The sequence below is a fragment of the Flavobacterium fluviale genome, assembly GCF_003312915.1.
GTDB lineage: Bacteria > Bacteroidota > Bacteroidia > Flavobacteriales > Flavobacteriaceae > Flavobacterium > Flavobacterium fluviale.
Genome location: NZ_CP030261.1, coordinates 576,714 through 634,384 on the forward strand (window position 1 = coordinate 576,714; position 57,671 = coordinate 634,384).

Genomic DNA, 57,671 nt, shown 5'->3' on the forward strand with positions numbered 1-57,671 from the left:
AACGGAGAAAGTTTCACAGTACCAATTTGGCAATAGGAAATTAAAAGAAACTGTACTGGGCACCAAAATAGCAGGTTTTAAACAACCTATTTATGAAGTTTTAGCATTTAATCTGCAGTCAATTTCCATTTACGATCCGAAGTATGAATTGTTTGAGACGAAATACGAAAATCCAATTTCGAATCAGGCACCATCGAGCTATAATTATAAATTGCTGGACACTGTGAGCATCAAAGGTCGTGATACGTATATGATTTATTTCAAAAATAAATTACAACGAAAATCATCCGGTCTTGAAGGGGTTTTATATATTGACAAAGAAAACTTTGCTGTCGCAAAAGCTGTAATGCGAATTAAAGGCGTTCTGGACATTAGCGGTATTCATGAATTTGAATATATCCCGAAAGAAAAAATTTGGTTTCAAAGCAATACCACTTTCAAAATTGTAAAAGGAAAAAATGACGATGATATTAGGATTTTAGGCGGAACAATTCAGTTTGACGGAGACGTTGAAGAAAATTTTGAACCAAGGAAAAAAGTCGCTTCAGATTTCACATATTTACTTTCAGAAAGTAATAGTTTTGATATTCGTGTTAACACCAGCAATCCTATAAAAAACCCTTCGCTTTACATCGAAATTAATGACGATGCGGCTAAAAAACCAGAAAACTTCTGGGAAGCGTACCGCAAGGAAAATCTTGATGTAAAAAGCCAAAAAACATATTTATTACTAGACAGTCTTTCTGTGAGTAATAGAATTGAAAAACGTTTAGGGATCGGCCGAAAAATTATTAATGGCTTCTATCCTATCGGCCCTGTTGATTTGGATTTAAAAAAGATTATAAGTTTTAATAATTATGAAGGTTTCCGAATTGGTTTAGGCGGAATTACAAATGATCGTTTTTCGAAAAACTTCAGATTGGAAAGTTATACTGCTTACGGCACAAAAGATGGAGTTTTTAAATATAGTGCGGGAGCCGGAGTTTTACTAGACAAATACACCAATACCTGGCTGAATGGTTACTATGCTGATGATGTACGCGAAATTGCAAGTACAGTTTTCAGCGTAGACAAACGTGTTTTTAAGATTTATGACCCGCGACCAATAAATATTAGTACTTTTTACGAATATTCAGGATGGAGAGGTAATATCCAGACTAAATTTATCCCGAAGACTGAAGCGGTTTTAGAAGTTTCACGAAATTATATCGAACCGAAATTTGATTATCTTTTTAATCACGATGGAAAATTATACTCCAGCTATGTAATGACTACAGCAATGCTTTCAATTGTCTGGGCGCCTTTCAGCGAATTTATGCAGACTCCAACTGGAAGAAATGAAACAGATAAAAGATTTCCGAGATTTACTTTTCAATACACGCAGTCTTTACCAGATGTTCTCGGTAATGACTTTACTTTTAGCAAAATAGATTTTAAAGCCGAATACGAAAAACAATACCTCAACCGCCAAAAAACTAGTTTGCTTCTGCAGGCGGGTTATGCAATGGGAGATGTACCAATTACGCATTTGTACAATACTTCTCCAAACAACTTAACCAAAGAAACTATTATTCAGCGTATTACTTTTGCGGGAAGAAATGCTTTTGAAACGATGTATTTTAATGAATTTTTCTCTAGTCAATATTTAATGTTCCAGATCAAGCATGGTTTTGACCGTATTAGAATTATGAAAAAAGTCCGTCCTTCGTTAGTTTTAGTCACGAGAATGGCATGGGGAAATATGGAAAAACCCGAACAACACGTTGGACCGGCATATAAAACTCTTGATAAAGGCTTCTTTGAATCGGGAATTGAATTGAATAAAATCTACAAGGGTTTTGGTCTCGGCGGCTTTTATCGTTATGGTCCAAACCAATTGTTGAAGTTTGAAGATAATATAGCGGTGAAGATTTCTTATGTACTTGATCTCGGACTTTAATAATTAAATTCCAAATTTTTATCCCGAGGCTTCGGAAAACTCCAATTTTCATGCTACGTTTGTCATCCTGAGGAACGAAGGATCACACTCGTAACTCGACAAAGATTGGCAATTTTCTATGTAGAATTACTTTGCATAATTGCTAGTGTGATCCTTCGTTCCTCAGGATGACAAAAAACATGCTTAAAAAAATCATCAGATAGTCTGTCATTTCTAGGAACAAGAAATCTCCGTAAGAAACTCGACAAAGATTGGATATTCGTTTTAGAGCTACTCGTGGAGATTTCTCTCTCGAAGCCTCGGGATCGAAATGACAAAAAGCCGAAAGTACATTACAAATCTTTGTCAAAGTTTAAAACTTTGACAAAATCTGCGTGCAAGAAAAACTCAAAAAAAATCCCAAACTCTAATTATAAAAATTGGAATTTGGGATAAAAAATTGATATTTAAGAATATTACGGTTTCAGAATCAGAACTGAAGGCGTGTTGTTCAGCCAGGTACTTTGAGATTCAATTAATTTTTTCCAGCTGTCCAGACTTATAATCATTAAGTTCTGGCCATCTAAAAATTCTTTTTTAATTGTTCGGTCATGCATAATCATAATATGATTTGGAGCAATCTGTTCGATAGAGCGGATAGTTTCCTGCATTTCGCGGGTATTTTTTACTTCACCGCTGGCATCTAGAACTGTAATCTGCGAACCATTGTTATTGATTAATTTCTTAGCATAATCAATTAAAAAAGCATCTTCTTTACCAAATACAGGCATAAAAACCTGATTTATTTCTTTAAAATCTTTATCGATAAAAATACCAACCGGCATTCTTGTTTTTGCAATAATATGACGCGTTCTTTCATCAAAAGGAGAATTTTCAAACAAACCTTCTTTTCCTGTGAATTTATCAATTAAACGATCTGGATTTACAATTCGCGTTGTAAAACCTAGAATTTTTCCAAGCAAAGTTCCGTCAAAGATAGATTGTCCTAAACCAACCAATAATAAATCATATTCTCCGTGGTTTGCCGAATCAATAATATCAGTATCGATATCATTTGAAACTTTAAAAAGACTCACAATATGCTGATTCAATCGGTTGGATTCCTCTATAACGGGAATTAACATTTTACGCTCATGATCTTTCACATCAAAAGAGTGAATCTCTGTGCTTAAAGACAAATGCATTGCCGTTACAATCGAATTGTCAGGTTGTTTTTTAACCAAACTGTTTGCGATTTTTAAAAGCTTTTTACCTCTTTCTGGAGTTGCAAACGAAAGCAGGATTTTATATTTGCTTTTGCTTCCAATCTCTTGCGGTACATTAGTTTCTTTATCTTTAAAAATGAAGCCTATAAAATCTAATGCCGGGCCTGTCATAAAAGTGGTTACCAAAGCCATAATTACCATCATGGTAAAAATCTCTGTTGATAAAACTCCAAGATCATATCCGATATTTAAAACGACCAGCTCCATTAATCCTCTGGTGTTCATTAAAGCTCCAATTGCCAAACTATCTTTCCAGTTTTGTCCCACGAATTTTGCCGCCAGAGCACTTCCAAAAAATTTACCAGCAACAGCGACAGCTATAATTAACCCAGTTATTTTCCATAATTCGGGATCATTAAGAAGCCCAATCTGGGTACGCAAACCTGTAAATACAAAAAATAAAGGCAATAAGACAATTATAGCAACGTCTTCGACTTTCTCAATAAATATATTTCTGAATTTATTGTTTTCAGGCATAATTGCTCCCGCAAGAAAAGCTCCAAATAAAGCATGAATTCCAATTAATTCTGCAGCATACGCTGAGATTAAAAGTGTGATAAAAAAGATAGCAACAACAGGTTTATTTAAACTTTCTCTTGTTGAATTTAAATCTCCGACACGTTTTAAAAACGGACGAACGATTTTCAGCATAATTATTACATAGAGAATTGCTAAACCAATTACATATAATGAACTTGTAAAAGAACCTGCTTTTACAATAGCAATTACAACGGCAAGAATACACCATGCAGTAATATCATCTGCGGCCGCACAAGTAATAGCAATAGTTCCGAGTTTTGTTTTTTGCATGCCTCTTTCCTGAACAATTCTGGCTAGAACCGGAAATGCAGTAATACTCATCGCAATTCCCATAAACAATCCGAAAGAAGCAAATTCAACTCCAATTGGTGCAAATGTGTGGTATATATAATAAGCTAGGGTTAGTCCCAATGCAAACGGAATAACGATACTGGCGTGGCTGATCACAACGGCGTCGTGTGCTTTGTTTTTGAGCACTTTCAAATCCAGTTCCATCCCGATAACGAACATAAACAGTATCAAACCAATCTGGCTCAAGAATTGTAAATTGCCTAAAGATTCTTTTGGAAATAAAGCCGCAGAAAATTCCGGAAAATACATTCCCACCAAAGACGGTCCTAAAACAATACCTGCAATCATTTCTCCAATTACAGATGGCTGTCCGATTTTTCTAAAAAACCATCCAAACAAACGTGCCACCAAAATAATAGTCACGATCTGTGCCAATAAAATGGCCAATGGATGCTTTAAATTATGAACCATAGAATCTAGAAAATCATTCCAATGGTTGCTTTCGATTTGTTTTTTGACAATGTTGCGCCCGACTTCAAGTGCCGCGCCTTTTGAAATTACCCAGTATATCAGAGCAGTAAAACCTCCAATAATTGTAACATAGAATAGAGAGTTCTTAATGTTATTCATAACTCGTTCTTTTGATTATTGCGGCAAATATCAGGACTGGGCTTTAAGGAAAGAAGTAAAACACGTTATAATTTTCATACCATGTAACAAGTCTGAAAAATTTTGTAATAAGATCAGATTTTAACTTTCTTTAAAAAATCAGAACGATAGGTTTCGCTTAAAATTAGGGTTGTATTTTTATTATTTTCTTCCAGATGGTGCAGTACGATTTCGTTATGATTAAAGAACTTTATCGCTTTTACTGCAACAATTTCTTTTTTGTTGATACGGCAAAAATCGGATTCTGGCAATTCATTCAAAAGCGTATCAAATTTAACATTTTTTAAATTCAAAAAACTTCCATCAGCAAGTAAAACTGTTTTATCACGGCTGTCACTCACTGCGGTTTTTATAAGCTGTATTTTATTGAAGAATAGCAGCGTTTTTCCTTTGTCTGTATTAAGCTGTATAAACTTTTTAGCCGAATCTGCTTTCTCAAAACGTTCAAAAGCTTTTGAAATCGCTTTTTGCAGCCGTTCTAATTTTACAGGTTTTGTAATATAATCGACCGCATCTATATTGAATGCTTCGGCAGCATATTCTTTGTAAGCGGTACAAAAAATGACCAGTTTATCTTGAAGTTTTTCAGCAAGATGAAGCCCGTCAATTCCAGGCATTTCAATATCCGAAATCAACAAATCAAAATCCAGAGTGGAAATATCATTCAAAAGTTTTTCTGGATTGTTATATGTTTTTACAATTTCCAGTTCTGGAATTTGTTCGCAGAGCATTTTTAGGTATGTTAATCCTGGAAGTTCATCGTCCAGAAGTAAGCATTTCAGTTTTGTATTCAAGTAAATCAATTTTTAGATGAGCAATATAAACGTCGTTTTCTATAAACTTATCGAGTTTGAAATTATTCTTATAAATGATTCTTAGACGATGTTCGAGAGTGGCATGTCCAAAACCGCTCCGTTCCTTTTTTAATACTTTTTTATCTGATATTTTGTTCGAAACCGTCATAAAAAAAGCATTGTCTTTAAATTCAAAAACAACGGAAATAAAAGCGTCGGCACTTTGAAGATCGGCGTGTTTGAAGGCATTTTCAATCAAATCAATAGAAATCAGCGGTGCTAATAAAGGCTGATCGTACAATTTATCCTCTTTGTTAATATTGGTTTTGATTTTTAACTCAAAAAGCGGACTGATTTTTATTTTATTGATTTCGATTAAATTCAGCGCAAAATCAATTTCTTCTTTTGCCGTTACAAATTTCTTTTTGCTTTCATATAAAATATAATCCAAAACATTGGCCAGTTTATCTAATGCAAAATAGGTTTGGTACGCGTGCGACTGAATCGAATTTAGTATGTTTTTAAACAAATGCGGATTTAGTTTAGACTCCAGATTTTCTAACTGCAGATCATTCACTTTAACTTCAAGCGCATAAAAACTTTTTTCAATATCTTCTTTTGCTTTTTTTGCCTCTATTAATTGATAAATCATATAACAAATTATTATAACCAGCAATAAAAGAATGGCTAAGAAAATATATGTTATCGTATTATTATCGTTCATATGTAGTAGGTTTTTGTGAGCCTCTAATTGCAAAAATATTATTCTTCCTTCTAAATTACTGCAAATATGAGAAAAGCTGCTAACTAAACAGCTAAAAGAAAGAAATATATCACAAGGTAAAATCTTTAAGCATTTGTGTTAACATAAAGTAAAATAGAGGCGATTGATTATGATTTCGAGCACTTTTCACTACATTTGCATCCATTTTTAAAGATTTTATGAAAAACGCGATTCAAGTTGGATTTTGGGAAAAGTTAGCCCGAATCATACTTAAAAACAGAATAACAATTTTAATAATATTATCTGTTTTAACTGTTTTCCTTGCCTTGCAGTGGAGAAACCTTTCTATGACGTACACAGAAGCAAATCTGCTTCCTAAAGATCATATTGCGAACAAAGAATATCAGAAATTCTTAGACAAATTTGGCGAAGAAGGAAACCTTGTTGTTATTGGTTTTAAGGATCCTAAGTTTTTTACTCCAAAAAATTACGCTGCTTGGAATGAATTAATGACAGGTTTGAAGAAATCAAAAGAAGTCGACTTGGTTGTTTCTTTAAATGATTTGAAAAAACTGGAAAAAGATACGGTTAACGAAAAATTCGTATTAAATCCGTTTATCGATCAGAAAAAAGCACTTGACCCTGCTTACTTAAAAACTATTCAATACGATTTATTTCACAATTTACCTTTTTACGAAGGACTTTTATTCAATAAAGAAAGCGGCAGTGTTCGTTCTGCGGTTTACATCAATAAAAAACTAGTAAATACTGCCGAAAGAAAAACTTTCATACTTAAAGATTTAGTTCCTAAAATCGATAAATTTGAAAAGACGACAGGAATAGACCTTAAAGTTTCTGGAATGCCGTACATCAGAACGATCAATGCGGACAATATGAAAGGTGAAATCGGACTTTTTATTGGAGCGTCTTTATTTACGGTTTCTCTGATTTTCTTTTTCTTTTTCCGTTCGTTTAGAGCTACGTTTATCTCGATTTGTATTTTAATTATTGGTGTAACATGGTCGTTTGGAACACTAGGGTTATTTGGTTATAAAATCACGATTTTAACAGCTATTATTCCACCGCTGATTATCGTAATCGGAATTACAAACTGTATTTTCCTGATTAATAAATACCAGCAGGAAATCAAATTACATAACAATCAGGCAAAAGCGTTACAGCGTGTTATTTCAAAAATTGGTTCTTCGACTTTGATGACCAATTTAACAGCTGCAATTGGTTTTGCTACCTTGATGATTACAGGAAACGAACTCCTTTTTGAATTTGGTTTAGTAACTTCTATCAACGTGCTTTCTGTTTATACTTTGACACTTTTTATTGTGCCAATTATTTACAGTTTTATGCCATTGCCAAAAGCAAAACATTTATATCACTTAGATAAAACTTATATTTCGACTCTTTTAAATACGGTTACAACAATCGTTAAAGGCAAAAAGACAATCGTTTACTGTATTTACGCTGTTCTATTTCTTGTAAGTTTAAATGGAGTGAGACAAATGAAAGTTTCAGGAAGTTTAATTGGTGAAATGCCAAAAAGCGCCTCTTTCTTTAAGGATATTTTGTTCTACGAAAAAGAATTCAACGGAGTTATGCCGCTTGAAATCATGGTGGACACCAAAAAGAAAAAAGGTGTTATGAAGGCTTCGACTATTCGTAAAATGGACGAACTTCAAAATACAATTTCTGAAATTCCTGAGTTGGCAAAACCAGTTTCTGTGGTAAATTTGGTTAAATATTCTAAACAAGCTTTTTACAATGGAAACCCAGAATATTACCAATTGCCAACTTCGCAAGAGCAGACTTTTATTTTAAGTTATGCTAAAAACGCAACCAAAAACAGCAAAGAGAATTTAATGAAAGCTTACGTTGATTCAACTGGACAATATGCCAGAATCACAACTTTCATGAAAGATATCGGAACTGATGAAATGGCAAAAGTGGAAGAGAAATTACACAAAAAAATTGATGAAATTTTCCCTAAAGATCGTTTTGAAGTTACCGTTACCGGAAAAGCATTAGTTTTCCAAAAAGGAACTACTTATCTGGCGCACAACTTAATTGAGTCATTGCTTTTTGCAATTTTGACAATTGCAATTTTGATGCTATATTTATTCAGATCTTTTAAAATGGTCGCAGCTTCTTTAATCACAAATATTTTACCACTTTGTATTACATCTGGATTAATGGGGTATTTTGGAATTCCGTTAAAACCTTCAACAATTTTGGTATTCAGTATCGCATTCGGAATCTCGGTTGATAATGCAATTCAGTTTATGGCGAAATACAAAGATGAGTTGATTCAAAACAAAGGAAAAGTAAAAAAATCTGTTTTCAGCGCTTTAAGAGAAACTGGAGTAAGTACTTTTTATACTTCTGTGGTTTTGATTTTAGGTTTTGCAACTTTCACTTTATCAAGTTTCAGCGGAACAATTGCTTTAGGAGGATTAATTTCTTGTACTTTGGTTTTTGCGATGTTTGCTAACTTGGTGGTTTTACCATCGCTTGTTCTAACTTTCGAGAAGAAGAAAACAAAGAAAGAGGAATTGGAGAATTTGGAGAAGTAAGGTTTATTAAGCCTTATAAGGAAATTGTTTATAGAAATGAATAATGAAAAAGATAGAAATATATTCAAGTAAAAAAAAATCAGCCCCAATATTAATAATATCTCTTATATGTTTTATTGGGGCAGTTTATATCCTGCTAACAACCAACTATAGTGCAATTACTAGCATTGAAAAAGCCATTTTATTAAAAGTTTTATTATCCGTTATAAGTTTATTTTGTGGAGCAGGAATCTATGTTTCATTAAAACAATTGATAAAAAAGAAATTATTTTTAATCATTGATGAAAATGGAATTAATGTCAATCCAGAAAATTCTACTTCTGAATCCATAAAATGGAAGAATGTTGAAAGTTTTTCTGAATTAAAAATGCATAACCAAAAAATGGTTCTTATTGAAGTTAACAATCCTAGTTATTGGATTGAAAACGAGAGTAATTACATGAGAAAAAAATTAATAGAATTTAATTTAAAGAATTACGGTGCGCCATTTGTACTTTCAGCAATCTCAATGGATTTAAATCATGATGAACTTCTAAAAGTACTATATGACAATCTTGGGAAGTTCCAGCATTTAACATAAAGTTTGTCATTTCTACGAAGGAGAAATCTCCGCAATATATTCCGCAAAGCTAGGAAATACTAGACGGAGCTACTTGCGGAGATTTCTCTCCCGAAGCCTCGGGATCGAAATGACAAAAATGAGAGAAATACAAAATATCAGTAAAATTGCTTCTTTTGAAACCGAGTGCCCTAGCCCTGATCGAAGCGGTATCCTTTCTGTTTTTTCTTTAAAAACAGAAAGATATAGCGAAGAGCAGGAATCCGCTTCAAAAATTAATTATTATCGATTATATTTGCAGTTGTTCAAAACGAATATTATTTAATATCAATTATATATAAAAATGAAACACACAAAAGTTAGAGACTTATTAAACAGTACGACGACGTTACAGGAAGTGAATGCAAAAGGTTGGGTGAGAACTTTTAGAAATAATCAGTTCATCGCTTTAAATGACGGTTCTACAATTAATAATATTCAATGTGTTGTTGATTTTGAAAATACACCAGAAGAGACTTTAAAAAGAATCACAACTGGAGCAGCAGTTTCTGTAATTGGAACTTTGGTTGAAAGTAAAGGTGCAGGTCAGAAATATGAAATTCAAGTGAACAAACTTGAAATTCTTGGAGATTCTGATGCGGAGAAATTCCCAATGCAGCCTAAAAAACACTCTTTAGAGTTTCTACGTGAAAACGCTCACTTGCGTGTACGTACAAATGCTTTTGGAGCAATTATGCGTGTACGTTCTGTATTGTCTTATGCAGTTCACAAATATTTTCAGAATAAAGGTTTTGTGTATGTAAATACGCCAATTATCACTGGAGCTGATGCTGAGGGTGCTGGAGAAATGTTTCAAGTAACTTCATTGCCTTTGGATAATCTTCCAAAAAATGAAGAAGGAAACATTGATTTCAAAAAAGATTTCTTTGGAAAACACACCAACTTAACGGTTTCTGGACAATTAGAAGGGGAAACTTTTGCAATGGCTTTGGGTCAGATTTATACTTTTGGACCAACATTTAGAGCGGAGAATTCAAATACTTCTCGTCACTTGGCAGAATTCTGGATGATCGAGCCTGAAGTTGCTTTCAATGATTTGGATGACAATATGGATTTGGCTGAAGATTTTATTCAGTACGTAATTAAATATGCTTTAGACAACTGTAAAGATGATTTGAAATTCTTAGAGGGAAGACTTCTTGAAGAAGAAAAATCTAAACCACAGGCAGAAAGAAGCGAAATGGCGTTGTTAGAGAAATTGAACTTTGTTTTAGAAAACAACTTCAAACGTGTTTCTTATACTGAGGCAATTGACATTTTAAGAGATTCCACTCCAAATAAAAAGAAAAAATTCAGCTACTTAATTAACGAATGGGGAGCTGATTTACAGTCAGAACACGAGCGTTATTTAGTTGAAAAGCACTTTAAATGTCCTGTAATTTTATACGATTATCCAGCAAACATTAAAGCGTTTTACATGCGTTTGAATGACAACACTGAACCAGGAAGAGAAACAGTTCGCGCAATGGATATTCTTTTCCCTGGAATTGGAGAAATTGTTGGAGGTTCTGAAAGAGAAGAGCGTTACGATGTTTTGGTTGAAAAAATGAAAGCTTTAAACATCGACGAAGAAGAATTATACTGGTATTTAGACACCAGAAGATTTGGTTCTGCAACTCACGCAGGTTTTGGTTTAGGATTTGAGCGTTTGGTATTGTTTGTTACAGGAATGACAAACATTAGAGACGTAATTCCTTTCCCAAGAACTCCGGGCAGCGCGGAATTCTAAAAAATTTAGTTTAAAAAAGTTTCAAGTTTCAGGTTTCAAGTTAGTGAAACTTGAACTAAAATTATAAAATTTGTTTTCAAGTTTCAGGTTTTAGGTTGTCCGTTCAGTTGGAAAACCTGAAACTTGAAACTTGAAACTTTTAACAAAAACAAATGCTAAAGCAATTTTTAAATTTAAAATTATCCCAAAAATTATCTCCACAGCAAATTCAGCTGATGAAGTTAATTCAATTGCCTACGCAAGCTTTTGAGCAACGTTTATTAGAAGAAATGAACGAAAATCCGGCTCTGGAAGCTGGAAAAGAAGATGAATACGAAGCAGATGAATTTGCCAATGAAGACTACGACGATTATGATGATGCAGAATCTGACAGAATCGAAGCAGACGATATTAATATTGACGAATACCTAAGCGACGACGATACGCCTGATTACAAAACTCAGGTGAATAATTACAGTGAAGACGAAGAACGCGAAACACCTTTTGCTTCGCCAATTAGTTTTCATCAGGATTTAATCAATCAGCTGAATACTTTTATTTTAAACGACGAAGAACGCGAAATCGCCGAATTCCTTGTGGGAAGTATTGACGATATGGGTTACATCCGCAGAAGCATTCCGGATATTGTAGACGACATGGCTTTTACTCAGGGAATTTATACTGATGAAGCAATGGTCGAAAAAATGATGACCGTGATTCACGAGTTAGAACCTTCGGGAGTTGGTGCGCGAGATTTACAGGAATGTTTACTGCTTCAATTAAAGCATAAAACACCAACTGAATATGTTGATCTGGCAATTGATATTATCGAAAATCAGTTTGATGCTTTTACGAAAAAACATTACGATAAGTTATTGCAGAAATACAGTGTCTCTAACGAACAGCTTAAAAAAGGCATTCACGAAATTGAGAGACTAAACCCAAAACCGGGTGGATCTTATACTGGAAACAATAAAGTAACTGAAAATGTAGTTCCTGATTTCGCGATCAGAATTGTCGACGGCGAGCTTGAATTGACTTTAAACGGAAGAAATGCTCCTTCTCTGCACGTTTCTAAAGATTATCAGGAAATGATGCAGACATATAAGGATTCTCGCGATAAATCGACCGCTCAAAAAGATGCAGTTCAGTTTATCAAGCAAAAGTTAGATTCGGCTAAATGGTTTATCGATGCGATTAGACAACGTCAGGAAACACTTTTTGTAACAATGAATGCTATTATGCATTATCAGGAAGAATTTTTCTTAGACGGTGACGAAACCAAACTAAAACCAATGATCTTAAAAGATATTGCAGATATGGTTGGTTTAGATATTTCGACAATTTCGCGTGTAGCCAACAGTAAATATGTTGAAACACCGTACGGAACAAAACTAATTAAAGAATTCTTCTCCGAAGCGATGAAAAACGATCAGGGAGAAGATGTTTCGACTTTGGAAATCAAAAAAATCCTAAAGAATACAATTGAAGAAGAAGACAAGAAAAAACCTTTGCCAGACGATCAATTGGCCGAAATCTTAAAAGAAAAAGGATATCCAATTGCCAGAAGAACAATTGCAAAATATCGGGAGCAGCTTGATATCCCGGTTGCGAGAATGAGAAAGAAAATTTAGATTTTCATTTTTCAATCATAAAGAGATTAAGAAAAGTTAAGTTTTTATAGCGAATAGCAAACCTAACAGGTTTTAAAACCTGTTAGGTTTTTTTTATTAATTCACTCAAATGATGTTGAATTCGTTATTCCGTTAGAAATATTTGATCGGCAGCAAAAATTTACGTGTTGAATTTGTTCCGTAGTAACGCCTGTTTACGGAATTAAACTCAACAATAATTTATCCTTAATCAAACGTTCCTACGGAACGTAAATCGCTCAAATCAAATTATATCTACCGATGAGACATTCCTACGGAATGAAATATTACTTCTTTAAAACAAGAAACCCGACAGGTTTTAAAAACCTGTCGGGTTTAAAACGTCTCTTAAACGCTAAATTATTTATATTGATCTGGAAATATCTTCACATTAAATAAAAACACTTTGTTTTTGTCGCTGTAACTGTAATTTAATGTATAATCATTATCTCTAAAAACCTGAAGTCCAGGATTTGCCTTTGCTGTACTTACGAGACTTTTTTCAATTTCTTTCTGAATTACATTGACTTCTGCAGTTTCCTTAACCACATTCATTAATGTTAAATTGTATTGCACAACCCTTTCTTCAGGCAAAATCACGCTGTCTAGGCGAATTCCCTGCTGAATTGTCAACGGACAATTTTTATTGTATTTTTCAACCAATTCCTTTACTTCGGTATTTACTTCATCAGCATTTTCAGAAAGATAAAATTGAAAAAAAGCGGCGGCGGCCAAGGCAACACCAATTATAATTAATAATAAAAGATTCTGTTTTCTCATAATTTTCTTTCTTACGTTGCTAAGTAAATATTAAAAGGCCAGCTATTTTTCCTCGTTTTTCTTCATTGCATTAAAATACGCTGCACGGCTAAGTGGTTCATATTCTTCAGTTTCACCCAGCATAACCAATTTGTCATTATCTGTTTTTCTAAAACTATAATTGGCCAAATTTCCTGTTCTGGTACAAACTGCATGTACTTTGGTTACATATTCTGCCGTTGCCATAAGTCCCGGCATTGGTCCAAACGGATTTCCTTTAAAATCCATATCAAGTCCAGCAACAATTACACGAATTCCCTGATTGGCTAAATCATTACAAACGGTAATAATTTCATCATCAAAAAACTGAGCCTCGTCAATACCAATCACATCACAGCCTTGCGCCAAAATTAAAATATTGGCCGCTGCGGGAACTGGAGTGGAACGAATTTCATTAGCATCGTGCGACACTACCATTTCGTCATGATAACGGGTATCGATTGCGGGTTTGAAAATTTCGACTTTTTGCTTGGCAAATTGAGCACGTTTTAATCTGCGGATTAATTCCTCGGTTTTACCCGAAAACATTGATCCACAAATAACTTCAATCCAACCAAATTGTTCTTTGTGATTTACTGTATTTTCGAGAAACATTTTGTATTTTTCTGCCTTTAAAAATGAATAGTTTTTATTACTTTGTACTGGTAATAAATCGACGTAAAAATGTGCTGTTTTACATTTTTTCAAAAGTAGAAAATTTTTATCAAATCGGAGATCAGCTAACGCTTATTAACAGAAATAAAAAAATATCTTTTGGATTTCTTTCAGAATAAAGACATTCAGACATTAAATACACTAAAATACCTTATTCACTATAATTTCAACAGTTATGAAAAAAAAATTGGAAGCCGATTTAATCAGCATTGCACATCGAATTTTGAAACTTAAAAACAAGTCCGATATCAATCAATTGTATCTTGAAACTCAGAAATTATATGAGAAATTAGCGGTATTAAAGTTTGTAGAAGAAAATTTCGATGCTGCAAAACCAACAATTGGACAAAATGATATTACTTCAGAATTGGAAACAATTTTTGACAAAGAAGAAATAACTCCGTCTGCCGCTCAAATAGAAACTCCTGCCGCTTCAGCAGTTATTGAACTCGAGGAATCTTACGAACCAGAAGTTAAAGAAGAAATCACTGCCGAAATTCCTGAGCCAATTGCAGAAGAAACTGAAGAAATTGAAGAACAGATAGCTGTAACAGAAGTTACTGAACCAATAATTGAGGAAACACCAGAGCCAATTGCTGCTGAAATTATTGAACCTGAAGTTGAAAAAACTGAGGAACCAGTTGTTTCAGAAATTATTGAAGTGGAAGCAGAAAAAGAAAGTGAAAAGATAGAAGAACCTAAGGAGAACATCGAAGAATTTTCATTTACAACCGTAAACGATTTAAAACCAATTCCAGATTTCAAACCTGCTTTCGAATTAGAAACTGAAGAAATAAAAGAGGAAGTTAAAGAAGAACCAAAAACAGAAATTTCTCCAATACCTACTATTTTATTTGAAGATTTTGGAGTGAATTATGCCGATGCACAATTTGTAAAAGTTGACAGTTTTGAGGCTGTTCCTCCATCAAAAGCTCCTTCAATCAATGATTTTAAAGAAGAGAAAAAGGCAGAAACGGCTATTCTTGAAACTCCTGCACAGCCAAAAGCGGTTAGTTTAAATGAAAAACTGGCAAGAGGTTTTCATATTGATTTGAACGATCGAATTGCATTCACTAAAAATCTTTTCGGCAACAGCACAGAAGATTACAGCCGTGTTTTAAATCAATTAATGACTTTTGATTCTTATGATGAAGCAAAAGAATTTATTGAAAACATGGTAAAACCAGATTATAACAATTGGGAAGGGAAAGACGATTACGCAGAACGTTTCCTTGGAATTGTGGAGAAGAAATTCTCGTAAAAAAATAAAACACAGATTTCACGAATTATCACGAATTTTCTCTTTGTGAAATTTTTATAGACAATGAAAATTTGTGTCAATTAGTGAAATTCGTGTTATAAAATAAAATATATGTCAAAATTATATATCGTTCCAACGCCAATTGGCAATCTTGAGGACATGACTTTTAGAGCCATTCGGGTTTTGAAAGAAGTTGATTTGATTTTGGCTGAGGACACCCGAACAAGTGGCAAACTCTTAAAGCATTTTGAAATTGGCACGCACATGCACAGCCATCATATGCACAACGAACATAAAACAACCGAAAATTTAATTGCCCGTTTGAAAGCCGGCGAAACGATTGCTTTAATTTCAGATGCAGGAACTCCGGCAATTTCAGATCCAGGATTTTTATTGACGCGCGCTTGTGTCGAAAATAAAATTGAAGTCGAATGTCTACCTGGCGCAACTGCTTTCGTGCCCGCGTTGGTAAACAGCGGACTCCCAAATGACAAATTTGTTTTTGAAGGATTTCTGCCCGATAAAAAAGGACGTCAAACGCGTTTTTTGGCTTTAGCCGAAGAAGCCCGAACAATGATTTTATACGTTTCGCCGCATAAACTCGTTAAAACTTTAGCCGAATTTGTACAATATTTTGGAGAAGACAGACAAGTTTGCGTTTCTCGTGAATTATCAAAACTTCACGAAGAAAATGTTCGTGGAACTGCAAAAGAAGTTTTAGCGCATTTTGAAAAAACAGCACCTCGTGGCGAAATCGTCGTTGTCGTTGCCGGAAAAACAATAATAAAAGAACCTAAGAAAAGTAAATTTTCTAAGGATGAAGAAGAAGATTAAAATTATTTATGCCACAGATTAAAAAGATTATCACGGATTATAAAAAAGGTTTACCACAAATTATCACAAATTTCCACTAGTTAAATTTGTGATAATTTGTGTAATTCGTGGCAAAAAAAACACTTTAAAAAATCATTGTAATCTGTGCAATCTGTGGCAAGAAACTTAAAAATACAATTTAATGAGCATTCAAGCCTTTTTAGAAAAAGTAAAACAAACTCCTACACAAATCACATTTCCTGAAACGATTGCAGTAATCGAAGAAAATTACAACTTTACTCCAACTGCTTTTCAAAACGGAACACAGCATAATGCTGCCGGAGAAAATTCAGGTTCTTGTAAATTATTTTCTTTTGCGAAGTTGCAAAATTTGAACAAAGAAGAAACTTTAGCTTGCTTTGGAGCTTTTTATTTTGAAGAAGTTTTAGGCGATCCAAACGGAACCAATCACCAAAACATTAGAAACTTCATCAACTTAGGCTGGGACGGAATTCAGTTTGAAGGAAATGCTTTGGAAGCAAAATAATTATCTAAGATTTTTGATTAACGATTTTTAATTTCAGAAATCAGCAATCTAAAATCTACACTCTAAAATCTAAAATCAACAATGCGTTGGACTTTAAAACCAAGACCTTCTGAAGATAAAATCAAACATTTGGCGCAGGCCTTAAATGTAGAAGATTTTGTAGCAACACTTTTGATTCAGCGTGGTATTGAAACTTTCGAAGATGCGAAGAATTTCTTTCGCCCTTCTTTAGAACATTTGCATGATCCTTATTTGATGAAAGATATGGATAAAGCTGTCGCTCGAATCGAATCGGCAATTGAGAATCAGGAAAATATTATGGTTTTCGGTGATTACGATGTTGACGGAACAACAGCGGTTTCATTGGTTTCTTCGTATTTAAAATCACATTACCCAAACATTGCCACTTATATACCAGATCGTTATAACGAAGGTTACGGCATTTCGTATAAAGGAATTGATTATGCAGACGATAATGGCATTTCCTTAATTATTGCGCTTGACTGTGGCATCAAATCAATCGACCATATCGCTTACGCAAAAGCAAAAAACATTGATTTCATTGTATGCGATCACCACCGTCCTGGAGAATTTCTCCCAGATGCTGTTGCAGTTCTTGACCCAAAAAGAGAGGACTGCTCCTACCCTTATGATGAATTATGCGGCTGCGGCGTTGGTTTTAAGTTGATTCAGGCTTTAGGTCAAAACCGAAATGAAACTATTGAAGATTTAGTTCCCTATCTCGATTTGGTCGCTACGGCAATTGCAGCAGATATTGTACCGATTACGGGAGAAAATCGTGTTTTGGCTTATTTTGGTTTAAAAGTAATTAATTCAGAACCGAGACCTGGAATTAAAGCTTTGGTTCATCAGGTAAAAAAGAAAGTTCTCGATATTACAGATGTTGTTTTTATTATTTCACCGCGAATTAACGCTGCAGGAAGAATCAAACACGGAAATCATGCGGTTGAATTATTAACCGAATTTGATTTTGAACAAGCCCAGCAATTCGCTTCGGAAATTGAACAATACAACGCAGACCGAAAAGATTTAGACAAAAAAATAACAAAAGAAGCTTTCCAGCAAATAATCGAAAATCAGGAAGAAGAACGTTTTTCTACGGTTGTTTTTCAGGAAGACTGGCATAAAGGCGTGATTGGAATTGTAGCTTCAAGATTGATCGAAACGTATTATCGTCCGACTTTAGTATTCACTAAAAGCGGTGATAAGTATGCGGCTTCTGCCCGATCTGTAAAAGGTTTTGATGTGTATAATGCACTTGATGCCTGTTCCCAACATTTAGAACAATTTGGTGGTCACATGTATGCAGCTGGAATGACTTTAAAAGCCGAAAATTATCAGCTTTTTAAAGAGGCTTTTGAGAAATGTGTAGAAGAAACCATTCAGCCCGAAATGCGCACTCCAGAAATCGAAATTGATGCAGAAATAAACTTCTCAGATATAACTCCAAAATTAATTCGAATTCTAAAACAATTTGAACCTTTTGGTCCTCAAAATATGACTCCAGTCTTTATGACTTCTGATGTAAAAGATACAGGCTATGCCAAAACTCTGGGCGCTGAAGAAGAACATTTAAGACTTTTTGTCAAACAGCCCCGAAGTATCGGGACTGACGGAATTGCTGCAATTGGGTTTGGACTCGGAAAAAAACTTAATATTGTACAAAATCAAAATCCATTTCAATTGGCGTATTGTATTGCCGAAAATGAATGGAACGGAAATATTTCAACACAGCTTATGCTGAAAGACATTAGAACAAATGGAAGAGATTAAATCCAATAAGCCCGATCCTTATCAGGCGCTGCGCTATAGAGAATTCAATGTGTTTTTATTATTGCGTTTTGCGATGGTTTTTGCCTGGTCAATGCAGTTTATTGTTATTGAATGGGAAGTTTACAGTTTGACTAAAAATCCGCTTTCGTTAGGGATTATCGGTTTAATGGAAGTTATTCCTGCCGTTTCTATGGCATTGTTTGCCGGACATATTGTCGATCAAAGAGAGAAAAAAGGTTTATTGGTAAAATGTATTTTAGGTTTTTCGGTAATCAGCTTTGGACTGTTTTTATTGACTTGGCCTAAAATTGTTGGCGGATGGTCTTCAACTGTCATTTTGTATTCGATTTATGCATTAGTATTTTTTGGAGGTTTAGTACGTGCTTTTCTTGGACCAACTATTTTCTCTCTTTTATCTCTTATTATTCCTAAAAAAGTATACCCAAACGCTGCAACTTGGAGCAGTTCGGTTTGGCAGATCGGAGCCGTTATGGGCCCAGCACTTGCGGGATTTTCCATTAACTGGATCGGGGTTCACTGGTCAATGTGTCTGGTATTTGGGTTTTCGCTTCTTTCTTTAGTTGCGCTATCACAAATCAGTAAAAAACCAATTATAAATCCGAAGATTGGAGAATCAATCAAAGATAGCTTGACCGAAGGTTTGACTTTTGTATTCCGAAATCAAATTGTTTTAGGCGCTTTATCGCTAGACATGATCGCCGTTCTTTTTGGAGGAGCTGTAGCATTGCTGCCCGTCTTTGCACAAGATATTTTAAAAGTCGGCTCAGAAGGTTTTGGGATTTTAAGAGCTGCTCCTGCTGTAGGAGCTTTCATTACCATGCTTATTTCTGCTTATGTGCCGTTATATAAAAATGCAGGTAAGAAACTTTTAATAGCCATATTTGTTTTTGGATTGTCGATTATCTTATTTGGACTTTCTACTTATTTCTGGCTTTCTGTTTTCGCCTTATTTTTAAGCGGACTGGCTGATGGAATTTCCGTAGTAATCCGCCAAACGATTTTACAACTTAAAACTCCCGATCATATGCGTGGGCGTGTTGGTGCCGTAAACTCAATTTTTGTTGGATCTTCTAATGAATTAGGTGCTTTTGAAAGTGGTGCGACTGCAAAATTAATGGGAGCAGTAACCTCTGTTGTATTTGGAGGAAGCATAACACTTTTGACTGTTGTTGTTACAGCCTTAAAATCGCCGACATTTAGAAATTTAGATCTTCATAGAGATATGGAAGATCATCAGAAATTGGATTAGATGAAGTCCCTTTTTCTTTTTCTTTCTCTATTATTATCCTTTTTTGCAAACGGACAAAATCTTTACATCAAAACCTACGGAGACAAAAAAAACAAACCCATAATTTTTATTCACGGAGGTCCAAGTGGAAATGCAACATTGTTTGAAGGAACGACAGCCCAAAAACTAGCTGACGAAGGTTTCTATATTATTGCATACGACAGAAGAGGAGAAGGAAGATCTGCAGATCCAAATGCAACATTTACGTACAAAGAAGCTTTTCTGGATTTAAATTCTATTTATTCAAAATATCATTTAAAGAGTGCCGTTTTGCTGAGTCATAGTTTTGGTGGTTTGGTTGCGACGCTTTACACCCATAAATATCCTCAAAATGTAAGTGCTTTAATTTTGGCTGGCGCTTTATTTTCGCAGCAGGAAACTTACACTCATATTTTAGACACTTTAAAGAAGAAGCACAGCAATGATTCTCAACAATTAAAGAAAATAAATATTGTAGAAAATTTAGATAAAAACTCAGCTGAGTATCGAAAAGGATGTTTCGAACTTGCTGGAGAAAACGGTTTTTTTAAAATGCCAAATCCAACTACAGCGTATACAAAATTATACGCTGCTTATGAAGGTGGCAAATTTTACAAAAGTAACATCCGAAACCAAAATGCACCTCTTCTTTTTTATCAAAATGAAAAGCAAAACAATATCGATACTCGATCAATTTTAAAGAAAATCAAAGCTTCGGGCGTACCTATTTTTGGCATTTACGGAAAACAGGACGGCATTTTTTCTTCGGCACAAATTAAATCTCTTAAAAATCTTGTGGGTAAAAACCATTTTACTTTATTAGGCAACTGCTCTCACTATTTATTTGTAGATCAGCAAAATGAGTTTCTTTCAAATGTTAAAAATTGGATAAAGTAACATTCATTTTTAATCTTATTTCATTTCTTTATTTAAAAAAAGCAAATGAAATATACTTCTACTCTACTTTTTGTCTTCTTATCTTTTGCAATTTACGCTCAGGAAAATACTATCTCCGGCGATGTCAAAAATTCGCAAAACAATTCAGCTTTAGAATATGTAAATATCGGCATTGCTAGGAAAAATTCTGGAACAGTATCAAATGCAAATGGAAATTTCGTTTTAAAGCTTAGTGAAAAAGTCAGCTTAAACGATACAATTGTTTTTTCTCATATTGGCTTTGAGGCCAAAAAAGTTTTAGTAAGTCACTTACAATCAAAAAATAATGTTGTGGCAATGACGCCTTCTGAAAATGCATTAAAGGAAGTTGTTGTAACTTTCAAAAAACCTAAACCTAAACAATTTGGAAGAAGTTCAAAAGGACTTTCGCTCATGCATTCTAACTTTTTCTATGCTTTCGACAAAACTGTTGACGATTATTTAAGTCGTGAAAAAGGAATGGAATTACGCATAAAAAAAGACTGTAAAGTGAATGATTTCAATTTTAATATTACTTCGAATGAGTTCAAGTCGATTAAATTCAGGCTTAATTTTTACAAAGTAGAAAACAATTTACCCTCCACAATATTAATTGATAAAGACATTGTTTTTGAAGTAAAAGACAACAAACTTGGCTTGTTCACAGTTGACTTGAAACCTTATGACATTTATCTGGACAAAGAAATGGGAGATATTGCCGTTACGATTCAATGGATTGAAAGTGTAAAAAGCAATGAAAAAAGTAAATTCTTTGCTATTTCAACTGCTGTATCAGCAACCGAAAATAGTTTTTACAGAGAAAGAAATATGGCAAACTGGTCCAAAAGCGGTCAAAGTTTGACATTTTACCTCAACACGATGTGTCAATAAAATATTTACGACGTCATCATATATAATTTTATTGTTTTTACAACCTTTTAATTTAGAATTAATATAAATAATATTTATATTTGTTGGCATAAAAGGTTTTACAATGAGAGAAATTGAACAAATATATCATAACAATTTTGGAATAGCTTTTTACTGGAAAGATCATAACATTACGATTTCAGACAAAGTGCAATTGGTTTTTAAAGAGACTGGTTTCTACTTTACTATAGAAGAATTAAATCTTTTCTGCAATTTAATTGAAGACAGTATGATTGAAAATGCGTGTTGTGAAGCCTGTGAAATGAAATATTCCTGCCATAAATTTCTACTTAAAACACCATGCAATTCTATTGATCTGGCAGTAAATATGACCGAATTAAAGTCGATTAAAGATTTAGTGGAAGGTTCTTTATTCAAAATTGAATTGGACGAATATGTTTATGGAGTTGGCATGAATTAGAAAGCATTCTAAATAATTTAACAACATTTTTTCATTATTGAAATATATTTTGATTCAATTCAAAAAAAAGTATATTTACAGCAATGAAAAAAGCTGTATTTTTAATTCTTTCCTTATTTCTGATCAGCTGCACCAATAAATCAGAAGAATATATTGATCCTCGCGGCACTGATTACGCGGGTTCAGAAAGCTGTGTTCAATGTCATAAAACGCAGTCTGAAATGGTCTTTCACAGTTCTCATTTCAAAGCGACTGCACCAGCCATACTCGAAAATGTTTCCGGAGATTTCGACTCTAAAAATCATACATTTATTTATGACAAAGAAACCAAATTGGTGATGGAAAAACATGGCGACAGTTTGTATCAGGTTCTATACAAAAAAGGTAAAGAAACAGCCAAGTATAAATTTGAAATTGTCTTTGGAACCAAGCATGCGCAAACTTCTGTTTATTGGAGAAACAATAACACTTACGAATTACCGCTTTCTTACTATCATTCTGTAAATAATTGGGCAACAAGTCCGGGCTTTCCAGCTGATAAACCTTATTTTGACAGAATGGTCGTAAAAGATTGTTACGCCTGCCACAGTTCTAACATCAGTTCCAGAACAGTTGATCAAAGTTCTGCAGAGAAAAATTTTATGTCGATGGACATAGAAGATGTGATCAATAAAAAAACAATTGTTTACGGAATTGACTGCGAACGCTGCCACGGTCCTGCCAAAAAACATGTCGAATTTCATTTAAAAAATCCAAACGTGAAAGTCGCAAACAGTATTACCAGTTTTAAAACACTGAACCGACAGCAAAAACTAGATGCCTGTGCGTTGTGCCACGCAGGAAATGACGGAATGAAGTTAAAATCTCGTTTTGAATTTAAGCCTGGAGATAATCTTTCAGACTTCTTTCGGGAAACCAGAAGTATAAACGACACCACTCAATTTGATGTTCATGGAAATCAATTCCGATTAATGGCGCAGAGTAAATGTTTTATCAACAGCGAAAAAATGGATTGTATTACCTGTCATAATCCGCATGAAAATGCTTCTAAAAACATGGCGTCGTATTCTAAAATCTGTATGAGCTGTCATCAAGGTTTAAAACACAAGGAAACAACGCTTAAAAGCATGCCTGAAAAGTTATTAGCCGACAATTGTGTAGAATGCCACATGCCGAAAAAAGCTTCCAATGCAATTAGTTTTCAGCTTTCGAACAGTAAACAACTTTCGAATTATATATTGAGAACACACAAAATCGGAATTTATCCGACTAAAAAGAAGTAATTATTTTTCGAATTTTTTCAATTCGAAAGTTTCGCCGTCAAAAACACCATAAGTAAAATAGCCAATCCAGTCACCTAGATTCACGTATTCAGAATTTTCACCGACTGGAACAATCATTGGTAAATGACGATGTCCGAAAATGAAATAATTATAATGTTTAGTTTCTAGTTTGCGCTTAGCGTACAATATCAGCCACTCTTTTTCTTCTCCTAAAAACTTAATGTCTTCATCGCCGGAAATCAATTTATTTTTAACTGATAAATATTGTGCTAAACTAACCCCAACATCTGGATGAAGCCATCGAAAAAGCCATTTTGAAAACGGATTCGTAAATACCTTTTTCATTCTTTTATAACCTTTATCACCAGGACCTTTTCCGTCGCCGTGACCAATTAAAAAGGTTTTTCCGTTAAAAGTAAACTCTTTGTTATCGTGATAAACTGGAATATTCAATTCGGTTTCAAAATAATCATTCATCCATAAATCATGATTTCCGACGAAAAAATAAATTGGGATGCCGCTATCGCGAATTTCTGCCAGTTTGCCTAAAATGCGTACAAATCCTTTTGGAACAACCGTTTTGTATTCGAACCAAAAATCAAATAAATCACCCAACAAAAAAATCGCTTCTGCATCTTCTTTAACCTCATCAAGCCAAGCCACGAATTTCTTTTCGCGAGGCAAACTTAACTCTGGAGTAGGCGCACCAAAATGCTGATCTGAAGCAAAATATATTTTTTTCATTTAGATTTTTAGATTACTAGACTTCTTAGAATTTTAGACTTTAACTATATGAGCGAAGTCAAAGAGTTTGGAATTTGGAATTTAAAAAATTGAAAATTAATCTTTTTACAAATTATCAGAAGCGTACCATTCTGCAAAAGAAGATTCTGTTTCCTGAAGTTTTAGTGAAAAAAGAGAAATTCCTTCTGGAAGTCTTGCTACAATTCTTTCAGCAAAATCAACTACCATATTTTCACTAGTTGGCTGATAATCTACCAAAATAACGTGATGACCGCGATTTTTTAATTCATTAGCCAATTCGATGTGCGGCGTTGTTTGGTTAAAAACAGTTGCATGGTCAAACTGATCGACGATTTCTTCTTTTACAATTTTCTTTAGATCCGAAAAATCAATCACCATTCCGAACTTTACATTCGATCGATCTGTAATTGGCGAACCAATAACAGTTACCGATAATTTATAACTGTGCCCGTGAACGTTCTTGCATTTTCCGTCGTAACCGTACAATGCATGTCCAGTTTCGAAACTAAATTGTTTTGTAATTCTGATATTACTCATCGATGTTTAATTTTAAGGATGCAAATTTACGAATTAATAACCGTTTAAATAATAATTTCCAAATAAAGAAAATTTCCAAATTCCATCACGAATTTAAAGCAATTGGAATTTGGAACTTCTCCACTTGGAATTTCCCGTATCTATTTTTTAAACTGCAATAAAGCCTTTTTACTAAAATCAGATAAAACTAATTTACCCGTAATCGCCGCACGTTCAAACAAAATAGACTCCCATTGTTCTGTACCTTCCCAGATAATCTTTTTCATTTCAAACAAAGCTTCTGGATTGTAAGAACTTAGTTTTTGAGCAAAACTTTCAACTTCTTGATCAAGGGTATCAGAAGTAGTTAAAACAGAATAAAGTCCTTTTTGAAAAGCCCATTCGGCCGATTTCCATTCGTGCGGCGCCAAAGTCATTTGCGTCATTGCTGTTTTTCCAATCTTGCGTGAAACTGCCGGCTCGATTACAAAGGGCCCGATTCCGATTGCTAATTCAGATAACTTGATATCACTTTGCAGCGTTCCAAAAGTATAATCGCAGGCAGCAATAATTCCGACACCGCCCCCAACTGCTTTTCCCTGCACACGGCCGATTATAATTTTATTGCAATTTCGCATTGCATTTAACAAATGGGCAAAACCAGAAAAGAATTCAGTTCCCTGCTCTTCATTTTCAACCTTTAAAAGTTCATCAAATGAAGCACCAGAACAGAACGTTTTATCGCCCTCGCTTTTTAAAATGATAACCGAAATATCTTCATTTCGGCTTAATGAATTTATTTCGGCGGTAAGCTCATCCAGTAATTGACGCGGAAAAGAATTACTCGCAGGATGCCCAAACTGCACCGTTGCAATTGTATTTTGAAAAGAAGTTTCTAAACTTCCATTTAGATTTTCAGAACTCATAAAAATAGATTTAAACGTAAAGTTACGCTTTTGCAAAATATTTTGTCTGATTGATTTCTAAATTTGTTTTTTGAGAATTATTTGACTTTATTTGTTATCACTTTTGGGGGATTAGCTCATTTGGCTAGAGTACTTGCCTGGCAGGCAAGGGGTGACCGGTTCGAATCCGGTATTCTCCACTAATAATTAAAAAAATACCCAAACAGATATTGATTCTGTTTGGGTATTTTCATTTATATCAAACTATGTTTTACACTTATATTTTATATTCTTCTTCACTGAATAAGTATTATACTGGATCTTGCCAAAATATCGAACAACGTCTAAATGATCATTTAAACAGCAGAAGTAAATTTACAAGAACAGTTAAGGACTGGGAAATAAAATATTTCGAAACTTTTCATACAAGAAGTGAAGCTTACCAAAGAGAAATGCAAATTAAAAAAATGAAAATTAAAAAAATGAAAAGTAGAAAATACATTGAGAATCTTATAGCTATAAAAGGCTAAAGTATCCCGATGGATCGGGAGTGTGACCGGTTCGAATCCGGTATTCTCCACTTAAACGTTTAAACCCTTGTAAAACTTAATTTACAAGGGTTTTTATTTTTACTACATGGACTCTAAATTATTTTTCATTCGCCGAATCCTCAGCATTTACATCGTCTTTATCTGTTTTATTGAAATTGTTATTGAGCAAATTTTCCAATTTCTTTTTTTCTTTTAGATTTTTTCTGATTGTCAAAACAACCAAAATCACAACCAAGATTGCAACAATTCCTATTATATTCCAATTAATATCCATAACTCCTAATTTTAAATAAATGTAAAGATTTTAACTAATAAGCGTATTATTAAAAGGTTAAGTATTTCTTTAAAGTTAAACAATGCCAATTCCCGAAATTTTTCTTTATTTTTATTTTTGACAAAATCTAAACAAGTAAACCTTTCGGACAATAAAAACAAATGGAGCAAACCTTAAAAATTAAATTATTCCCTCTATTGCTAAAACTTACTATAACCGCGATTATAATTTTCATCGTTACTTTTATACAAATTTACTGGGCAATGGGAAGCCTTTCTGAAAGAAGTTCAAGCAGCTGTCTCGACTGTTCTTTTTCTTATGACGGTTATTTAATGTCTTTCATTTCTTCAATTTTATTATCAATAGTTTTTCGGTTTCTTTCTTTCCTTAAAAACAGCTATTCAATAATTTTTCTTCAATTATTATTCTTAATTTCAATATGGTTTTTCTGGAATTACAGCATTTTTGTTGATCGAGAATCTTCGTGGAGCACATTTCTATTTACAGAAGAATTGCTTCATACGCTTACATTGTCATTTTTACCTATTTCCATTTTATCTATAATTACAGTATTTACTTTACATTATATTCTAAAAAAGTATGAGTCGAAATAAAAAATAGTATTGAGATTCGATCTCATTATCATTCTATTTCTTTTATATAAATTTCAAAATAATCATTTTAAAAACAAACCGCTGATTGTTTAATTATGTTTCATTAAAATCTTAAATAATGTCTGAATTAAGTTCTTTATTCTCTAAAGTAAAAATCACAAAAACGCAGCTAGAAAATTTTTTAAAAAGCGCTCCCGAAAAACCAATCTTAAACGACAACTGGCAAAAATGGTGGGACAGCCGTGAAATGTATTCTAAAATGGATTTAACGCCAGAATATCTTCATTCCTACAATGACAAAACGAATCAGGAGGTTCTTGAGGGATGGATTGAATACAAACAAGCAATGGCTTTTTCAGACTATGATGTAACGAAAGAAGAATGGCAATGGGGATTGTTGTTTTTCAGCGAAAATTATGTTGAAATGCTGCCTATGCTTGCTTTTATCGTCAGTATGGAAAAATTCGTTACCGAAAGCACGGAAAACAGAGCAATAGTTTACCCATACTTTTGGGGAGACAGCAATGTTGATGCTTATATTTATTTTGAAAATGGAAAAGCGGTATTAAGTCCGCAAGTAAAAAGCATTTCTGATGTGAATTCAGCTCTAATGGAAAATACTATAGTTTGTCTGGATCAAAAATGGGAGGATTTGTCTAAAAACATGGAAATGGATTAAATCCGAAGCATTTAAAGTCGATAGTGCGGATTTGAAAAAAAATTTTAAATCATTATCAAACTTCTTCCTTCATGTATTTTATATAATACTTCAAAAAGTACAAAGGAAAAAATGCCCCAGTAACTGGAATGTATATACCCCAAAAAGCCTCATCATAATTCATAATCTGCTTTTGTACAATCATTAATAAAATAGAGATAAGAATAGGAAATATGTAGTAAGTTCTTTTTTCGTTTTCTCTATCAAAATAAATAAATATTGACGAAAGGAATAAAAGGGCATACAAGAACAGATTAAACATAGAAATCAGAATCAATCCTCTATCACTGTATTTGTAATAAAAATAGGTTAAGAATAGTAATAAAATAAATCCAACGACAAAGTTTGGAATCAAAAACGATCCCCATTTATAGCTCATAAAAGCATAAAAGACAAAAAAGAATAACAAGAAAAAATAATTCCACATAACTTTTAAACTTTCATTTAAAAAAATCTTTAAGTCTTCGCTTCTTCGTGTCAAGAAATCTACCTCAACAAAAACCGAACGAAGTTCAAATCAATTTTAGTTAAAGCTAATAACAGAGATTCTTCTTTTTATTCATATTCAAACACCGTAATATCCTGAGTATAATTAAATCCGGCCGCATCGTACTTTATTAAATAACCGTCTGTGTCATAAAAGTATTTTGGAACAGATTCAAACTGAAGCTGCCAAGTTCCGTTATAAAGAATCTGAGAATTTATTTTAACAACATGCAGGTAACTATTGTCAATTCTATAGTAAGGCTCCTTGTTATAAACTCCAGCTTTTGTTGGATCAAATGTATACGTTACATAACTGGTTAAAGTCTCCGTTTGATCAGTCGGGTTAATACTCAGCCAATTTTTAACATAATTTCTATCATCCAGATAAATATAAGTGTAATGCATATGTGGCTGTCGTCCATTTGGTGTCATCATATAGAAATATACACTTTGTATTCGATCTAAATCGTCATAACTGTATTCATAACTAACAAATCCGTTTTGTTCAATTTTTTTATCAATTAACCCTTTACTGTTGTAGGTAAAAGTACCTCCATATAAATATGATGATACCATTTTATTAAGAACTCCATCTGCATTATATTCAAAATTGAAATTTTCAGGATTGGACTTAAAACCATTGTTAGTATAAACTTTCCCTGTGACAATTTCTGTTAATTGTCCTAAAGCATTGTACTTATATTCAAGTTCAAAATTACGTGCTGTTTCCTTATTCAATTCTACTTCAGCACTATCATAAAGATTTTCTGAAGGCAGATTCAAATATTCTGAACGTTCCATATTTAAGTGATAATTGTAAAAAACTCCCATATAATTTTGAGGAAACCATATCGATCTTACAACACGTTTTAATTCAGCTGTTCCTTTTGCCGTTTTCTTTACCGTACTATTTGTGTTAACAATTGCCGGCTTCATCAATTCAGATTTCGGAAGTATTGGACCCGTTGGCGTTGGTTTTGGGTCTTCTGGCACAACCACGACGGGTTTCTCGGGCTCTGCTTCATCATTTGAACAACTGCTCATTGTGATTTGAAACAGGGCAGTAACTAAAAATAGTTTAAGTAATTTTATCTTCATATGTTATTATTTAAAATCTATTACAGATTTATTTGTCTAAATTTCAACGAATTTAGCATTAATAATCAAAACCTTAGAACGCCAGTTCAAAAAATCTACCTCAACAAAAATCCCATTCGAATCGATCCATAAAAATAACCGCGATTTGTGTCATTAACATCGCCTTTTAGTTCGCGTCCTCGGTAAAGGAAAGAATAGGAAATGTTGAAATTATTATAGCGGTATTTTAAACCAGCTTCACCATTAAAGCGAAGCGGCACCAAATCAAAAGTAATTGGACTTGTATCGTTAAACATACTTCCTTCTATTGTCGCATCGTATAACTGATAATTAACACTTGGCGCCATATAAAAATAAAACTCTCTGAAATTGGACTGTGCTTCTGAACTTATAGAAGCATCGTGCATATTCGAATCGTAAATCGGAATCAAACTTTTAAAACCGAATCTAGCCATAAATCCTGTGGAAACGCCTGTAAAAATAGTTCCCAAATTAGCTTCTGACTGAAAATGAAGATCTACAAAATCATTGTGCTTTGATGGAAACATTTTTTTCGAATACATGACATGAGCTTGTAAACCTAAAGCATTGTGAATTTGATTTTCCCAGCCATATACTTTTTTGTAACCAATGATTTTATGAAATCCTTCCTGTAATTCCTGCCCGAGAGCATTTGGCCCCACAAAACCTAATTGAAAATCGGTCTTTAAAACAGATTCGCTTTTATAAAAGAAACTTTTCCCTGCTTCGGCAAAAAGATATCCGGCAAAAGGGCGATCGTTTATATCAACTGCTTCTTCATTAATAAACCTCGGATTGTAAAGATATTGCCCAATTCTAAATTCGGTTATTTCTTTACTAATTTTTTCGTTGTTATTTTGAGTTATAAATCGGTAAAAAAGCTCTAAACCATTGGTATAATACATGTCATTTTTAGACGATGTATATAAATCATTATCTGATATAAAACCAATTTCTGAAGTTTTTCCTTGTCCAAAAGTCAACGCTGCTGTTAAAATCAGAAAAGCAAAAAATATTCTTTTACTTCTCATTCCCCTTATAATTTACTTTTTTTCCCACGTATCGCATTTCGCGTACAATTCGTTCTTTTCTTCTATTAATATAACTTGAAGAACCTGTAGCTTTAAATTTTCTCGGATTTGGAAGAATGGCCGCAATTCCTGCCGCCTGCATTGGTGTTAAACTCGAAGCGTCTCGACGGTACCAGTGTTCTGTTGCTGCATACGCGCCGTAAACACCGTCGCCCATTTCAATACTATTGAGGTAAACTTCCATGATGCGTTCTTTTCCCCAAATTAATTCTATTAAAACTGTAAAATAAGCTTCGAGACCTTTACGCAAATAACTTTTTCCCTGCCATAAAAAGACATTTTTGGCGGTTTGCTGCGAAATCGTGCTTCCACCTCGAATTCGGCGCCCTCGTTCATTGCTTTTATAGGCTTTTTGAAGTGCTTTAAAATCAAAGCCATTATGTGTTAAGAAAGTGGCATCTTCACTGGCAATAACCGCTTTTTGCAGATTCATTGAAATTTTATCAAGCGGCTCCCAATCGTGATCGAAATAAACTTCCTTTCCTCCCAATTTATTTTCGATTGCGCGAATAATCATTAAGGGTGTAAAAGGAACGGGCACATATTTAAAAAATATAACCGAACCAATTGATAATCCGAAAAACCATAAAGCTGCTTTTATAAAAAACCACTTAATTTTTTCTCCCAAAGATCGATTTCCTTTTTTAGGAGATGATTTTGGTTTGGGTTTCGCTGCGGTTGTTTTTTTTGGTGCTGGTTTTTTGGGTGCTGCCATTATATTAAATCTGCTAATTCTGTTCCTATTAAACTGCCTATTGCCACTCCCATTCCGCCTAAACGCACTCCACAAAACACGTTTTCAGACAGTTGAGAAACAACAGGGTTTTTACTATTTCCGACTCCCATAATGCCGCTCCATCGGTGCGCGATTTGAAAATCCTGATTTGGTAAAATTACATTTTTCAGCAAATCTTCCAATTTATTTTGAACAATTTTAGTTTGTCCAAATTCGGTCGTAGTTTCTGCTTCAAAATCTAAATTTCGTCCTCCTCCCAATAAAATTCGATTATCGATATTTCTAAAATAATAATAACCGCGATCTAAATGAAACGTTCCCCTGATATCTAAATTGTTAATGGGTTCTGTAATTAAAACTTGTGCCCTTGCCGGTTTTACAGCTCCGCTGGTTAGAGATCCCGCAAAACCATTTGTTGCAAAAAGTAATTTATGGGTTTTAAAACTAAAATCTTTCAGAACAACTTCAACATGATTTCCTGCATCTGCATAAGAAGTTACCGTTTGCTGATTTAGAATTAAAATATTGGCAGCAACTGCTTGTTTCAATAATTCCTGCATCATATTTCCGGTATCAATCTGTGCTTCAAACGGATTAAAAATCAAATATTCCTGAATATTTCCAAATCCGAAACGGTCTATTTCTTTAGAAAAAACATCTGCTTTGAAAAGTGGTTTTAGCACTTCATTAATAAAAGGAATTTTGGAAATACATTCATTGAATCCGAATTCATCTTCTTTCAAAAATAATTCATATCCGCCGTAAGGCTTAAAGTCAATTGCTGTATCTCCTAATCTTTTTCGAAGCAGCTGCAAACCTTTCCATCGCTTTTCAATTAAATGCACGACATCATCTTCCGAATGGGTTTTTAAATCTTCCATAATTTCAGAAAGACTTCCGAAACAGGCAAAACCAGCATTTTTTGTGCTTGCACCTTGTGGCAAAATACCTCTTTCGAGAACCAGAATTTTAGCCGTCGGAAATCTTTCGCGCAAGCGCAATGCCGTATGCAGGCCAACGATTCCGCTTCCTACAATTGTATAATCCACATTCGTGAACCAGTTTTTTAGTTCCCAATAGCTTAATTCCATTTTTTTTAAATTCCAATATTGGGTTAAATTACAATTTTTTAAATTCTGAATTTTAAATAAATTCCAATATTTTATTCCAAGGCTTCGGGACCAAATTTCGATTTTTCTCTTTAAATTTTCAATCACCACAATTTTTGGAATTTGGTCCCGAACCCTCGGGATAAAACATTGGAACTTTTAACATTTTTTGGGATTTGGAATTTAAAAGATTGGAATTTTATTGTTGTATTTTTAGCGCCACAAAAAATAGAATAATTTGATTATGAAAAAAGTAGTATTAACAACCTTAATAATGATGAGTTTAAACGCTATCGGACAGAATGTTATGTCACCGGAATTGTTATGGAAATTAGGAAGAGTGACACCTCTTGGCATTTCTAAAGATGCAAAAAATGTTATTTTTAAAGTTTCTACGCCTTCGGTAGAAGAAAATAAATCGACTTCTAAAATTTACACAATTCCTGTAAATGGAGGAAATGCAGTTGAAATTAAGGATACAAAATATATCTTGGCTGATAAAAACATTTCGCCAGACGGAAAATTTATCGTTTACAATGAAGAAGTAAAAATCGATAAAGTTTTAGGAAAAGATTTTTATCCAAAATTAACCAAATCTGATGCGCAAATTTATGATGGTTTAGATTACCGTCACTGGGATACTTGGAACGAGGGAAAATTTAATCACGTTTTTTATAAAGAAAACAAAGACGGTGCAAAAGGAATCGACATCCTGAAAGGTGAAACTTTTGATTCTCCGCAAAAACCTTTTGGCGGTGACGAAGATTACATCTGGTCGCCAGATAGCAAAAGCATTTTTTACGTATGCAAGAAAAAAGCAGGAACAGCTTATGCGATTTCTACCAATACAGATATTTATGAGTACAATTTAGAAACTCAAAAAACCACTAATAAAACCGAGGGTAATTTAGGTTACGATACGGCGCCTCAATTTTCTCCAACAGGAAATTTAACTTGGCTGCAAATGAAACGTGACGGTTACGAGTCTGATAAAAACGATATTATTGTTGAGTTTAAAGGAATCAAAACTAACTTAACAGCAAACTGGGACGGAACTGTAGATAATTTTATCTGGAGTAAAGACGGAAAAACAGTTTTCTTTGTAGCTCCAATTGACGGAACAAAACAACTTTTCTCTGTTAATTTTCCTGGTTTGACTAAAATCGCAATCAATGTTCGCCAGTTGACAAACGGAGATTTTGATGTGAATGATTTAGTAGGTTTTTCTGGAGATGACATTATTGTTACCAGAAGTGACATGAATCATGCTGGAGAGATTTTTTCTTTTAACTTGAAGAAAAATACTTGGAAACAGCTTTCAAACGTGAATACAGAAACGTACAAGTCTTTAACTTTAAGCAAGACCGAAAAACGTTACGTTACAACTACTGATGGCAAAAAAATGCTGGTTTGGGTAATTTTGCCTCCAAATTTTGATGCTTCTAAAAAATATCCAACTTTATTATTCTGTCAAGGCGGACCACAAAGTGCGTTGACTCAATCATATTCTTTCCGTTGGAATTTCTCTTTGATGGCCGCAAAAGGTTATGTGGTAGTTGCACCAAACCGTCGCGGAATGCCAGGACATGGTGTTGAATGGAACGAGCAAATTAGTAAAGATTGGGGCGGACAAGTTATGGACGATTATCTTTCGTCAATTGATGATGTTGCTAAAGAAAAATACGTTGACAAAACTCGTTTAGGTTGTGTTGGTGCTAGTTACGGCGGATATTCTGTGTTTTATCTAGCTGGAATTCACAAAAACCGTTTCAAAACTTTTATCGCTCACGATGGTGTTTTCAATACTGTTTCAATGTTAGGAACTACTGAGGAAGTTTTCTTCAACAACTGGGATTTTGGCGGACCTTACTGGGAAAAAGATAATGCTGCAGCTCAAAAAGCTTATACAACTTTCAATCCTGCAACTTTGGTTCAAAACTGGAATAAACCAATTTTAATTTTCCAAGGAGGTAAAGATTTCCGTGTGCCGATCGGACAAGGGCAGGAAGCTTTTCAGGCTGCACAGTTAAGAGGCATTAAAAGCCGTTTTGTTTATTTTCCAGATGAAAACCACTGGGTGTTGAAACCTCAAAATGCCCAAGTTTGGCAGGGTGAGTTTTTTAAATGGTTAGATGAAACGCTATAATTCATAAAAGGTCAATTTTACAGCCGTAGATTTTACATAATCTACGGCTGTTTTTATTTGCAGACCTTACAATTATGTAATATATTGGTAAATTTACTCTTCTGTAAAAAGATTTTTTTAGATAAATTGCATTACTTTACAATATTCCCAAATTTAGAAACATTTTCAGCAAAATATGGAGAGCAAAAGAAGTTACACGGCACTCAAAGTCTTATTCAGCTATGTTGCATTATTGGCTTTGGTTGTTACAGTTGGATGGTTTTTATATTCTGAAAATGTCGTTTACAACAAATTGGAAGATAAAATTGCTTTCGAAAAAACCAAAATTCTTAGAGTCAGCAAACTTTTCTCTAATGTTTATAAAACAGAAAGTTTAGCAAGACAGACTATTCAAAATAACTCCGAAAAAGATTTTAAAAATTATTTGATCGAGACAGATTCGCTTCGTCTTCGCATTGATACTTTAAAACAAATTGTTACTACAGAATATCAAAAAACGCTTTTGGATAGTGTGACTTATCTTTTATCTGAAAAAACTAAAAACATCAAACAGTTAAAAGAAATAAAGAATAAAGCAGACGACGAAACTTCTGTAAATAATGCTATTGACGAAATCACGAAGATGGAGTTTAATTTGAGAAAACTCGAACTTCAAGATTTTACCAAAAACCCAAATCAATTGGGAAGTTATCAGCGTGGTGTTTTACAGCGATATGTAGATTATCTCAATCAAAATATTCCGGACGACAGCACGAATACGTTGAGTAAAAAAGCATCGGATTCTATTTTAGCGAATTCTAAAAAGCTTTTGAGCACCGTAAAAATGAAAGCTGAAAAGAAAAAAGAATCCCTAAATTTCGAGGAGAATAAACTGCTTCAAAACGAAATGGCGATTTCAGATCAGCTTCGAAAAGTACTTCGAATTATCGAGCGAGAAATCATCATTAATTCCATAAAAAACAATTCATTAAAGGAAAAATCACTAAAAAGAGTCAACGAAATTGTAACCGCTTCTGCCGTTATTGGTTTACTGCTGACGGTATTTTTCTCTATTTTAATTGTTAGTGATTATTCAAAATCAAAAGCCTATAAAAAACAGCTTGAAATTGCCAATTTCAAAACCAAAAACCTGCTTAAAAGCCGTGAACAATTAATTTCGACCGTAAGCCACGATTTAAAAACACCTTTGAGTACGATTGTAGGTTATTCTGAACTTTTAGGAAATTCAGAAATTACTACCAAGCAGTCTTATTTCGTTAAAAACATTAAAAATTCGTCGGAATATATTACACAGCTGGTGCAGGATTTATTGGATTTTTCGAAAATCGAAGCTGGAAAAATTGCCATTGAAAAGGTTCCGTTTTTACTTCCTGAAATTGTGGAAGATGTTGCGAAAAATATCCAAACTGTTTACAAGGAAAAAAATATTGATCTTATTATTAATGTCGATGAAAAGTTTCAACAACGTATTGTTGGCGATCCTTTTAGACTAAAACAGATCTTGACCAATATTATTGGAAACGCTTATAAATTTACAGAAGAAGGTCATATTAGGGTTGCAGCTTATGAGAATGACACTAATACTTTTACAATTTCTGTTCAAGATACTGGAATTGGAATTGAGAAAGGAAATCAGAAATTGGTTTTTGAAGAATTTGCACAGGCAAATGAAAACATCGAGAAGAAATATGGCGGAACTGGTTTAGGATTATCCATCTGCCAAAAAATCATTTCTATCTTGGGCGGTACTTTAACTTTGGATAGTATTTATGGCAAAGGAAGCACCTTTAAAATTGAACTGCCATTAATCTTTGATAACAGTCAGCCAGCTGCAACTGAAAGCAAAAGCAAAACAGTAAAAAATAGTAAAAAGCAAACTTTTATTGTTGTCGATGACGATATTAATCTTTTGAATTTAACAAGCGGTGTTTTAAAACAGGAGCAACATCAGGTTTTTTCTTTTACGAATGCTTCTAAGGCCTTAGAAACTATTCAGCATACTCCTTTTGACTTTGTTATTACCGACATTCAGATGCCGGAAATTGACGGATTTTTGTTTTTAGAAAAATTACAAGAGCTTCCTGATACAATTTTCAAAAATCAGCCTGTAATTGCGTTAACAGGACGAACAGATTTGGATCTTTCGGTTTATAAAAATGCTGGTTTTACAACGGTGGTTAAGAAACCCTATTCACCAAAGATTCTGCTCGAAACTATTCAGCATATTTTAGACCATGAAGAAATTCCTGCCACGGAATTTTCAGAAACAACAGAGGATCAATCTTCACAAATGTATTCGTTAGATACTTTAAAGGATTTTCTTGGTCACGATGAATTGGCTTTAAAAGAAGTTCTAAAATCATTTATCGACAGCAGTGCAGAAAATATAGGTCTTCTGCAAACGGCGATACAAGAGAAAAATCACGAAGAAATTAAATCGATTGCACATCGTATTGCTCCAATGTTCAAACAAATTCAGGCAAATGAAATAGGCCAGATTTTAAAGAATTTGGAAAAAGAAGATTTGAATACTTTAGACTTGGATAATATGTTTATCGATTTAAAAGAAAAAATGAATGTTCTTTTTGATGAATTAAAACAAGAAGTATAAAAAAAGTAAAGCATTTAAAAAAAATGCTTTACTCTATATTGTATTGTTTCAATTTGTTATACAGTGTCTTCCTTGTAATTTTTAAGAGTTTCGCTGCCTCCGATTTGTTATTCTGTGCTTTTGATAAAGCATGAATAATAGTCTCTTTTTCATTTTCCGATAATGAAAACACATCGCTTCCTGACGACTGCTGTTTCTGAATCTGGAAAAATTCTGCCGGAAGGACATCACTCTCAATAAAATCTCCCCTAGACAAAAGAGTTGCACGTTTTACACAATTCTGCAATTCTCTTAAATTTCCTGGCCAGCTGTAATTTTGAAAAATAGCTACTACTTCTGGAGAAAATCCAATGATATCTTTATTTAACTGTTGATTTGCTTTTTCTAAGAAATAATCGGCAAAAACCATTAAATCTTCATCACGATCTTTTAAAGATGGAGACTGAATCGAAAACTCGTTGATTCTATGGTATAAATCTTCTCTAAAATCGCCGTTTTTTACTGCCTCGCGCAAATCTTCATTTGTGGCTGTGATAATGCGGATATCGACGTTTATTTCCTTATTGCTTCCAACTGGTTTGATTTTTCTTTCTTGAAGTGCTCTTAATAACTGGATTTGATTTTCGTATGAAAGGTTTCCTATTTCGTCCAAGAATAAAGTCCCCCCATTTGCAGCTTCAAAATAACCCATTTTATCACTTATAGCTCCTGTAAAAGATCCTTTTAAATGACCAAAAAATTCACTCGCAGCCAATTCTTTCGGAATCGCACCGCAGTCGACTGCAATAAAATTATTATTTTTTCTCTGGCTTTGCTGATGAATGCTTTTTGCAATAATTTCTTTTCCAGTTCCGCTTTCGCCGATAATTAACACAGACATATCTGTCGGACTAACTAATTCAATATGATCTAACAGTTTTTTAGAAGCCACAGAAATTCCTCTTACAAATTCACTATCTGTTGCAGCCGCTTTTTTAGCAGTTTTCTTTTTCGTTGGAACTTCAACTAATTCTTCTTCCTCTTCACCTATTGGAGCTTGTAATGCATTGGTAATAACTAGTAAAACCTCATCTGGATTAAAAGGTTTAGAAATATAATCGGCAGCGCCGTTTTTAATAGCTTTTACCGCAGTATTTACATCCGAATAGCCTGTCATTAAAATAACGGGAACATCGGGATACGAATTTTTGAATTCCGACATTAAAGCAATACCGTCAAAATCAGGCAGACGAAGATCTGTTAAAATCAAATCAAAAGATTCGTTTTTAACTGCAGTACGCGCCTCTGCAGCAGAGAACGCTATTGTTACATCGTAAGCTTTTTTAATTAGAAATTTTTCTAATAATTTACAAAACGCGATGTCATCTTCTATCAATAATATCTTCGGCATTTGAGTTTAGGGAGTTTTTTGCTAAAATAAGACTATTAAAATTGTATTTTCACAAAATTATGCAAAAAAAAAGAGATTGCACGCTGCAATCTCTTTTTCACCAAAAACATAAATCTAAATTCACCTAATTATATTTTCAACCAGTTACCATTGACATCTGAGTAAACAGTAGCCTTTTGATCTCCAACTGATATATCGAGTTTATACTCTTTTTTTTCGTTTACAAATGCTTTCTCCAGTTTTGCTCCTGGATAAGCTGTCTGCAAGGCTGTTTTTACAGCTGCAGGCACAGCATCTGCAGCAACTTCTGTGTATTCTGACTGAACAATCACAGTAGTATTACTATCTTCTGAAACTGGCAATACATTTGCATGAATTGACATTGTTCCCAAAAGAATGACTGCTGATAAGATTACTTTTTTCATGATGCTGATTTTTTAATTATTTTTTGATGATGTTACCAGAAGCATCTGTAAAAATAGTATACTTCTTGTCTCCATTTGAAATTTCAAGTTTGTACTCGTTTTTCTCGTTTTTATAAGCTTTTTCAAGCTTTGTTTTCGGGAAAGATTTTTCAACTGTTGACTTCACTGCTGCTGGAACAGCATCTGCAGCTACTTCAGTAAACTCATCTTGAATAAGTACTGATTGAGAAATCGCAATTGCTGGCAGTATAGCGGCATTAACCGATAAACTTCCTAAAACAATAGCTGCTGATAAGATTAACTTTTTCATAATATTGTGATTTTAAATTATTTTTTGAGAATGTTACCAGAAGCGTCTGTAAAGACAATTGACTTTTCACCTCTAACAGTGATCTCAATTTTGTACTCCTTTTTGTCATTTACCCATGCTTTTTCAAGCACTACACCAGGATAAGCCTCGTCTAAGCCTTTCTTTACAGCTGCCGGAACTCCGTCTACTTCTTTATATCCATCCTGATCATTAACTGCCTGTACCATTGGGCTGGTTACAGCAGTGGTTTCTGCGTGCATCGACAAACTGCCTAAAACAATTGCTGCCGATAGAATCAACTTTTTCATAGTAATAGTTTTTAAGGGTTAGTTTTAGATTATTTTTTAATCCAAGTTCCGTCTGCGTTTGCAAAAAGATTTCCTGTTTTATCTCCAACAGTTACTTCTAACTTGTACTCAGATTTTGTGTTTTTAAATGCTTTTGTAAGCACTGCATCTGGGTATGCTTTTTTAAGAGCATCTGTTACTGCTGCTGGAACCTCTTCCAATTTAATTTCTGTATAATCATCTTGGATAGAGATTGTTTTTACGATAGTATTTGAAATTGGCGAAGTTGAAGCAAATGATGTTAAACCTCCCAAAACGATTGCGGCTGATAAAAATAAATTTTTCATGATAGTTATATTTTAATATTGTTAATTTTATTTTAGTATTCTTGAACTGGATTTTCACACCAATCTATATTTAGATTATTTTTTAATCCAAGTTCCATCTGCATTAGCGAAAAGATTTCCAACTTTGTCACCAACAGTAACGTCAAGTTTGTACTCTGATTTTTCGTTTTTATATGCTTTTGTAATAACTGCTTCTGGATATGCTTTTTTCAAAGATTCTGTAATTGCAGCTGGTAATTCTTCTAATTTGATCTCTGTGTATTCGTCTTCAATAGAAATCGTTTTAACGATTGTATTTGTTACTTGTGTATTTGAAGCGAATGAAGTTAAACTTCCTAAGACAATTGCGGCTGATAAAAATAAATTTTTCATAACGTATATATTTAATATTAATAGTTGTTTACGCTTTAGGTAATGAAATTATTATGCCGTAATGGAAAAGAAGTGTGCCAAACCCTGCAAAGCCTTATATTTAAAGGATTTGCTCAAATATGCCAAAAAATGGAAAAAAGGAAAAAGTGTGTAAAAGCTAAAAAAGGTGTGTAATAAGTAAACACTTAAAGTGTAACCTTAGAAGAAATTTCAAATTTTAAAATTCCAAAGTTGGATGCTTGAGTTTTTCAAATTATAAATTCCAAGTTTTGGAATTTGGAGTTTTTTGTATTGGAATTTTAAATAAAGTGCTTAAAAAAGAAAAAGGCTGTCAAAAAAATTGACAGCCTTTATAATTATTCTGGATCTTTCATTTTAAATGTATCCATAAATGCAGTTGTATAATCTCCTGCGATATATTGTGGATCATCCATTAATTGTCTGTGGAAAGGTATTGTAGTTTTTACACCTTCAATTACGAACTCATCTAAAGCTCTGCGCATTTTGCTGATAGCTTCTTCACGAGACTGCGCTGTTGTAATTAACTTAGCAATCATAGAGTCGTAGTTTGGCGGAATACTATAACCTGAATATACGTGAGTATCTAAACGTACTCCGTGTCCTCCTGGCATATGAAGCGTAGTAATTTTTCCTGGTGAAGGGCGAAAATCGTTATAAGGATCTTCAGCATTAATACGACATTCAATAGCGTGTAATTCTGGAAGATAGTTTTTACCAGAAATTGGAATTCCAGCAGCAACCATAATCTGCTCACGGATCAAATCATAGTCAATAACTTGTTCTGTGATTGGATGCTCTACTTGGATACGAGTATTCATTTCCATAAAATAGAAGTTTCTGTGTTTGTCCACTAAAAATTCTACAGTTCCAGCTCCTTCGTATTTAATGAATTCAGCAGCTTTTACAGCAGCTTCTCCCATTCTTGTACGTAAGTCATCTGTCATGAAAGGCGAAGGTGTTTCTTCAGTAAGTTTTTGGTGACGGCGTTGTACAGAGCAGTCTCTTTCAGAAAGGTGACATGCTTTTCCGTAAGAATCTCCCACAACTTGAATTTCGATATGACGTGGTTCTTCAATAAGTTTCTCCATGTACATTCCGTCATTTCCAAATGCTGCAGCAGCTTCTTGACGCGCACTTTCCCAAGCTTTTAAAAGCTCTTCTTCTTTCCAGATGGCGCGCATTCCTTTTCCACCACCACCAGCAGTAGCTTTCATCATAACTGGGTAACCAATTTCTTTAGCTACTTTTTGTGCATGTTCGTAAGATTCTAATAATCCGTCTGAACCTGGTACACAAGGAACTCCTGCAGCTTTCATTGTAGCTTTTGCAGAAGCTTTATCACCCATTCTGTCAATCATTTCTGGAGCAGCACCAATAAATTTAATTCCGTGCTCTTGACAAATTTTAGAGAATTTAGCATTCTCAGAAAGAAAACCGTATCCTGGGTGTATTGCATCTGCGTTTGTAATTTCTGCAGCTGCAATGATATTTGACATTTTCAAATACGATAAGTTACTCGGAGGAGGACCAATACAAACCGCTTCATCAGCAAATTTAACATGTAAACTTTCTGCGTCGGCTGTAGAGTAAACTGCAACAGTTTTAATTCCCATTTCCTTACATGTACGAATTACACGAAGTGCAATTTCTCCTCTATTCGCAATTAATATTTTTTTAAACATCTTATTGTAATTAGATAATTAGACAATTTGATAATTAGATAATTTTAGATGATTAACAAAACTTATATTATGAACCAATCTAAAATCTAAAATCTAAAATCTAAATTTATTTATGATGGATCTACTAAGAATAAAGGCTGGTCAAATTCTACTGGAGACATATCGTCAACAAGAATTTTTACAATTTTACCAGAAACTTCAGATTCGATTTCGTTGAATAATTTCATTGCTTCAATTACACATAGAACATCTCCTTTTGATATACTGCTTCCTACTTCTGTAAAAACTGGTTTGTCTGGAGATGGTTTTCTATAAAAAGTACCAATGATTGGAGATTTTATAGTAATATATTTAGAATCGTTAGCAGCTGGTGCTTCTGGAGTTACATTTACAACTGTTGGAGCCGTAACTTGTGGAACTGCCGCTTGAGGTAAAGCTGCCTGAGCAGGTAATTGCTGTACGTAAGTTGCCTCAGTTACATTTGTTTCTAAAGTTGTTCTGATCGTGATTTTTACATCATCCATTTCTAACTTCACTTCTGCAACGCCCGAATTTGCAACAAATTTGATTAGGTTTTGAATTTCTTTTAAATCCATAATGATTCGTTTTTAGTTTTAATTTATTTCTTATCGTAAGCCCATTTTAAATAGATAGATCCCCAAGTGAATCCACCACCAAAGGCAGCAAAGATAACATTATCTCCTTTTTTAAGCTTATTTTCAAAATCTGCCAATACTAATGGTAAAGTTCCAGAAGTTGTATTACCATATCTTTCGATATTTACCAATACTTTAGATTCGTCTAATTCTAATCTTCCTGCAGTAGCATCAATAATACGTTTGTTAGCTTGGTGTGGCACTAACCAATCTACATCTTGATTTGTCAAATTATTTCTTTGCAAAATCAATTCGCTGGCATCTGCCATATTAGTTACAGCATATTTGAAAACAGTTTTACCGTCTTGCATAATATTGTGCTGTCTGTTTTTTACAGTTTCTTCACTAGGCGGAATCAAAGAACCTCCTGCTGGAATTTTAAGGAAGTCGCGCCCTACACCATCACTTCTTAAATATTCGTCCTGCAAACCAAGCCCTTCATAATTTGGTTCGAAAAGAACTGCACCAGCTCCATCACCAAAAATAATACAAGTAGCTCTATCTGTATAATCTACAATTGATGACATTTTATCGGCACCAATTAAAAGTACTTTTTTGTAACGTCCTGACTGAACATAAGCTGCAGCAGTAGACATTCCGTATAAGAAACTTGAACATGCCGCCTGCAAATCATATGCAAAAGCATTTGTAGCTCCAATTTCTGTTGCAACATACACTCCTGTAGAAGCCACCATCATATCTGGTGTTGCTGTTGCCATTATAATCATATCGATCTCTAAAGGATCAATATTTGCTTTTGCAATTAAATCTTGCGCTGCTTGTATAGCAAGATAAGATGTGCCTTTATCGGCATCTTTAAGAATTCTTCTCTCTTTAATTCCTGTTCGAGTGGTAATCCACTCGTCATTGGTATCAACCATTGTTTCTAGAACTTTGTTGGAAAGTACAAAGTCAGGAACGTAAGCGCCAACAGCGGTAATAGCGGCTGTGATTTTATTCATTATATTCTATTATTTCCTTTCAAATACTGCGATTTGAAAAATTTTTAAAAGACTTGAAAATTACAAAAAAAAACGTAGCGATTTTGTCTATATTTTCTTAAAAAACAAAAATTATAACCAACAAAAAAAACTCTCACTATGTGAGAGTTCTAGTATAATTTACAAAAACGTATTAAGCAACCGCTTCAGATTTATCGATAACAACTTGCCCTCTGTAGTACATTTTACCTTCATGCCAGTAAGCTCTGTGGTATAAATGCGCCTCACCTGTAATAGGACATGTAGCGATTTGAGCTACAGTAGCTTTATAATGTGTTCTTCTCTTATCTCTTCTTGTTTTCGAGGTTTTTCTCTTAGGATGTGCCATTTTACTATATTATTTATCCGTTAATAGTTTCTTTAATTTTTCCCAACGCGGGTCAATATCTTCTTCTTTATTACTCTCTTCCTTTTGTTCTTTTACACTTAGTTCATTCAATTTTGTCAAAGCTTCGGTTTGTAATGTACCGTCTTTAACCCCTGGATGAATTCTTTTTTGAGGCACCGAAAGTGCAATCATTTCATAAATGTATTGTGACACATCTAATTCATGTTCTCCATGCGGCAAAATCAACAATTCTTCATTATCATTATTGAACTCGTCTCCAAAGCGAACAATCAATTTCATTTTCCCTTTTATAGGAAGATCAAAATCTTCGCCTGTTAGATCACAAGGCACATTTACAGTTCCTTTGTGTTTGAATTCTAACTCTAACATGGTGCTTTTCTTTTCGAAAACCAAATTCACTTTAATATTTGAACTTTGAAACTCTTCGTAATCAAAGTCCTTAAAGAACGTGTTATTTATTTGATACTCAAAATGGTGTTTTCCTAGTTTTAATCCTACGAAAGGAATTAAAAATTCTTTTGTTTTGCTCATTTCAACATCAATTTGATCCATTCAGTTCTATAACTAGATGTCTGAATTGGGGTGCAAAGATATAAAATTATTATAAATCTAATAATCTTATTCACCTTTTTTTGTTTATAACTGTTTTTCTTTTATTTTAAGAGGTTTTTGGCTAATCTCCTCATACTGATTACGCGAGCGAAAAATGTCTATTGCAAGATAGACTGCCTCTGTAAATGAATTGTGATCTGCCATATCTTTTCCAGCAATATCGTAGGCTGTACCATGATCTGGCGATGTTCTAACTTTATCTAAACCTGCTGTATAATTAACTCCTTTTCCAAATGATAGTGTTTTAAACGGAATCAATCCTTGGTCGTGATACATGGCTACAATAGCATCATATTTTTCATATTGACCACTTCCAAAGAAACCATCAGCAGGAAATGGACCGAAAACCATTGTGCCAGCATCGAATAATTTTTTTAAAACCGGTTTTAAAACCAAATCATCTTCTTTTCCAATCACACCGCCGTCACCAGCATGCGGATTCAATCCTAAAACTGCAATTTTTGGCTTCACTATGCTAAAATCCTGAACTAAAGATTTACGTATAGTTTCTATTTTTTTCGTGATTAATTCTTCTGTTAAATGAGAAGCAACCTCATTCAACGGCACGTGATCTGTAATAAGACCTACTCTTAAATTATCCTGAACCATCATCATAAGCGCATTGCCTTGTAATTCTTGATCTAGATAATCTGTGTGCCCCGGGAATTTAAACCCTTCAGATTGTATATTATACTTATTAATAGGTGCTGTTACCAAAACATCTATTTCGCCATCTTTTAAAGCTTTTGTCGCTGCCGTAAAAGATTTTATAGCGTACTCTCCTATTTTTGGATCATTTACCCCAAAATTAACATCTACTCCTTCTTTCCAAAGATTCAAAACATTTACCTTTCCGGGAATGACTTGATCCAATTTATCAACTCCATGAAACTGAACGGTAGATGTAAAACTTTTTTTAACGAATGAAAGAATTTTAGCATTGGCAAAAATAACCGGCGTACATAATTCTAACATACGAGAATCCTCGAATGTTTTCAGTATAACTTCGCTTCCAATACCGTTTAAATCTCCTACTGAAATTCCAACAATTATATTTTCTGCTTTTTTATTCATGAGCTCAGTTTATTTATTACTAATTTTGATGTGCAAATTTAGTAAAATAAAACCACAATGTTCACAGGAATTATAGAAACACTCGGTAGGATTCACGAAATTCAAAAAGACCAAAACAATCTTCATATAACAGTTGACTCTTCGATCACAAATGAATTAAAAATAGACCAGAGCGTTTCGCATAACGGAATCTGTCTTACAGTCGTAGCCGTTAAAGATTCTTTTTATACCGTAACCGCAATAGACGAAACCATTTTAAAAACCAATATCGGTGATTGGAAAACCGGTGATATAGTAAATCTAGAAAGGGGAATGAAACTCGGAGATCGCCTAGACGGACACATTGTGCAAGGACACGTGGATCAAACGGGGACTTGTACCAAAATTGAAGAAGCTAACGGAAGCTGGAATTATACTTTTGAATATGATAAGAACCTAAATAATATTACAATAGAAAAAGGTTCTATAACAGTAAACGGGGTAAGCCTTACAGTTGTTAATTCTAAGGAAAATGAATTTAGCGTCTCTATTATTCCTTATACTTACGAGCACACAAATTTTAAAGATTTTAAAGTTGGAACAAAAATCAACCTTGAGTTTGATGTAGTTGGAAAATATATTTCGAGATTATACTCAATCAACAAGTAGTCAATTTAAAAACTCCAAAAAAAAGCTTCAATCTAGATTGAAGCTTTTTTTGTTTGGTTTCTATAGATTACGACTGCTCCTAAAGCTAAACCGCTAATCAATAAAATCATCATATTATTATCTATTGGAAAAGTTGGCATACCAGGATTATCATCCTCAAGATCATCATTATCCGTACTAGTAGCCATACGCGCATTTGGTGGCGGCGGTGTGCTGCCTGCAGACACAATTGAAATATTAAATAGTATTAACGCAACTGCTAAAAAAGGGGCTTTTAGATTTTTCATAAATTCAAGCTGTTATACACAGCAAGCTATAAATTATTAACATATATACTTTAATAGAAATTTCGCACAAATGCTATTTTTACTGCAAAATCTTGGACAAAAGTAGAAGTTTTTTGAAGAAAAGCAACTTTTAAAACAAAAAACATATAACAAATTTTAACACTTTTTTCATCAAATTACTTAATCCCTTTCTGAAAACGTTGTAGACGATAAAAACCTCATTTTCATCACTATTCATTTACTAAACAGCCTTATAAGAATTTCCTGATTTTAAAAAAAACAAACATAATTGTAAATCACATTAATAGACATATATTAATGAAGTACGAAAAAAAGTAGAGTTTAGATTCTAATCTTGCTTATACGCTTGTTTTTCATTTAAAAAGAAATTTAACCTTTTAAAGTCTGGAGTATCTCTTCAATTTTAGCAATACATTGATCTAATTCTTTTTGAACTTGCTTACTCCAAAATCGTATTATAGTCCAATTTTGCGAAAGCAAAAAAGCATTTACTTCTTCGTCCCGCTTCCTATTTCTTTCAATCTTCGGAATCCAATATTCCCGATTTGATTTAATTCGCAGCTGCTGTACTTCCCAATCTTTCCCATGAAAAAATTCGCTGTCAACAAAAATTGCAACCTTGTATTTGGCAAAAGTAAGATCAGGCTTTCCAAATATCTTTTTATTATTTTTCCGATATCGGTAACCTAGATTCCATAATGCTCTTGCCAGCCTTACTTCATCTTTTGTCTCGGTGCTTTTTATTGCCTGCATATTTTTTCTCCGCTGTTCGGGAGTTAAATTATCCATCGTTCATTAAGATTAAATTTGTTCTATAAAACATAAATTTAATCTATTTTTCTTTCAAACCCGAATACAAATTCTCTAAGTGATGTAAATCTCCCGATTGAATATAATAATTCCCAGCATCCATTTTGGTTTTAGTATTCAATAAAGCATTTTTAGGAATAATATATTGATTTTTAACAATGTATCGAAACGTTGCAATCGAGAAACAACCTGGAATATCATAAAACCAAATCAATTTTTGAACTTCATGCCATAAATTTTCTTTACTTTCTACAGCTTTCTTTAAAACATATTTTATATCAGGTTTTATTCTTACCAAAACAAAGAAGTCATAAAACGAGTTACTTAAATTGCCTTGATTTGGAATATATCTTCCTTCTAAATCCCAATCTTTAGTTTCCAAGAGAAATAGATTAGAAAAAAAGGCAGCCGATTTCACGCAGATAAATTTTCCGTTTGCTTTTAAATCGGTTTCATCCCAAATTCCTTTTCCATGAATGCTAAAATCAGGAGATTCTACTTCGATGTTTTGAAGTTTTAAATCTTCATACAGCACAATTTCTGCTAATTTTCCTTGAAATGTATTCTGAAAAATTTCTTTTTTCGTCCTATTCAATTGTCCGCCCGATCTACAAATTCTATGAAATCCTTCTCCATAAACCATTTCAAAAGCAAAATCAAAAGCCTGTCTTATAAACAAAGAATCAACAGCACTGCCTTCAAAACTCTTTTTTGAAGTGATGAAATAATTATTTTCTTTTTGCCGCAATTTCATGATTCTATCTGATGTAAAAGTAAAGTATACATTTTTACATAACAGAATAATACTACAAATTATTTTACAGCAATAAAAAAAGCCCCTACATTGCTGTAAAGGCTTTCTATTTGTAAAGAAGTGGTCCCACCTGGGCTCGAACCAGGGACCACCTGATTATGAGTCAGGTGCTCTAACCAGCTGAGCTATAGGACCGGTTTAGAGGATGCAATATTACTACTATTTTTCATTCACTCCAAATATTTTAAGACATCATTTGTATTTAATTTTAAATCTTTTGCTGAATTTCAAAAACGAAATTGATTTTCAATGTCTTATTTAAAAATTAAAATGACATTTTTTTATTTAATTTCCTGACAAAGCTCCACCAAAACACCATTTGTGTTCTTCGGATGCAGAAAAACAACCAATTTATTGTCGGCGCCTTTCTTTGGAATTTCATTTATCAGTACAAAACCTTCTTTTTTGAGGCGGATAATTTCTGCTTCGATATCGTCAACGTCAAAAGCAATGTGATGAATTCCTTCTCCTTTTTTTTCCAAAAATTTAGCAATCGGACTTTCTGGATTTGTTGCTTCTAGAAGTTCGATTTTATTATTACCGGTTTGAAAGAAAGAAGTCAGTACGCCTTCGCTTTCTACAGCTTCCATTTTATAAGATGGAACGCCCAGCATTTTTTCGAACAAAACATTGGCATCATCCATGTTTTTTACTGCAATTCCGATATGTTCTATTTTGTTTACCATTGTTCAAATTTTATTGGTTCACATAAGTATTAAAATAACCGCATTCTGCAATTACATCTTGATAATACTTCGTATCTGAATAGTCTTTCTTTAAAGCTTTGAAAGAATTCCAAGCAATAAAATTAACCTTATCATCTTGAATTTCCCAATAGCTGTTTATGGCGCTGTACTTTTTATTGTAATAATCATTTCGTTCGCATTTTGAAATCAGATACAGACATTTCGCTTTTTGTTCTTTGTTTGACGCCGCTTCAAATGCTTTTTGGTAATACATTTTCGAAACTGAATTATTGGTAATCATTTCTTTCATCGTATTTCTAAACGAATACGGACTCGAACCATAACCCACGATATTAATTTCGTAGAAAGTTCTTCCGTTACCGAAATGAGAAATATTATAAAAAGCATTTCCTAACAAAAGACTATTGGTATACACATCTTCTTTCTGCGCCAATTTTTCCTGCATCGATTTTATCGTAGTCAGAAAATCCATGTAGGTATATTTTCTTTTTTGATAAGCGACATGATCACAATCGTGGCAGTCTTTAATGCTTCCGTTGAACGGATTTCCTAAAAATTTATAATATTGAACTGAATCTGCCTGCTTCAAATATTCGATCGCTTCTGGAATTTTGTTTTTGAAAGCTGCCTGAACAGCCTGAAAATTATTAATATCTTTCAATTTCAAACTATAAATTCCAGCGCCAATTTTCTCAATTTCTGTTTTATTGGTTTTTTCTAAAAAAGCTTTCATTGCCAGCAATTCCTTTTCATTATCATAAAATGAATTTCCATCGTTCCAATAGCTGTAACGCGATTCGTTAAACAATTCTGCCATTACTGGATTTGACTTTGCTTTGTATAAAGCTGCCAAATAATTTTTACTCCATTGAAAAGCATTTTGATAACGGAACTCACTTCCCTTATAAGTTTTTGGCAGCTCAAAATAAATCCAATTTAGGTCTGCTAAAACGGTTTTTACATTGTTATCATCTAGTTTATCTATTTTGCTCAAGTTATTTACAAAACGCAGTAATCGAATCTGATAACTTGCCAGTTCCGTTTTTGGCAGCGTTTTGACTGCTTTAGTATAATTCTTGTCTGCATTGGCATAATCGCCTTTTAGCGTTTGAAGATAGCCTATTGCAATATCCCACAAATATGGTTTTTCTGTATTTCCTGCGGCAGAAATTTTAGCAATTAAATCCAATGCACTTTTATCAATCTTTGCTTGATTTTCACTTTTATTTTCTGCGATTGTCTGAGGTTTCATAGGTTGATTTTCACCTGCATTCTGCTGAAAAGAATTATTTATTTTTTGCTCCAGCGAATTCACCAATCTTGTTGCCAGATAGTTTAAATGTTCGCTTTTTGGATCTAATTCATAAATCTTTTCGATTGCCTGTTTTTCATCTTTATAATAACCATGAATTGCCCACAGCGCTGCTTTCTCACTATTATTTTTAGCCATTGCTAAAGCTTTAGTCCAATCTGTTTCATTTTTCGGACGAAAACTATACGCAGTTACAACACGTAATTCTGGACATTTATCAAAAACCTGTGCATATAAATAATTAGAAACCGCATATTTTTTCTGCTGGTAATTGATTCCGGCAACATACGCCAATGCACGATAATACAAAGTATTTTTTGCAACAGAACTTTCTGTTTTATTAAAAAACTCAATTGCTTTTTGTTTATCATTACTATAAAAACGAGCCTTCATCGTTAGAAACCAATATCTGTTTTTCAAAAATGGATCTGATAAAGTATTGTACACATTTTCGATAGATTGAATCATCTTCGCATCATTGAATGTTTTTGCTACAACTGGATCGTAACTCCAGTAATCTTCTCCAATAGAAACCGTTTCAATTTTTTGAGCCAAGTACAAGAATTCAATAAAACTCTTAATCTTTTCATCTTTCAAATTGATCTTTTTTCCCCATTTCTGCGAACTCTTATTTTCTTTTTTGCTTTTATAAAAAACATGAAGATCTGTAATTTCTTCTTTGTTTTTAATCGCATTTTTATCCTCAGAATAATATCTTGGTTTTTCGTCGCCAATCAAAAAATAATTTACCGTCGTAGTGTCCACTTTACCTTTAAGGTAATTGGCCCAATCCGATTTTATGTTTCCGTTAAAACGGGAATTGTGCTGGGTATCAAAACCAATTCCGTAAAAAATTCCTCCTGACAAAAACAAAGGAGAATACGATTTGTCTGCAAACGTTTCTGGCGTAAAATTAGAATTGTAACCAAAGAAATCCCAGTCGTCTCCGCCGGCGCAGGCATAAATAATTCCGTACATCGAAAGTAAAGCGAGGCTAAAACTCAGAAATAACTTGTTCAAAAATATTCTTTTCATAATTGTTTAAATTGAATTCGTCTAAATCGTAAAATATAATTTCTTTTGGTTTTTGCGGCAGATTTTCATCCAGATCTTCCGCCATTTCTTTTAAATCTTTTGTGCTGATTTCTTCTATTTTCAGCAAATCTTTCTCTTCGTAAAAAACACCATTTTTATAATTAGATTGTTTTGCTCTAAAAAAAATCGGGCTTATTTTTTCAAAATTCGAATCTTGAAGTAATTCTTTTATATTCATTTTCGACCGAAGTCCGATTACTTTATTATTTCTAATATGAACTCCCCAGGAATAAATAGGAAGCGCCAAATCAAGATGAAGCGGATATTTTTTCAAACTCTTCAAATATTTTGAAGCCGCTTTTTGATCGTAAATCGAATTAAGTGAATCTGGCGCAATCGATCCCATGTTGTAATACATTAAAACTCCGGAATCGACATTTGGGATTTTTGTTTTTTTGAAATATTTGACTTGATGCAGTCGAATTGTCGCCGAAAGTTTCTTTTTCGATAGTTTTTTAAAAACTTCCACAAACTTCAAATAATTGTCTTTGCTGTTCAATGTCCAATCGCAGTCAATTTGAATTTCTTCGCAAGAAATTTTATTCTTTTGGTTGATTTGTTCTATAAAATCAAATGTTTTTTGAGCTAAATCCTTTACATCTAATTTTGGTTCCAGCATTACTTTATTCTGAATAAAGACAACTGGAACAATCTTATATTTTTGAGGATTCTCTTCAAAACGAATTGGACTCACAGGAATTGGAGCTTTTGCTTCTGGATGAAGTCCAATATCAAAATACCTTATATACAGTTTTTTGACATTATTTTGACTCAAAATTTCTTTTTCAGTTTCGGAAAGTTTGAATATTGTTTTCCAATAATAAAAAGAAACAATAGGCTTTTCATTTTTATTACAGGAGAGCAGTAAAAAAAGGCATACAATTGGAAAAATTCGCTTTAACAAAACTTAGGAAATTACATTTGAAACCAAAAGTAAGAAATTATGACTGCTTAAAACATTGGAAAGGATAAAAAATACAGCAGAAATGCAAAAGTCTTAAATCCTAATAAATGGATAAAAAATTTCAATTAAAGCAAATATAATCGTTATTTTGTGCAATCAAATTGAAAAACCGTTATGTTGAAAAACACTCTAAAATATATTTCTTTTATAATTTTAATCTCAATGATCAGCTGCGCTAAAAGAGGCAGTATTACAGGCGGTTTAAAAGACACTTTGGCTCCTGTTTTAGTATCGAGCTTTCCTGAAAACTACAGCACAAATTTTAAAGGAAATACTATTACTTTAAATTTCGATGAATATATTAAACTGAAAAATACCAATAAACAGTTAATTATTTCTCCTCCGTTTAAAAACGAACCTATTATTACTCCTACTTCTGTTAGTAAATTTATAAAGATTGAAATTCGAGATACTTTGCTGCCAAACACTACTTACAGTTTAAATTTTGGGCAAGCAATTCAGGACAACAACGAAGCAAATGCTTTAAATCAATTCAAGTATATTTTCTCGACTGGTTCGCATATTGATTCGCTTAAACTGAACGGAAGAATTAAAGATTCTTATGAAAAATATGTAGACAATTTTGTTTCGGTAATGCTTTACGAAGTAAACGACAAGTTTAAAGATTCTGTTATTTACAAAGAATTTCCGCGCTACATTACCAACACTTTGGACAGTATGAGAACTTTCCAATTTGAAAATCTTAAAGAAGGAAAATATCTTTTGGTTGCATTAAAAGACAAGGGAACCAATAATAAATTTAATCCAAAAGATGATAAAATTGGGTTTTTAAAACAATACATTACGATTCCAACAGATACTGTTTACGAGTTAGAATTATTTAAGGAAGTGCTGCCTTTAAAAGCATTTAAACCAATTCAAGCTTCTGGAAACAGAGTATTACTGCCATACGAAGGAAAACAGAATTTTAAAAATGCTAAACCAAATATTGTTCTTAAAAACGGAAACGAAGTACTGGAAACAATCGTAACGCAATTCCCTAAAAAAGATTCGCTTCAGGTTTGGTTTAAACCTATAAAAGTCGACTCGTTATCTATGGAAGTATCAAAAGAAAATTACAACAAAAAGTTTTCTTTTAAAATTAAAGCACTAAAAAAAGATACTTTAAATATTAAGTCTGTACAAAATGGCCTGATTAATTTTAGAGAGCGTTTTACATTGGAATCAGAAACTCCATTGGTAAAATTTGATAAATCTAAAATTTCATTGGTTAATAAAGATTCTACAGCTGTTGATTTTACAACAGAATATGATGAATTTGACCAAAAGTTATATGTTGATTTTAAGAAAGAGCCTTTAGAAAAATACAATTTCACGTTTCTGCCAGGCGCTTTGACTGATTTTTACGAAAAATCAAACGACACTTTATCTATAAAATTAACCACTAAGGAATTTGAAGATTACGGAAATCTGGTATTGAATTTACGAAATGTAAAACGTTTTCCAATCATTGTTGAAATCACTAATAAAAAAGGAGACAATGTACTGGCAAGCGAATATTCCGAAGGAGAAACCAAAATCGCATTTAATCTGCTGGTTCCAGAGGAATTTACTGTTCGTATTATTTATGACGACAACAAAAATAAAGTTTACGACACTGGAAACTTCTTAACCAAAACCTACTCTGAGGAAGTGTTTTATTACCAGAAAGGCGTAGATGTCCGGTCTAATTGGGATGTAGAAGAAACTATTGATCTTAGTGTTCCTTTTAATCCAGAAGTCGAGAAAAAACAAGACGATAAAAAGAAAAAAGAAGCAGAAAAGAAACGGAAAGCGTTCTAGATTTTAATTTCGAAAGTATCGCGGTCACCTAGAAAATTAAGTTTTCTTCTGGTTTCCAACATTATATTTTTATCCAATTCAGCCACAAAAACACCTGTTGTTTCTTGTGGCTTTATTATATAATTTCCCAAAAAATCAATTAGCTGCGTGTGTCCGTTGTGCTCAAAATTATTATCATCAAAACCTATCCTATTTACACCGGCTACATAACTTAAATTTTCGATGGCACGCGCATTTAACAGAGTGTCCCAAGCATTTACTCTAACTTTTGGCCAATTGGCAACATACAACAGAAGATCATAGTTTTCGACATTTCTAGCAAAAACAGGAAAACGCAGATCATAACAAATTTGAAGACAAATTTTCCAATCTAAATAGTTAACAATTACTTTCTGAGTGCCGGCAGTGTAAAACTCGTCTTCTCCCGCCAGCGAAAACAAATGTCTTTTATCATAATATTGAAAATCTCCTGACGGAAAAACAAAAAACATTCGGTTATAAAATGAACCGTTTTCTGTAATAATTATACTTCCTGTTATTGCAGCGTTTTTTTGTTTCGCTTTTAATTTCATCCATTCAATGGTTTCACCGTTCATGGTTTCTGCAGCCTCCGCAGCATTCATGGTAAATCCCGTTGAAAACATTTCTGGAAGTACGATCAAATTTACTTCAGAATTGATTTCATTGATTTTGAGATCAAAATTTTCTCGGTTGACAGCCGCATTTTCCCAGGTAAGATCAGATTGGATTAAAGCAATTTTCATTTCAAATTATTTTTATATAAAGGTAGAAAACATCAGCCTATTCTTTAGTTATAACTGACTAATTTTAACATTACCATTGCAAAAAAAATGCAGTTTTTGCAAAAAAAATGCGATGTGTGAAATTATTTTATATATTTGAAATTCCAACCACAATTATAACTAACTAAAAACCAATACAAAATCATGAGCATTCTTATACTCACAGCTTGCATTATTTTCTTGATTTTACAGATTGCTTGGTTTAAAATTAATCCGTTTATTGCCTTTATAATTACTTCACTTTTAGCCGCACTTTTTCTCGGTCTGCCCATCGAAACTATTTCACCTGTTTTACAAAAAGGTCTTGGTGAAATGCTTGGTTCCATAACATTAATTATTGTTTTCGGAACTTGCATTGGGAAACTTGCCGTTTCATCTGGAGCTGCGAAAGTAATTGCTAAGACGGTAATGAATTGGACAGGCAGAAAGTATGTTCGTTTAGGATTAATGATTACGGGTTTCATAATTGGAATTCCGCTTTTTTACAGCGTTGGTTTTGTTCTTTTGGTCCCGCTTATTTTTTCTGTCGCGCATCAATTTAAATTATCAAAAGTTTATTTAGGAATTCCAATGCTCGCTTCGCTTTCTGTTGCGCACGGTTTTCTTCCTCCCCATCCTTCGCCAATGGCATTAAGCAGTATTTTAAAAGCAGATATTGGCTTGGTTTTAATCTACGGAATCATAATTGCAATTCCGACCATCTTAATTGCTGGTTTATGGTTTTCAACTCGTTTTAAAAACATTAAAACAGAATCTGATCACGAAATTCTAAATGTTGAAGAAATAACGAACGAAGGCAAACTTCCAAGTTTTGGCTTGAGTTTATTCTCTGCCTTATTTCCCGTTTTCGGATTAACAATTACTTCTTTGCTTCCGTTAATTTCAAATAATGCGAAATTAATCTCAATATGTAAAATCATTGGAGACCCAAGCATAATTATGCTGCTTTCACTGCTTCTTTGCACCTATACTTTAGGAATTAAAATGAATAGAAGCATGTCTTCTGTAATGGATGATTATACACAGGCCATCAAAGACGTTGCTTTAATTGTGCTGATTGTTGGCGGTGCCGGCTGTCTCAAAGAAGTTATGATTGTAAGCGGAGTAAATGAAACTATCGTCGCCACATTAAACCAAGTTAATATTCACCCCTTCTTATTAGCTTGGTCTATGGCGGCGATTATTCGTGTTTGTGTGGGTTCTGCAACAGCTGCAGGATTAATGACTGCGAGCGTTTTATTACCTTTACTAAAAGCTAATGATCTCGACCCCAACCTCTTTGTACTTTCTGTTGGTGCTGGAAGTTTAATGTGTTCGCATGTAAACGATCCGAGTTTCTGGATGTTCAAAGAATATTTCAACATTAGTCTAAAAGACACTTTTAAATCCTGGACCGTAATGGAATCTTTGGTTTCTGTTTTAGGAATTGTATTTATTTTTATTTTAAACGCTTTAATACATTAAAATCATGAGTTTAAATCCACAAGAAAAATTCGAAAGTCTAGGTTTGTCACTTCCCCCTGCTCCACAGCCTTTAGGAATTTACAAACCCTATTTACTAGACGGCAAATACTTGTATCTTTCAGGACATGGACCTGTACAAGACGATAAATCTTTAATTATCGGACGTATTGGAGAAGATATGGATATCGAGGCAGGAAAATTAGCAGCAAGGCAAGTTGGACTAACAATGCTTTCTACAATCATAACCAATTTTGGGAGCTTAAGTAAAGTAAAAAGAGTGATCAAAGTGCTCGGAATGGTAAATTGCACATCTGATTTCTTAAAACATCCTTATGTAATTAATGGATGCAGCGAATTATTTGCAGAAGTTTGGGGACAAGAAAACGGAATCGGAGTAAGAAGTGCAGTCGGATTTGGGTCGCTTCCTGATAATATTCCTGTAGAAGTTGAAGCGCTTTTTGAATTGTATTAACCATTTAGTTTTTTTTTAAACACATAGAGACATAGTTTTTTGATGCTGGTTAAAGGCGTTTCACTTATTTAAACAAACATAGACTATGTGTAAATGATTTGTCATTTATTTCAATCTTTCCAATTAAGGAAATAAAAAACTATGTCTCTATGTGTTTAAAAATTATGTTCAATCTGATTACAATTAATTGCTAAAACCAAGATTTATGCAAAAGAACTGGTGGAAAATAAATTCCGAAACACTTATCGACACTCCGTTTTTAGCAGTTTACGAAGATCGAGTACGTCAAAATATCGAAAAGTTGATTTCTTATGTAAAAGGCGACACGCAGCGATTGCGTCCGCACATTAAAACACATAAAAATGCCGAAGTTTTAGAGCTTTTTAAAATTTACAACATCAAGAGAATAAAATGCGCTACAATAGCTGAAGCAGAACTTGCCGCAAATCAGCAGATCGAAGATATTCTTTTAGCGTATCAACCTGTTGGATTAAAAGCGGAAAGATGGATTTCATTAATTAAAAAATTTCCTGAAACTCATTTTTCAACTATTGCAGACAATCTGAAAACAGCATCAGATTTAAACGAAATTGCTAAAAGAAATAATCTCGTTCTTTCTGTTTATTTGGATTTAAATACAGGAATGAACCGAACTGGTTTTTCGATTTCAGAAAATTGGACTGGTTTAATTGATGCTATTTCACAATTAAAAAATCTTCAGTTTGAAGGAATTCATATTTATGACGGCCACATAAAAGGAACTGTTGAAGAAAGAAATTTAGAAGCTTCTAAG

At 33.5% G+C, this 57,671-nt stretch carries 58 protein-coding genes and 2 tRNA genes (2 of these 60 cut by a window edge); 26 read left to right on the top strand and 34 right to left on the bottom strand.

Going from position 1 to position 57,671, the window contains the following annotated elements; genetic code table 11:
- On the top strand, positions 1–1,939 hold the 3' portion of the coding sequence (locus tag HYN86_RS02775; RefSeq protein ID WP_113676665.1) for a DUF5686 family protein. Its footprint begins 557 nt before the window's first position; only the last 1,939 of its 2,496 coding nucleotides appear in the window; its start codon lies off the left edge, out of view; the stop codon is at positions 1,937–1,939.
- 455 nt (positions 1,940–2,394) lie between these two features.
- On the opposite strand, the gene HYN86_RS02780 is transcribed toward HYN86_RS02775, so the two are convergent.
- The 3 genes from HYN86_RS02780 to HYN86_RS02790 all read right to left on the bottom strand — a co-directional run bounded on the left by HYN86_RS02780 (position 2,395) and on the right by HYN86_RS02790 (position 6,222).
- Positions 2,395–4,665, bottom strand: a complete 2,271-nt coding sequence (locus HYN86_RS02780; protein ID WP_113676666.1) for a cation:proton antiporter — start codon at positions 4,663–4,665, stop codon at positions 2,395–2,397.
- A gap of 113 nt (positions 4,666–4,778) precedes the next feature.
- Positions 4,779–5,498, bottom strand: a complete 720-nt coding sequence (locus HYN86_RS02785) for a LytR/AlgR family response regulator transcription factor (RefSeq protein ID WP_113676667.1) — start codon at positions 5,496–5,498, stop codon at positions 4,779–4,781.
- A complete protein-coding gene (locus tag HYN86_RS02790; protein ID WP_113676668.1) occupies positions 5,461–6,222 on the bottom strand; it encodes a sensor histidine kinase in 762 nt (253 codons plus the stop codon). Before HYN86_RS02790 ends, HYN86_RS02785 begins: the two co-directional genes overlap by 38 nt.
- A gap of 218 nt (positions 6,223–6,440) precedes the next feature.
- Here HYN86_RS02790 and HYN86_RS02795 point away from each other — a divergent pair, with 218 nt between their 5' ends.
- From HYN86_RS02795 to rpoN, 5 genes are all read left to right on the top strand, one after another.
- Entirely contained in the window at positions 6,441–8,807 is a 2,367-nt protein-coding gene (locus tag HYN86_RS02795; protein ID WP_113676669.1) for an efflux RND transporter permease subunit, read from the top strand.
- Positions 8,808–8,850: 43 nt separating this feature from the next.
- Positions 8,851–9,387, top strand: a complete 537-nt coding sequence (locus HYN86_RS02800; protein ID WP_113676670.1) for an STM3941 family protein — start codon at positions 8,851–8,853, stop codon at positions 9,385–9,387.
- Between the two features lie 118 nt (positions 9,388–9,505).
- Complete coding sequence (locus tag HYN86_RS02805; RefSeq protein WP_162789263.1) at positions 9,506–9,691, top strand: hypothetical protein; 186 nt, start codon at positions 9,506–9,508, stop codon at positions 9,689–9,691.
- An 18-nt stretch (positions 9,692–9,709) separates the two neighbouring features.
- On the top strand, positions 9,710–11,155 hold the full coding sequence (asnS, locus tag HYN86_RS02810; protein ID WP_113676672.1) for an asparagine--tRNA ligase: 1,446 nt from the start codon (positions 9,710–9,712) through the stop codon (positions 11,153–11,155).
- 152 nt (positions 11,156–11,307) lie between these two features.
- A complete protein-coding gene (gene rpoN, locus HYN86_RS02815; protein ID WP_113676673.1) occupies positions 11,308–12,768 on the top strand; it encodes an RNA polymerase factor sigma-54 in 1,461 nt (486 codons plus the stop codon).
- Positions 12,769–13,146: 378 nt separating this feature from the next.
- Here rpoN and HYN86_RS02820 read toward each other — a convergent pair whose 3' ends face one another.
- Together HYN86_RS02820 and HYN86_RS02825 are read right to left on the bottom strand one after the other, a co-directional pair.
- Entirely contained in the window at positions 13,147–13,566 is a 420-nt protein-coding gene (locus tag HYN86_RS02820; protein WP_113676674.1) for a hypothetical protein, read from the bottom strand.
- A gap of 42 nt (positions 13,567–13,608) precedes the next feature.
- Positions 13,609–14,199, bottom strand: a complete 591-nt coding sequence (locus HYN86_RS02825; protein WP_057115959.1) for a thymidine kinase — start codon at positions 14,197–14,199, stop codon at positions 13,609–13,611.
- 235 nt (positions 14,200–14,434) lie between these two features.
- Between HYN86_RS02825 and HYN86_RS02830 the strand changes: the two genes are divergently transcribed.
- The 9 genes from HYN86_RS02830 to HYN86_RS02870 all read left to right on the top strand — a co-directional run bounded on the left by HYN86_RS02830 (position 14,435) and on the right by HYN86_RS02870 (position 23,511).
- Entirely contained in the window at positions 14,435–15,520 is a 1,086-nt protein-coding gene (locus tag HYN86_RS02830) for a hypothetical protein (protein ID WP_113676675.1), read from the top strand.
- Between the two features lie 111 nt (positions 15,521–15,631).
- Complete coding sequence (gene rsmI, locus HYN86_RS02835) at positions 15,632–16,354, top strand: 16S rRNA (cytidine(1402)-2'-O)-methyltransferase (protein ID WP_113676676.1); 723 nt, start codon at positions 15,632–15,634, stop codon at positions 16,352–16,354.
- 181 nt (positions 16,355–16,535) lie between these two features.
- Positions 16,536–16,880 (top strand): HopJ type III effector protein, encoded by a 345-nt coding sequence (locus HYN86_RS02840; RefSeq protein ID WP_113676677.1) that lies wholly within the window; start codon positions 16,536–16,538, stop codon positions 16,878–16,880.
- An 81-nt stretch (positions 16,881–16,961) separates the two neighbouring features.
- The gene (gene recJ / locus HYN86_RS02845) at positions 16,962–18,674 is read left to right on the top strand and encodes a single-stranded-DNA-specific exonuclease RecJ (protein WP_113676678.1); all 1,713 of its coding nucleotides are present in this window, start codon (positions 16,962–16,964) and stop codon (positions 18,672–18,674) included.
- Complete coding sequence (locus HYN86_RS02850) at positions 18,661–19,944, top strand: MFS transporter (RefSeq protein WP_113676679.1); 1,284 nt, start codon at positions 18,661–18,663, stop codon at positions 19,942–19,944. Before recJ ends, HYN86_RS02850 begins: the two co-directional genes overlap by 14 nt.
- Positions 19,945–20,859: an alpha/beta fold hydrolase gene (locus HYN86_RS02855; RefSeq protein ID WP_113676680.1), complete on the top strand. Its 915-nt coding sequence runs from the start codon at positions 19,945–19,947 to the stop codon at positions 20,857–20,859.
- A 45-nt stretch (positions 20,860–20,904) separates the two neighbouring features.
- Complete coding sequence (locus HYN86_RS02860; protein ID WP_113676681.1) at positions 20,905–21,768, top strand: carboxypeptidase-like regulatory domain-containing protein; 864 nt, start codon at positions 20,905–20,907, stop codon at positions 21,766–21,768.
- Between the two features lie 103 nt (positions 21,769–21,871).
- The gene (locus HYN86_RS02865; RefSeq protein WP_113676682.1) at positions 21,872–22,228 is read left to right on the top strand and encodes a hypothetical protein; all 357 of its coding nucleotides are present in this window, start codon (positions 21,872–21,874) and stop codon (positions 22,226–22,228) included.
- A gap of 83 nt (positions 22,229–22,311) precedes the next feature.
- The gene (locus HYN86_RS02870; protein ID WP_113676683.1) at positions 22,312–23,511 is read left to right on the top strand and encodes a cytochrome c3 family protein; all 1,200 of its coding nucleotides are present in this window, start codon (positions 22,312–22,314) and stop codon (positions 23,509–23,511) included.
- Here the strand turns inward: HYN86_RS02870 and HYN86_RS02875 are convergent, their stop codons facing one another.
- The 3 genes from HYN86_RS02875 to HYN86_RS02885 all read right to left on the bottom strand — a co-directional run bounded on the left by HYN86_RS02875 (position 23,512) and on the right by HYN86_RS02885 (position 25,718).
- Positions 23,512–24,255 carry a UDP-2,3-diacylglucosamine diphosphatase gene (locus tag HYN86_RS02875; protein ID WP_113676684.1) on the bottom strand — a complete coding sequence of 248 codons (744 nt, stop codon included), beginning with the start codon at positions 24,253–24,255 and terminating at the stop codon, positions 23,512–23,514.
- A 105-nt stretch (positions 24,256–24,360) separates the two neighbouring features.
- Positions 24,361–24,813, bottom strand: a complete 453-nt coding sequence (locus tag HYN86_RS02880) for a 6-pyruvoyl trahydropterin synthase family protein (protein ID WP_111365769.1) — start codon at positions 24,811–24,813, stop codon at positions 24,361–24,363.
- Positions 24,814–24,953: 140 nt separating this feature from the next.
- Complete coding sequence (locus HYN86_RS02885; protein WP_113676685.1) at positions 24,954–25,718, bottom strand: enoyl-CoA hydratase/isomerase family protein; 765 nt, start codon at positions 25,716–25,718, stop codon at positions 24,954–24,956.
- Positions 25,719–25,823: 105 nt separating this feature from the next.
- On the opposite strand from HYN86_RS02885, the gene HYN86_RS02890 reads away from it, so the two are divergent.
- A tRNA-Ala gene (locus tag HYN86_RS02890) sits at positions 25,824–25,897 on the top strand.
- Positions 25,898–25,963: 66 nt separating this feature from the next.
- Positions 25,964–26,227 carry a GIY-YIG nuclease family protein gene (locus tag HYN86_RS02895; RefSeq protein ID WP_113676686.1) on the top strand — a complete coding sequence of 88 codons (264 nt, stop codon included), beginning with the start codon at positions 25,964–25,966 and terminating at the stop codon, positions 26,225–26,227.
- A 118-nt stretch (positions 26,228–26,345) separates the two neighbouring features.
- On the opposite strand, the gene HYN86_RS21040 is transcribed toward HYN86_RS02895, so the two are convergent.
- On the bottom strand, positions 26,346–26,522 hold the full coding sequence (locus HYN86_RS21040; protein WP_205334625.1) for a hypothetical protein: 177 nt from the start codon (positions 26,520–26,522) through the stop codon (positions 26,346–26,348).
- 161 nt (positions 26,523–26,683) lie between these two features.
- On the opposite strand from HYN86_RS21040, the gene HYN86_RS02900 reads away from it, so the two are divergent.
- Both HYN86_RS02900 and HYN86_RS02905 read left to right on the top strand, forming a co-directional pair.
- Positions 26,684–27,136, top strand: a complete 453-nt coding sequence (locus HYN86_RS02900) for a hypothetical protein (protein WP_113676687.1) — start codon at positions 26,684–26,686, stop codon at positions 27,134–27,136.
- Positions 27,137–27,254: 118 nt separating this feature from the next.
- Complete coding sequence (locus tag HYN86_RS02905) at positions 27,255–27,815, top strand: hypothetical protein (RefSeq protein WP_113676688.1); 561 nt, start codon at positions 27,255–27,257, stop codon at positions 27,813–27,815.
- Between the two features lie 55 nt (positions 27,816–27,870).
- Here the strand turns inward: HYN86_RS02905 and HYN86_RS02910 are convergent, their stop codons facing one another.
- From HYN86_RS02910 to HYN86_RS02930, 5 genes are all read right to left on the bottom strand, one after another.
- A complete protein-coding gene (locus tag HYN86_RS02910; RefSeq protein ID WP_205334626.1) occupies positions 27,871–28,281 on the bottom strand; it encodes a hypothetical protein in 411 nt (136 codons plus the stop codon).
- Positions 28,282–28,409: 128 nt separating this feature from the next.
- Positions 28,410–29,438, bottom strand: coding sequence for a hypothetical protein (locus HYN86_RS02915; RefSeq protein ID WP_162789267.1), 1,029 nt, complete (start codon positions 29,436–29,438; stop codon positions 28,410–28,412).
- A 95-nt stretch (positions 29,439–29,533) separates the two neighbouring features.
- Positions 29,534–30,490: a lipid A deacylase LpxR family protein gene (locus HYN86_RS02920; protein WP_113676691.1), complete on the bottom strand. Its 957-nt coding sequence runs from the start codon at positions 30,488–30,490 to the stop codon at positions 29,534–29,536.
- Positions 30,480–31,265, bottom strand: a complete 786-nt coding sequence (mtgA, locus tag HYN86_RS02925) for a monofunctional biosynthetic peptidoglycan transglycosylase (RefSeq protein ID WP_113676692.1) — start codon at positions 31,263–31,265, stop codon at positions 30,480–30,482. The genes HYN86_RS02920 and mtgA overlap by 11 nt, the downstream gene beginning before the upstream one ends.
- Positions 31,265–32,377, bottom strand: a complete 1,113-nt coding sequence (locus tag HYN86_RS02930; RefSeq protein ID WP_113679831.1) for an NAD(P)/FAD-dependent oxidoreductase — start codon at positions 32,375–32,377, stop codon at positions 31,265–31,267. The genes mtgA and HYN86_RS02930 overlap by 1 nt, the downstream gene beginning before the upstream one ends.
- A 262-nt stretch (positions 32,378–32,639) precedes the next feature.
- Here HYN86_RS02930 and HYN86_RS02935 point away from each other — a divergent pair, with 262 nt between their 5' ends.
- Positions 32,640–34,541: a S9 family peptidase gene (locus HYN86_RS02935; protein WP_113676693.1), complete on the top strand. Its 1,902-nt coding sequence runs from the start codon at positions 32,640–32,642 to the stop codon at positions 34,539–34,541.
- Positions 34,542–34,716: 175 nt separating this feature from the next.
- Entirely contained in the window at positions 34,717–37,152 is a 2,436-nt protein-coding gene (locus HYN86_RS02940) for a hybrid sensor histidine kinase/response regulator (protein WP_113676694.1), read from the top strand.
- 28 nt (positions 37,153–37,180) lie between these two features.
- Here the strand turns inward: HYN86_RS02940 and HYN86_RS02945 are convergent, their stop codons facing one another.
- From HYN86_RS02945 to pdxA, 12 genes are all read right to left on the bottom strand, one after another.
- The gene (locus HYN86_RS02945) at positions 37,181–38,542 is read right to left on the bottom strand and encodes a sigma-54-dependent transcriptional regulator (RefSeq protein ID WP_113676695.1); all 1,362 of its coding nucleotides are present in this window, start codon (positions 38,540–38,542) and stop codon (positions 37,181–37,183) included.
- 128 nt (positions 38,543–38,670) lie between these two features.
- Positions 38,671–38,967: a hypothetical protein gene (locus tag HYN86_RS02950; protein WP_113676696.1), complete on the bottom strand. Its 297-nt coding sequence runs from the start codon at positions 38,965–38,967 to the stop codon at positions 38,671–38,673.
- A gap of 16 nt (positions 38,968–38,983) precedes the next feature.
- A complete protein-coding gene (locus HYN86_RS02955) occupies positions 38,984–39,277 on the bottom strand; it encodes a PepSY-like domain-containing protein (protein WP_113676697.1) in 294 nt (97 codons plus the stop codon).
- Positions 39,278–39,294: 17 nt separating this feature from the next.
- Positions 39,295–39,585, bottom strand: coding sequence for a hypothetical protein (locus HYN86_RS02960; protein WP_113676698.1), 291 nt, complete (start codon positions 39,583–39,585; stop codon positions 39,295–39,297).
- Between the two features lie 29 nt (positions 39,586–39,614).
- Positions 39,615–39,911 carry a hypothetical protein gene (locus HYN86_RS02965; protein WP_113676699.1) on the bottom strand — a complete coding sequence of 99 codons (297 nt, stop codon included), beginning with the start codon at positions 39,909–39,911 and terminating at the stop codon, positions 39,615–39,617.
- Positions 39,912–39,986: 75 nt separating this feature from the next.
- A complete protein-coding gene (locus tag HYN86_RS02970; protein WP_113676700.1) occupies positions 39,987–40,283 on the bottom strand; it encodes a hypothetical protein in 297 nt (98 codons plus the stop codon).
- Between the two features lie 356 nt (positions 40,284–40,639).
- Positions 40,640–41,986 (bottom strand): acetyl-CoA carboxylase biotin carboxylase subunit, encoded by a 1,347-nt coding sequence (accC, locus tag HYN86_RS02975; protein WP_057115163.1) that lies wholly within the window; start codon positions 41,984–41,986, stop codon positions 40,640–40,642.
- Positions 41,987–42,096: 110 nt separating this feature from the next.
- Positions 42,097–42,582, bottom strand: coding sequence for an acetyl-CoA carboxylase biotin carboxyl carrier protein (accB, locus tag HYN86_RS02980; protein WP_113676701.1), 486 nt, complete (start codon positions 42,580–42,582; stop codon positions 42,097–42,099).
- A 23-nt stretch (positions 42,583–42,605) separates the two neighbouring features.
- Positions 42,606–43,604, bottom strand: a complete 999-nt coding sequence (locus tag HYN86_RS02985; protein ID WP_113676702.1) for a beta-ketoacyl-ACP synthase III — start codon at positions 43,602–43,604, stop codon at positions 42,606–42,608.
- 172 nt (positions 43,605–43,776) lie between these two features.
- The gene (rpmF, locus tag HYN86_RS02990; RefSeq protein ID WP_008465217.1) at positions 43,777–43,971 is read right to left on the bottom strand and encodes a 50S ribosomal protein L32; all 195 of its coding nucleotides are present in this window, start codon (positions 43,969–43,971) and stop codon (positions 43,777–43,779) included.
- Between the two features lie 9 nt (positions 43,972–43,980).
- A complete protein-coding gene (locus HYN86_RS02995) occupies positions 43,981–44,523 on the bottom strand; it encodes a YceD family protein (protein ID WP_113679832.1) in 543 nt (180 codons plus the stop codon).
- Between the two features lie 105 nt (positions 44,524–44,628).
- Complete coding sequence (gene pdxA / locus HYN86_RS03000) at positions 44,629–45,678, bottom strand: 4-hydroxythreonine-4-phosphate dehydrogenase PdxA (RefSeq protein WP_113676703.1); 1,050 nt, start codon at positions 45,676–45,678, stop codon at positions 44,629–44,631.
- Positions 45,679–45,735: 57 nt separating this feature from the next.
- On the opposite strand from pdxA, the gene HYN86_RS03005 reads away from it, so the two are divergent.
- Positions 45,736–46,326: a riboflavin synthase gene (locus HYN86_RS03005; RefSeq protein ID WP_113676704.1), complete on the top strand. Its 591-nt coding sequence runs from the start codon at positions 45,736–45,738 to the stop codon at positions 46,324–46,326.
- 32 nt (positions 46,327–46,358) lie between these two features.
- On the opposite strand, the gene HYN86_RS03010 is transcribed toward HYN86_RS03005, so the two are convergent.
- The 7 genes from HYN86_RS03010 to HYN86_RS03040 form a co-directional block, all read right to left on the bottom strand.
- Entirely contained in the window at positions 46,359–46,613 is a 255-nt protein-coding gene (locus HYN86_RS03010; protein ID WP_113676705.1) for a hypothetical protein, read from the bottom strand.
- 390 nt (positions 46,614–47,003) lie between these two features.
- Positions 47,004–47,423: a very short patch repair endonuclease gene (locus tag HYN86_RS03015; RefSeq protein WP_113676706.1), complete on the bottom strand. Its 420-nt coding sequence runs from the start codon at positions 47,421–47,423 to the stop codon at positions 47,004–47,006.
- A 43-nt stretch (positions 47,424–47,466) separates the two neighbouring features.
- On the bottom strand, positions 47,467–48,198 hold the full coding sequence (locus HYN86_RS03020) for a hypothetical protein (RefSeq protein WP_113676707.1): 732 nt from the start codon (positions 48,196–48,198) through the stop codon (positions 47,467–47,469).
- 121 nt (positions 48,199–48,319) lie between these two features.
- A tRNA-Ile gene (locus tag HYN86_RS03025) sits at positions 48,320–48,393 on the bottom strand.
- Positions 48,394–48,539: 146 nt separating this feature from the next.
- Positions 48,540–48,944 carry a methylmalonyl-CoA epimerase gene (gene mce, locus HYN86_RS03030; protein ID WP_113676708.1) on the bottom strand — a complete coding sequence of 135 codons (405 nt, stop codon included), beginning with the start codon at positions 48,942–48,944 and terminating at the stop codon, positions 48,540–48,542.
- Positions 48,945–48,954: 10 nt separating this feature from the next.
- A complete protein-coding gene (locus HYN86_RS03035; protein WP_113676709.1) occupies positions 48,955–51,312 on the bottom strand; it encodes a hypothetical protein in 2,358 nt (785 codons plus the stop codon).
- On the bottom strand, positions 51,272–52,147 hold the full coding sequence (locus tag HYN86_RS03040; RefSeq protein WP_394336086.1) for a hypothetical protein: 876 nt from the start codon (positions 52,145–52,147) through the stop codon (positions 51,272–51,274). Before HYN86_RS03040 ends, HYN86_RS03035 begins: the two co-directional genes overlap by 41 nt.
- Positions 52,148–52,450: 303 nt before the next feature.
- Between HYN86_RS03040 and HYN86_RS03045 the strand changes: the two genes are divergently transcribed.
- The gene (locus tag HYN86_RS03045) at positions 52,451–54,139 is read left to right on the top strand and encodes an Ig-like domain-containing protein (RefSeq protein ID WP_113676710.1); all 1,689 of its coding nucleotides are present in this window, start codon (positions 52,451–52,453) and stop codon (positions 54,137–54,139) included.
- On the opposite strand, the gene HYN86_RS03050 is transcribed toward HYN86_RS03045, so the two are convergent.
- Positions 54,136–54,903: an amidohydrolase gene (locus HYN86_RS03050; protein WP_113676711.1), complete on the bottom strand. Its 768-nt coding sequence runs from the start codon at positions 54,901–54,903 to the stop codon at positions 54,136–54,138. The genes HYN86_RS03045 and HYN86_RS03050 overlap by 4 nt on opposite strands.
- A 183-nt stretch (positions 54,904–55,086) precedes the next feature.
- Here HYN86_RS03050 and HYN86_RS03055 point away from each other — a divergent pair, with 183 nt between their 5' ends.
- From HYN86_RS03055 to HYN86_RS03065, 3 genes are all read left to right on the top strand, one after another.
- Entirely contained in the window at positions 55,087–56,406 is a 1,320-nt protein-coding gene (locus tag HYN86_RS03055; RefSeq protein ID WP_113676712.1) for a GntP family permease, read from the top strand.
- A 4-nt stretch (positions 56,407–56,410) separates the two neighbouring features.
- The gene (locus HYN86_RS03060; protein ID WP_113676713.1) at positions 56,411–56,878 is read left to right on the top strand and encodes a RidA family protein; all 468 of its coding nucleotides are present in this window, start codon (positions 56,411–56,413) and stop codon (positions 56,876–56,878) included.
- A 205-nt stretch (positions 56,879–57,083) separates the two neighbouring features.
- A protein-coding gene (locus HYN86_RS03065) for a D-TA family PLP-dependent enzyme (protein WP_113676714.1) crosses the window boundary here: on the top strand, positions 57,084–57,671 show its 5' portion. Its footprint extends 504 nt past the window's final position; 588 of the gene's 1,092 nt are visible here — the first part of the coding sequence; it begins with the start codon at positions 57,084–57,086; the stop codon falls past the right edge of the window.

What these genes read in the sequence shown, in the direction of transcription:
- accB (WP_113676701.1), bottom strand. Translation starts at nt 42,582, where the DNA reads ATGGATTTAAAAGAAATTCAAAACCTAATCAAATTTGTTGCAAATTCG.
- HYN86_RS02870 (WP_113676683.1), top strand. Translation starts at nt 22,312, where the DNA reads ATGAAAAAAGCTGTATTTTTAATTCTTTCCTTATTTCTGATCAGCTGC.
- rsmI (WP_113676676.1), top strand. Translation starts at nt 15,632, where the DNA reads ATGTCAAAATTATATATCGTTCCAACGCCAATTGGCAATCTTGAGGAC.
- HYN86_RS03050 (WP_113676711.1), bottom strand. Translation starts at nt 54,903, where the DNA reads ATGAAAATTGCTTTAATCCAATCTGATCTTACCTGGGAAAATGCGGCT.
- HYN86_RS03060 (WP_113676713.1), top strand. Translation starts at nt 56,411, where the DNA reads ATGAGTTTAAATCCACAAGAAAAATTCGAAAGTCTAGGTTTGTCACTT.
- HYN86_RS02935 (WP_113676693.1), top strand. Translation starts at nt 32,640, where the DNA reads ATGAAAAAAGTAGTATTAACAACCTTAATAATGATGAGTTTAAACGCT.
- HYN86_RS02950 (WP_113676696.1), bottom strand. Translation starts at nt 38,967, where the DNA reads ATGAAAAAAGTAATCTTATCAGCAGTCATTCTTTTGGGAACAATGTCA.
- asnS (WP_113676672.1), top strand. Translation starts at nt 9,710, where the DNA reads ATGAAACACACAAAAGTTAGAGACTTATTAAACAGTACGACGACGTTA.
- HYN86_RS02920 (WP_113676691.1), bottom strand. Translation starts at nt 30,490, where the DNA reads ATGAGAAGTAAAAGAATATTTTTTGCTTTTCTGATTTTAACAGCAGCG.
- HYN86_RS02960 (WP_113676698.1), bottom strand. Translation starts at nt 39,585, where the DNA reads ATGAAAAAGTTGATTCTATCGGCAGCAATTGTTTTAGGCAGTTTGTCG.
- HYN86_RS03035 (WP_113676709.1), bottom strand. Translation starts at nt 51,312, where the DNA reads ATGAAAAGAATATTTTTGAACAAGTTATTTCTGAGTTTTAGCCTCGCT.
- rpmF (WP_008465217.1), bottom strand. Translation starts at nt 43,971, where the DNA reads ATGGCACATCCTAAGAGAAAAACCTCGAAAACAAGAAGAGATAAGAGA.
- HYN86_RS03055 (WP_113676712.1), top strand. Translation starts at nt 55,087, where the DNA reads ATGAGCATTCTTATACTCACAGCTTGCATTATTTTCTTGATTTTACAG.
- HYN86_RS02955 (WP_113676697.1), bottom strand. Translation starts at nt 39,277, where the DNA reads ATGAAAAAGTTAATCTTATCAGCAGCTATTGTTTTAGGAAGTTTATCG.
- HYN86_RS02880 (WP_111365769.1), bottom strand. Translation starts at nt 24,813, where the DNA reads ATGAGTAATATCAGAATTACAAAACAATTTAGTTTCGAAACTGGACAT.
- HYN86_RS02965 (WP_113676699.1), bottom strand. Translation starts at nt 39,911, where the DNA reads ATGAAAAATTTATTTTTATCAGCCGCAATCGTTTTGGGAGGTTTAACA.
- HYN86_RS03015 (WP_113676706.1), bottom strand. Translation starts at nt 47,423, where the DNA reads ATGGATAATTTAACTCCCGAACAGCGGAGAAAAAATATGCAGGCAATA.
- HYN86_RS02945 (WP_113676695.1), bottom strand. Translation starts at nt 38,542, where the DNA reads ATGCCGAAGATATTATTGATAGAAGATGACATCGCGTTTTGTAAATTA.
- HYN86_RS02905 (WP_113676688.1), top strand. Translation starts at nt 27,255, where the DNA reads ATGTCTGAATTAAGTTCTTTATTCTCTAAAGTAAAAATCACAAAAACG.
- pdxA (WP_113676703.1), bottom strand. Translation starts at nt 45,678, where the DNA reads ATGAATAAAAAAGCAGAAAATATAATTGTTGGAATTTCAGTAGGAGAT.
- HYN86_RS02830 (WP_113676675.1), top strand. Translation starts at nt 14,435, where the DNA reads ATGAAAAAAAAATTGGAAGCCGATTTAATCAGCATTGCACATCGAATT.
- mtgA (WP_113676692.1), bottom strand. Translation starts at nt 31,265, where the DNA reads ATGGCAGCACCCAAAAAACCAGCACCAAAAAAAACAACCGCAGCGAAA.
- HYN86_RS02840 (WP_113676677.1), top strand. Translation starts at nt 16,536, where the DNA reads ATGAGCATTCAAGCCTTTTTAGAAAAAGTAAAACAAACTCCTACACAA.
- HYN86_RS02860 (WP_113676681.1), top strand. Translation starts at nt 20,905, where the DNA reads ATGAAATATACTTCTACTCTACTTTTTGTCTTCTTATCTTTTGCAATT.
- HYN86_RS02795 (WP_113676669.1), top strand. Translation starts at nt 6,441, where the DNA reads ATGAAAAACGCGATTCAAGTTGGATTTTGGGAAAAGTTAGCCCGAATC.
- HYN86_RS02930 (WP_113679831.1), bottom strand. Translation starts at nt 32,377, where the DNA reads ATGGAATTAAGCTATTGGGAACTAAAAAACTGGTTCACGAATGTGGAT.
- HYN86_RS02895 (WP_113676686.1), top strand. Translation starts at nt 25,964, where the DNA reads ATGTTTTACACTTATATTTTATATTCTTCTTCACTGAATAAGTATTAT.
- HYN86_RS02995 (WP_113679832.1), bottom strand. Translation starts at nt 44,523, where the DNA reads ATGAGCAAAACAAAAGAATTTTTAATTCCTTTCGTAGGATTAAAACTA.
- HYN86_RS02855 (WP_113676680.1), top strand. Translation starts at nt 19,945, where the DNA reads ATGAAGTCCCTTTTTCTTTTTCTTTCTCTATTATTATCCTTTTTTGCA.
- HYN86_RS02910 (WP_205334626.1), bottom strand. Translation starts at nt 28,281, where the DNA reads ATGTGGAATTATTTTTTCTTGTTATTCTTTTTTGTCTTTTATGCTTTT.
- HYN86_RS02865 (WP_113676682.1), top strand. Translation starts at nt 21,872, where the DNA reads ATGAGAGAAATTGAACAAATATATCATAACAATTTTGGAATAGCTTTT.
- HYN86_RS02805 (WP_162789263.1), top strand. Translation starts at nt 9,506, where the DNA reads ATGAGAGAAATACAAAATATCAGTAAAATTGCTTCTTTTGAAACCGAG.
- HYN86_RS02875 (WP_113676684.1), bottom strand. Translation starts at nt 24,255, where the DNA reads ATGAAAAAAATATATTTTGCTTCAGATCAGCATTTTGGTGCGCCTACT.
- HYN86_RS02970 (WP_113676700.1), bottom strand. Translation starts at nt 40,283, where the DNA reads ATGAAAAATTTATTTTTATCAGCCGCAATTGTCTTAGGAAGTTTAACT.
- accC (WP_057115163.1), bottom strand. Translation starts at nt 41,986, where the DNA reads ATGTTTAAAAAAATATTAATTGCGAATAGAGGAGAAATTGCACTTCGT.
- HYN86_RS02985 (WP_113676702.1), bottom strand. Translation starts at nt 43,604, where the DNA reads ATGAATAAAATCACAGCCGCTATTACCGCTGTTGGCGCTTACGTTCCT.
- HYN86_RS02900 (WP_113676687.1), top strand. Translation starts at nt 26,684, where the DNA reads ATGGAGCAAACCTTAAAAATTAAATTATTCCCTCTATTGCTAAAACTT.
- HYN86_RS03020 (WP_113676707.1), bottom strand. Translation starts at nt 48,198, where the DNA reads ATGAAATTGCGGCAAAAAGAAAATAATTATTTCATCACTTCAAAAAAG.
- HYN86_RS02885 (WP_113676685.1), bottom strand. Translation starts at nt 25,718, where the DNA reads ATGAGTTCTGAAAATCTAAATGGAAGTTTAGAAACTTCTTTTCAAAAT.
- recJ (WP_113676678.1), top strand. Translation starts at nt 16,962, where the DNA reads ATGCGTTGGACTTTAAAACCAAGACCTTCTGAAGATAAAATCAAACAT.
- HYN86_RS21040 (WP_205334625.1), bottom strand. Translation starts at nt 26,522, where the DNA reads ATGGATATTAATTGGAATATAATAGGAATTGTTGCAATCTTGGTTGTG.
- HYN86_RS02915 (WP_162789267.1), bottom strand. Translation starts at nt 29,438, where the DNA reads ATGAAGATAAAATTACTTAAACTATTTTTAGTTACTGCCCTGTTTCAA.
- HYN86_RS02825 (WP_057115959.1), bottom strand. Translation starts at nt 14,199, where the DNA reads ATGTTTCTCGAAAATACAGTAAATCACAAAGAACAATTTGGTTGGATT.
- mce (WP_113676708.1), bottom strand. Translation starts at nt 48,944, where the DNA reads ATGGTAAACAAAATAGAACATATCGGAATTGCAGTAAAAAACATGGAT.
- HYN86_RS03045 (WP_113676710.1), top strand. Translation starts at nt 52,451, where the DNA reads ATGTTGAAAAACACTCTAAAATATATTTCTTTTATAATTTTAATCTCA.
- HYN86_RS02820 (WP_113676674.1), bottom strand. Translation starts at nt 13,566, where the DNA reads ATGAGAAAACAGAATCTTTTATTATTAATTATAATTGGTGTTGCCTTG.
- rpoN (WP_113676673.1), top strand. Translation starts at nt 11,308, where the DNA reads ATGCTAAAGCAATTTTTAAATTTAAAATTATCCCAAAAATTATCTCCA.
- HYN86_RS02940 (WP_113676694.1), top strand. Translation starts at nt 34,717, where the DNA reads ATGGAGAGCAAAAGAAGTTACACGGCACTCAAAGTCTTATTCAGCTAT.
- HYN86_RS02780 (WP_113676666.1), bottom strand. Translation starts at nt 4,665, where the DNA reads ATGAATAACATTAAGAACTCTCTATTCTATGTTACAATTATTGGAGGT.
- HYN86_RS02850 (WP_113676679.1), top strand. Translation starts at nt 18,661, where the DNA reads ATGGAAGAGATTAAATCCAATAAGCCCGATCCTTATCAGGCGCTGCGC.
- HYN86_RS03005 (WP_113676704.1), top strand. Translation starts at nt 45,736, where the DNA reads ATGTTCACAGGAATTATAGAAACACTCGGTAGGATTCACGAAATTCAA.
- HYN86_RS03010 (WP_113676705.1), bottom strand. Translation starts at nt 46,613, where the DNA reads ATGAAAAATCTAAAAGCCCCTTTTTTAGCAGTTGCGTTAATACTATTT.
- HYN86_RS02800 (WP_113676670.1), top strand. Translation starts at nt 8,851, where the DNA reads ATGAAAAAGATAGAAATATATTCAAGTAAAAAAAAATCAGCCCCAATA.
- HYN86_RS02790 (WP_113676668.1), bottom strand. Translation starts at nt 6,222, where the DNA reads ATGAACGATAATAATACGATAACATATATTTTCTTAGCCATTCTTTTA.